Source organism: Sphingomonas sp. (genome assembly GCF_041661885.1).
Classification (GTDB): Bacteria; Pseudomonadota; Alphaproteobacteria; order Sphingomonadales; family Sphingomonadaceae; genus Sphingomonas.
Genome location: NZ_JBAZTL010000001.1, coordinates 511065 through 568590, shown reverse-complemented (window position 1 = coordinate 568590; position 57526 = coordinate 511065). Strand labels below are relative to the sequence as shown.

Genomic DNA, 57526 nt, shown 5'->3' with positions numbered 1-57526 from the left:
CACGAAACCAAGCTGATCGTCGATCTGCTGTATGAAGGCGGCATCGCCAACATGCGCTATTCGATCAGCAACACCGCCGAATATGGCGACATCACCACCGGCCCGCGCATCATCACGCCCGAGACCAAGGCCGAGATGAAGCGCGTCCTCGCCGACATTCAGGGCGGGCGGTTCGTGAAGAACTTCGTGCTCGACAACCGCGCGGGGCAACCCGAGCTAAAGGCAGCACGCAAGGCCGCCGCCGCGCATCCGATCGAAAAGGTCGGTGCGGAACTGCGCGCGATGATGCCGTGGATCGGTGCCAACAAGCTGGTGGACCAGACCAAGAATTGAGCCACATTCCTTCGGTTCTGGTGGAGGGCGCGTCACGCGCCCTCCACGAAACGGATCGTTGCCGAAACAGCGTTTGACGCTGCCGCCTGTTGCGCCGCACTTGGGCGCCACGTAACAGGAGAACCGCAATGCGCCTTACCCACCTCTACACCGCCACCGCCGCCGTCCTGCTGTTCGGCGCACCCGTGATCGCACAAATCGCGCAGCCCGAGACGCTGCACGGGGCGGGCACCGTCGCCGATGTAAAGGCCGGCACCTATGCGGTAGAGCCTTATCATACCCAGGTTACCTTCAGCGTCAGCCATTTCGGCATTTCGCCTTATGCCGGCACCTTTTCCGATGCGAGCGGGACGCTCAAGCTCGATCCGGCCAAGCCCGCCGCCACCCAGCTTGACGTGACCATTCCGATCGCCAGCATCCAGACCACCAGCGCCAAATTGACCGGCGAGCTGAAAGAGGCCGACTGGTTCGACGCCGCCAAGTTCCCCACCGCGACCTTCCATTCGACCAAGGTCACCCCGCTCGGCACTGATGCCGTTTCGGTCGACGGTACGCTTACGCTGCACGGCGTAACCAAGCCCGTCAGCTTCCGTGCCAAGCTGTTCGGCGCGGCGACCAACCCGCTCAGCAAGAAGGCTTCGCTCGGCTTCCTTGGCCGGATGGTGATCCATCGCTCGGACTTTGGCGTCAGCAAATATGTGCCGGTCGTGTCGGATGAAACCGTGCTGGTCATCAACGCGGCATTCGAGCTGCAGTGAACCAAACGATCCCCCCGTCCGAAGACATCGAAGGCCGCCCCGGCGTGGGCCGGGTCGAGGCGTTTTCGGACGGGGTGATCGCCATCATCGTCACGATCATGGTGCTCGAGCTGCACCCGCCGGTCGCAGCAGGACTGGGGCATTTATGGGCGCTATGGCCGATCTTCTTCGCCTATGCGCTCAGTTATCTCTACGTCGCGCTCTATTGGTCCAACCATCACCGGTTGTTCAGCCATGCGACGGTGGTCAGCAACGGGCTCATCTGGTCCAACATGGCGCTGCTGTTTTCGCTGTCGCTGGTGCCGTTTTCGACCGCCTATCTCGGCGAGCAGCATTTCAGCCGCGACGCGACACTCGTCTATCTCGTTACCATGTTCGTCCCGGCCATCGCTTACGCCTGGCTACAGCGCGTGATCCGGGCGACCGGGGTGCAGGGCGTACGCGCCAGCCGCTATCATGTGGCGACGTTGCGCAAGGGTATCGTCGCGATCATCTTGTATCTGGTGGGGATGCCGCTCAGCTTTGTCTCCCCCTGGCTCGGCGTTGCCTGTGCACTGCTGGTCGCGATCCTGTGGTTCCTGCCCAATAGTCCCTTCGACCGACTGTTTGAATCCCGGACTGGACAGCCTACCCCGTGACTTGCTAACCCGCCGGACGATGACGCAGGCCCTGCTTCTTTCGCTGCTTCGACTTACGCGCCCTTAGGCGCGCCCCTCGCCGCGCGCCCGCTGGCCGCGCGCGACCCGCCTAAGGGATCAACCGCCCCGAACGCCGATCCGCGATACCGAGCGAGACACATCATGCTGCGTGACCCTTCGACCAAATACCGCCCCTTTCCCACCATCGACTTGCCCGACCGGCGCTGGCCGTCGCAGACCATCACCACCGCCCCGCGCTGGCTCTCGACCGATTTGCGCGACGGCAACCAGGCGTTGATCGACCCGATGGATGCCGAGAAGAAAAAGCGGATGTTCGACCTGATCGTGAAGGTCGGCATCAAGGAAATCGAAGTCGGCTTCCCGGCGGCGGGTGCGACCGAATTCGATTTTATTTCCGGGCTGGTCCAATCAGGCAGCATTCCCGACGACACGATGATCCAGGTGCTGACGCAATCGCGCCGCGACCTGATCGAAACGAGCTTCCAGTCGCTGCGCGGCGCGCGCGCGGCGATCGTCCATCTCTACAATGCGGTGAGCCCGGCGTGGCGCAAGATCGTGTTCGGCATGACCCGCGCCGAGGTGAAGCAAATCGCGATCGATGGCGCGATGATCCTGCGCGACCAGGCCGCCGCCCAGCCCGACACCGACTGGTTTTTCGAATACAGCCCGGAAACCTTCTCGACCGCCGAGCTCGATTTCAGCCTCGAGGTTTGCGAGGCGGTGATGGACGTGCTGCGCCCAACGCCCGACCACAAGCTCATTCTCAATTTGCCCGCCACGGTCGAATGCGCGACGCCCAACGTCTATGCCGACCAGATCGAATGGTTCGGGCGCAATATCCGGGGGCGTGACACAGTGGCGCTCAGCCTGCATCCGCATAACGATCGCGGCACCGGCGTCGCCGCCGCCGAGCTTGGGTTGATGGCGGGCGCTGACCGCGTCGAGGGCTGCTTGCTCGGCAATGGCGAGCGCACCGGCAATTGCGACCTCGTCACCGTCGCGCTCAACATGTACACGCAAGGCCTTGATCCGAAACTGGACTTTTCGGACATCGACGCGATCGTCAACACCGTTACCTATTGCACGCAGCTCCCCGTGCATCCGCGCACGCCATATGCCGGGGACCTGGTGTTTACCGCCTTTTCGGGCAGCCATCAGGACGCAATCAAGAAGGGCTTCTCTGCGCAGGAAGCCAAGAACGATACGCTGTGGGAAGTGCCCTATCTGCCAATCGATCCCGCTGATCTCGGGCGCAGCTATGAGGCGGTGATCCGCGTCAATTCGCAATCCGGCAAGGGCGGCGTCGCCTGGGTGATCGAGCAGGACAAGGGCCTGAAACTGCCCAAACGCCTGCAGGCCGATTTCAGCCGCCATGTGCAGCGCCTCGCCGACGAAACCAGCCGCGAAATGAACGCCGCCGACATTTGGGGCCTGTTCGAGGCGACCTATCTCGCGCGCGACGAAGACCGCTTCCGGCTGCTCGATTATAATGAGAGCGGCAGCGTCGGCGACCGGCTGTTCGTCGGCCACGTCGCGGTCGATGGCGAGGAGCGTTCGATCTCGGGGCGCGGCAATGGCTTGATCTCAGGCGTCATCGCGGCCCTTGGCGAGACGACTGGCCCGCAGCTCGACGTGGTCGATTATAGCGAACATGCCATCGGCCACGGCGCGGATGCGCAGGCGGCGGCGTATGTCGAATGTCGCACGGGTGATGGGCGAACGGTGTTCGGCGTCGGCATCGACGCCGACATCGCGACCGCCAGCGTGCGCGCGGTGCTCAGCGCGGCCAACCGGGCGTAGCGCCCTTCCCGTTCGCCCTGAGCCTGTCGAAGGGCCCGTCTTTGCAGGCCCCAGATCCTCGCTTCAGGCGAGCGGGGCTTCGACAGGCTCAGCCCGAACCGGGGGCAATCGGACAAGACCGAAATTGCTACCGCCCGCGCACGATCTCGCATCCGACCGCCGCATCGGGATACACGTCGGGCTTCGAGGTCCGCACCATCACCCGCTCGACGCGCGGGTCGGCGAGGCACAGGTCCGCGATCGCTTCGCACAAAGTTTCCTGCAAATGGAAATGGCGATCGGCCACCAGCGCCTGCACGCCCGCGCGCACGAAATCATAATCGAGCACCGCGTCGATGCGATCTTCGGCGGGTGGCGCGGGATAGACCACCTCCATCCGTACCGAGACGATCACGCGCTGCCGCGCCGCGAGTTCGTGCGGATGGATGCCAAGCCCCATCGTCACTTCGAGACCATCGAGGATGGTGGTGAAGTGCACGCTCATATCCGCCCCTCGAACATCACGTCGCGCGCGCGCGGCAGGAAGCGCTGCCCGCAATCGACGAACACATTCTGCCCCCCCACCCCGCGTGCCGCCAGCAGGAAGGCGACCGCGCGAGCGATGTCCTGCGGGTCGACCGGGCGTTGCAGCAGGTTCTTGCGCGCTGCCTCGGCAAATTCGGCCTCGCTCTGGTCGGCGCTCGGCAAAGACAGCCCCGGCGACACCGCATTGACGCGGATGCGCGGGCCCAATGCCTGCGCCAGCATCGTTGTCGCACCCGCAAGCGCGAACTTGGCGCAGGTATAAGAGAAGAAATCGGGGTTGAGGTTGACGATCTTCTGGTCGAGCACGTTGACCACCGCACCCACCGCCAGATCGTCCTGCGCGGCCAAGGCATTGGCGAGCAGCACGGGTGCTTCCAGATTGACCGCATAATGGCCGCGCAACAACACCGCGCTCACCTCCGGCGGCGTGTCATAGTCGAAGAGCGACGCGCTGTTCACCACCGCCACAAGCGGCGCGCCAAACGCTGCCCGCGCCGCCGCAACCAACGCGCCCGGCACCACCGGGTCAGACAGATCGCCGGTCAACACCGTGGAGCCGGGTAAGGCCGCCGACAGACGATCCGCATCCTCCGCCGAATGCAGGTGGTGGATCGCGACACGCCACCCCTCCTCCGCCAGATGCCGCGCGATCACCGCGCCCAGGCGGCGCGCGGCCCCGGTCACCAGCACGGTTCGCGTCATTGCGATCAGCACCCCATCAAGGCGAGGATTTCCTTGCGGCTGCGCTCGTCGTCGCGAAACACACCCATCATCCGGCTGGTGACCATCGCCACGCCCGGCGTGCGCACGCCGCGCGCGGTCATACAGGCATGGCTCGCCTCGATCACCACCGCCACGCCCAGCGGCTTGAGATTGTTCCAGATGCAATCCGCAACCTCCGCCGTCAGCCGCTCCTGCACTTGCAGACGGCGGGCGAAGGCATGGAGCACCCGTGCCAGCTTGGATATGCCGACAACGTAATTGCCCGGCAGATAGGCGATGTGCGCCTTGCCGATGATCGGGGCCATGTGATGTTCGCAGTGCGACTGGAACGGAATGTCCTTCAGCAGCACGATCTCGTCATAGCCGCCCACTTCCTCGAAGATCCGCGCCAGATGGATCGCCGGATCGTCGGCATAGCCCGAGCAATACTCCCGCCACGCCCGCGCGACTCGCTGCGGCGTCTCGAGCAAACCTTCACGCCCAGGGTCGTCACCGGCCCAGCGGATCAACGTTCGCACCGCTTCAGCCACCTCGTCGGGCACCGGAATCTTGGCCGGCGCAGCGACCAGATCGCCAATTTCACCCGCGTCTGAACTATCGCCCATCGTTTTCCCTTATCCTATGGAACGCCCTTGCCGTTACGGCACACCCACTTCGCCGTACTGCAACATGAATTTTTGCTCACGCAGAAACTGTTCTATTTTGACCACACCGGCGCAACACCGCAGTTTCCCTCTTATTATGTCATTGACGGGCGATTCAACGACACGCTATTTCACAAACCCTAAATTCGAAAACCGGCACCCGGCGCAAGACTGGGGCTGACCATCAAGGGGATGCCATCATGAAGAAGTTCGAATTGCTTGCAGCGTCGGCTCTGGCGATGTTTTCTGCCACATCGGCGCTTGCGCAAACCACCCCTTCCACCCCCGCTCCTGCACCCCAGGCCGAGGCCAATACCGATGGCGACGACATCGTCGTCACCGCGACCAAACGCGAACAAACCCTGCTCGACACACCGGTCGCGGTTTCGGTAACCAGCGCTGCGACGATCGAGCAAGCGCAAATTCGCGACCTCAAGGATTTGCAAAGCGTCGTGCCGTCGCTCCGCGTCAACCAGTTGCAAAGCTCGGCCAACACCAACTTCATCATTCGCGGTTTCGGCAATGGCGCCAACAACGCGGGTATCGAGCCCTCGGTCGGCGTGTTCATCGACGGTGTGTACCGCTCGCGTTCGGCGGCACAGATTTCGGATTTGCCCAATCTCAAGCGCATCGAAGTGCTGCGCGGACCACAATCGACGCTGTTCGGCAAGAACGCGTCGGCTGGCATCATCAGCATCGTCACCGCCGAACCCGCCTTCAAATTCGGTGGTACGGCAGAGGCGACCTACGGCAATTACAATGCGGTCGTGCTGAAAGGGGCCGTCACCGGTCCGATCAGCGATACGCTCGCCTTCAGCATCGGCGGCAATTACAATCGCCGCGACGGCTATGCCTATGACGTCCAGCAAAAAACCAACGTCAACGATCGCAACCGTTGGGGCATTCGCGGGCAATTGCTGTTCCAGCCCAATGCTGACTTCAAGATCCGCGTGATCGGCGATTACGATCGGATCGACGAAAATTGCTGCGTTGCTGGCAACCTCATCAACGGCCCCACTGGCGCGATCGTCAATGCGCTCGCCGGGGGCACCGGGATCGACGCGCAGAACGTATTTTCGTACAGAGTTTACAACAACTTTCTGTCGAGCAACAAAATCGACAACTATGGCGGGTCGATCCAGGCCGATTACAATTTCGGCAAATTCGGCCTGACCTCGATCACCGCCTATCGTGAAGTGAAAAGCGCCACCAACCAGGATTCGGATTTCACCGGTGCCGATTTGATCGGGCGGAATTCGGCCAATGTCGGGATCGATACGTTTACGCAGGAATTGCGTCTCGCCACCGATTTCGAAGGGCCACTCAACTTCCTGCTCGGGGGCTTCTATTTCAACGAGAAGATCAACCAGCGGAACCAGATCACCTTCGGGTCGCAGTTCCGCCCTTATGGCAATGCGCTGATCCAGGGCGCGACCGGTGGGGCGCTGAACGTTGCCACGCTGGAATCGACCTTCGGCGCGCTTGAGGGCAATCCGGCAAAATATACCGGGACCTTTTTCCGCACAGGCGACGGGCTGAACGAATCCTATGCGTTGAAGGACGAATCCTTCTCGATCTTCGGCACAGCCGATTTCAAGCCGGTCGACCGCCTGACGCTGACCGCCGGGTTCAACTATACCGATGATCGCAAGCGCTTCTCGACCAACGTGGTCAGCAGCGACGTGTTTTCGAGCATCAACTTCGACGCACCGCAATATGCACCGTTCCGTAACCAGTTGCTCTATCAGGGCGGCCTTGCGCAATTGATCGGCACGCAATTGGGCCTTGGCCGCTCGGCCACCGCAGCCGAAATCGGGGCGTTCGCAGGCGCCAACCCGGCGGCTTTCAGTGCAATCAACGCGGGCGCACTGGCCAATGCCAATGCCAACCAGAACAACCCTGCCGCCAACCCGCTCGCTGGGCTACGCCCGCTCCAGTTCCTGCCGCCATTCCAGAACGTTCCCAATGCGGTTGAACCGGGCAAGACCAGCGACGGCAATTTCTCCTACACGTTGCGCGCGGCGTACAAGCTCGACAACCACCTCAACGCCTATGTGACCTATGCAACGGGCTTCAAGGCGAGTTCGGTCAACCTGTCGCGTGACAGCCGCCCGACCGCGGCCGATTTGATTGCGCTGCGCACGGCGGGCCTTGCGGTCGTCAACCTCGGCTCGGGCTCGCGCTTTGCCGGTCCTGAAAAATCGCGCGTGATCGAAGGCGGTATCAAGGGGCAATATCGCAGCTTCGCCTTCAACCTGGCGGTGTTCCAGCAGCAGATTACCGGTTTCCAGAGCAATGTGTTCACCGGTACCGGCTTCTCGCTGCTCAACGCGCCCAAGCAATCGACCTTCGGCATCGAATTTGACGGCAGCGTGACGCCGTTCAAGGCGCTAACGCTGAACGGGGCGGTCACCTACCTCGATCCCAAGTACGATTCCTTCCCCAATGGCGGCGCGATCGTTGCGGGCACCTACACCGTCGGGCCGGTAAACCTGTCCGGAACGCGTCCGGCCGGTATCCCCGAATTCGCCGCATCGGTGGGGGCCACCTATACCCAACAACTGTCCCACGGGATGAAGCTGTTGCTGCGCGGTGACTTCGACTATCAGACCCCGGTCCAGATCGCCGAAGGCGTCCTCAAAATTGAACGCGAGGTCAAGGAACTCAACCTCGCTGCCACGCTCCAGTTCGAGAATGGATTGGAAGTTTCGGCCTGGGGACGTAACGTTACCAACAACCAGTATATTACGACGATCTTCTCGTCGGTGGCGCAATCGGGTAGCGTATCGGGCTATCCCAACCAGCCCGTCACCTATGGCGGTACGATCCGCTTCAAATTCTAACCGAGTCGTCATGACCGTGCAGGGCCCGTTTTCCGACACCGGAAAGCGGGCCTTGTGCGTTACCCGGCGCAAACTTGCGATTCTCAGGCCAAACCGACCCGTTTCAAGGCATTGTAAGGCGTGACAAGGGCCAAAAGGCAGCGCACAAGGAGGGCAGCGCTATTCAAGGCGTGAAACCGATGTCGGTTGTAACGACACTCAGGAAGGACACATAATGGCCAAGACCCCAACCGCGAAGAGCGATGCGCCCAAGACCGGCGGCATCTTCGCGCCCATCACCCCCTCGGCCGAGCTCGGCGCGATCGTCGGCACCGACAAGCTGCCGCGTAGCGAAGTCATCAGCAAGGTGTGGGCCTATATCAAGGCGCACAATCTCCAGAACCCGGAGAACAAGCGCGAGATCGTCGCGGACGAAAAGCTGAAGAAGGTTTTCGGCAAGGACAAGGTGACGATGTTCGAAATGAACAAGCACCTGGCCGGCCACATGAAGGCCTGATCCTTCCCGGATCGCTTTTAAAAAGACGTCGGACGCCGGCACCTCCGCAGGGGTGTCGGCGTTTTGCGTGTGTGGGGGGCTTGCTCCTCCCCTTCTTCCTCCCCTCCCTGAAAGGGAGGGGTTGGGGGTGGGTGGGCTGATGGTGGGCGTTACGCCCGATTACGGGCCAACCCACCCCAGCCCCTCCCTTCCAGGGAGGGGAGGAGCGAGAACCAAGCGCCCCTTACTATTTGGCTGCCTCGGCCTCAGCCTCCCCCGGCAGACGCACGCTGGGCTCCGCCAATTGCAGCGGTTCGTTCTCGCTATAGCGCGCCAGCGCCTCGACCGGTGCGACATCCTCCAGCTCACGCGCGCCGGTCTCGATGTTGAGATCGCGGAACTTGCGCCCGGTCACCATCAGGCGGCCGTTGAACGAGTTGGAGAAGCTGTTGAAATTGTTGACCGCGCTGTTGAGCCCCGCCCCGACCTTGCGCAGATCATCCGCCACCTTGGCGAGACGGTCGTGCATCTCCTTGCCCAACCGCCCAATCTCAGCCGCCTCTTTCGCCAGCCGCTCCTGCCGCCACACCGCCGCAACGGTGCGTGCGATCGCAATGAGGTTCGTCGGCGTGGCCAGCAGCACGCGCTTGTCGAAGGCGAAATCCCACAAGGTCGGGTCCTGCTCGAGCGCCGCCGACAGGAAATGCTCGCCGGGTACGAACATGATGACATAGTCGGGCGCGTCGGCGAACTGGCTCCAATAGGCCTTGTTGCCGAGCCCATTGACGTGCGCACGCATCGCCGCTGCGTGCAGCGCCAGGCCACGCGCGCGCTCGGCCTCGTCGACCGCGCCGAACGCGTCCTGATAGGCGTTGAGCGACACCTTGGCGTCGATCACCAGGCTGCGTCCGCCCGGCACGGTGACGATCGCATCGGGGCGCAGCCGCCCGCCCTCGTCACCGCCCGAAACCGATACTTCGGTCTGGAAATCGGTATGTTCGGACAGGCCGCAGCTTTCGAGCACGTTCTTCAGTTGCTGCTCGCCCCAGCGCCCGCGCGATTTGGGCGCGTTGCGCAGCGAATTGACCAGCTTGGCCGCCTCGCTCGACACCTTCTCTTGCCCGACGCGAAGCCCCTCCAACTGCCCTTTGAGCTGGTCGAACGCGCTCAGCCGCTCGCTCTCGACCTTGGTCACCGCTTCCTCATATTTCAGCAGCCGCTCGCTGACCGGCTGGAGCATCGATTTGAGGTTCTGCCCGGCGGTTTCCTCGGACTGGCGGAAGCGTTCGTCGGCGCGTTTCAGGAAAACCTCCTGCGCGTCGTTGAGCAATTTGTTCGACACTTCGGCAAATTGCGTGGCGAGCAACTCCTTGGCGTGGAGCAACTCGGCAATGCGCGCCTCATGCGTTTCGCGCACCATCGTTAAGCGTGCTTCATCGGCCTCGCGCATTTCGGCGAGGCGGCTTTCGAACGCCGAGCTGTGCGTTTTCAGCGCGGTATTTTCGAGCCGCGCGACATCGCGCTCATCGCGGATCGCGGCAAGTTCGGTGCGCAATTGCGCGGTTTCTCGCGCGCGTTCCTCCGCACTCGCCAAATCGACGATGGCGCGCTTGAAATCCTCATTGCGCGCATCGCGCTCGGCGCGCGCCTGCGCCGTGCCGCGAATCCCGAGCAGGAAACCGATCGCCAGGCCAACCAACAGCGCCGCCACGGCAAACAGGGCCATCGTCACACCGGTCATACGAAATCTTTCTGGAACATTCTGCGAACCTGTAGCTTGGGCGACCCGTGTCGTAAATCCTCCCCGGCACGGGGAGGGGGACCCTGCACCTTTAGCGAAGGGCGGAGGTGCGCGCGCCATACCCAACCCTATCGCCTGCCGCACGCCCCCTCCACCATTTTGCTGAAGAAGCAAAACGGTCCCCCTCCCCGTTCCGGGGAGGAGTTGCTAAGGCGCTCTTATGCTCACTGATATCGCGATCTCGCGCGCCGCCACTTTACAGCCCATTGGCGCGATCGCCGCCGCCGCCGGGATCCCGCCAGAAGCGGTTGAACCCTACGGCCATCACAAAGCCAAGATCGACCTTTCACGCCTGCCCGCAACAGCCGCGCAAGGCCGCCTGATCCTGGTCACCGCGATTAGCCCGACCCCGGCAGGCGAAGGCAAGTCGACAACGTCGGTCGGCCTGGCCGATGCGCTGAACCGCACCGGGCGCAAGACGATGCTGGCGCTGCGCGAGCCGTCGCTCGGGCCCTGTTTCGGCACCAAGGGCGGCGCGACCGGCGGCGGTTATGCGCAAGTGGTGCCGATGGAGGACATCAACCTCCATTTCACCGGCGATTTTCACGCGATCACCAGCGCGCACAATTTGCTCGCGGCGATGATCGACAACCATGTCCATTGGGGCAATGCGCTCGACATCGACGTGCGGCGGATCGTGTGGCGGCGCGTGCTCGACATGAACGACCGGGCGTTGCGCGACATCGCGCAGTCACTCGGCGGCCCGGCCAATGGCTACCCGCGCGAAAGCGGGTTCGACATCACCGTTGCCTCCGAAGTGATGGCGATCCTGTGCCTGGCGAGTGACTTGCACGATCTGGAGGCGCGGCTCGGGCGAATCGTCGTCGCCTATACCCGCGACCGGCGGCCCGTCACCGCGCGCGACCTCAAGGTCGATGGCGCAATGGCGGTGCTGCTGGCGCAAGCGATCAAGCCCAACCTCGTCCAGACGCTGGAGGGCACGCCCGCCCTCATCCACGGCGGCCCCTTCGCCAATATCGCGCATGGCTGCAATTCGGTGATCGCCACGCGCACCGCGCTGGGCCTGGCCGATTATGTGGTGACCGAGGCCGGGTTCGGCGCGGATCTCGGCGCGGAGAAGTTCTTCGACATCAAATGCCGCCAGGCCGCGTTGAAGCCCGCCGCCGCCGTGATCGTCGCGACCGTGCGCGCGCTGAAAATGCACGGTGGCGTCGCCAAGGCCGATCTCGGCGCGCCCGATGCGGAGGCGGTGCGGCGCGGTGGCGTCAATCTCGCCCGCCATATCGAAAATGTCCGCGCCTTCGGGGTGCCGGTGGTGGTGGCGGTCAACCGCTTCGATGGCGACACCCCCGATGAATTTGCGGTGATCGAGCAGATTGCCGCCGAGCAGGGCTGCAAGGCCGTGCTGTGTACGCATTGGGCCGAGGGCGGTGCCGGGGCCGAAGCGCTGGCCGAGGCGGTGGTGGCACTGTGCGACCATAATGCCGGCCAATTCGCGCCGCTTTATTCGGACGAGCTATCGCTGTTCGACAAGATCAACACCGTCGCCACGCGCATCTACCGTGCCGAGGAAGCAATTGCCGATGCCTCGGTCCACGCGCAGCTCGCTCGCTGGGAAGCCGCAGGTTTCGGGCATTTGCCGGTGTGCATGGCGAAGACGCAGTATAGCTTCTCGACTGATCCGGCCAAGCTCGGCGCGCCGACCGGCCATGTCGTGCCGGTGCGCGAAGTGCGCTTGAGCGCGGGCGCGGGGTTCGTGGTGGCGATCTGCGGCGAGATCATGACGATGCCTGGCCTGCCGCGCGTGCCGGCGGCGGAGGGTATCCGGTTTGGAGCCGGGGGTGAGATTGAGGGGTTGTTTTAACCGCTCCCTCTCCCCTTCAGGGGAGAGGGAGAAGAGGTCACGCCGACTTGCGCTGTTTTGCCAGTTTCTTGAGCAGCATGTCGCGCTTGAGCTTGGAGATATGGTCGATGAACAGCACGCCGTTCAAATGGTCGATCTCATGCTGCAACGCCGTCGCCAGCAAACCGTCGAAATCGGCCTCGTGCCGCTCGCCCTGCTCGTCGAGCCAGGTCGCGCGGCAGCGCGTCGGGCGTTCCACCTCGGCATATTGCTCGGGGATCGACAGGCAGCCTTCGTTATAGAAGGACGTTTCCTCGCTGAGCGAAAGCAATTCCGGGTTGATATAAACCAGCGGCTTGCGCACCGGCTTGGCGTCTTCCGCGTCGCTTTCGGGCTCCTGCAGGTCGATCACGACGATGCGCTGCTCGATCGCGACCTGCGTCGCGGCAAGGCCGATGCCGCGCGCGGCGTACATCGTATCGAACATGTCGGACACGATCTTGCGCACGCCATCGTCCACCGTTTCGACGGGCTTGGCGACGGCGCGGAGACCGGGATGCGGAACTTCAAGGATTTCTAGGACAGCCATTCAGGCGAGCTAGGAAAGCAACAGGCGTCCGTCAAGTTTCGTTCTTCTCCGCGCGGCAGCGCTCAAGAAAAAGAAAGAGTGGTTCGCGCAGAGGCGCAGAGGACGCGGAGAACGCTATCCCTGCGTCCTCTGCGCCTCTGCGCGAACCATCTTTCTTCTTAAATCACCCAACCGGTCGCCGCGCACGCAATGCCTGAGCCAGCGTGCCCTCGTCGAGATAATCGAGTTCGCCGCCCACCGGCAGGCCGTGCGCCAATTGGGTGATGCGCACCGGAAACCGCTCGATCCGCTCGATAATGTAATGTGCCGTGGTCTGCCCCTCCAGCGTCGCGTTCATCGCCAGCACGACCTCGTCGATCCCGCCTTCGGCGATGCGGCGCACCAGCGAATCGATCGCCAGATCCTCGGGCCGCACGCCCTCCAGCGCCGACAGCCGCCCGCCCAGCACATGGAACCGCCCCGGAAACAGCCGCGACCGATCGAGCGCCCACAGATCGGCAACCTCCTCCACCACGCACAGCGCGCGCGCATCGCGGCGCGGATCGACGCACACGCCGCACGGATTGGTGGTATCGATATTGCCGCACATCGAACAGGTTGAGAGCCGTTCCTCAACCGCCATCAACGCACTCAGCAACGGCCCCAGCGCCGCCTCACGCTTCTTCAGCAAATGCAGCACCGCGCGCCGCGCGGAGCGCGGCCCCAGCCCCGGCAATTTGGCGAGAGCCTGTGTCAACGCTTCGATTTCGGGAGAGGCCATAGGAAACAGATAGGGGGTTGCGTTGCGCCAGCGCAAGCGGCCAGAGCATGTCGCCATGCGGATCATATTTATGGGAACCCCGGACTTCTCGGTGCCGGTGCTGCAAGCCTTGGTCGATGCCGGGCATGAAGTCGTGGCGTCGTACAGCCAACCGCCGCGCCGCGCCGGGCGGGGCAAGGCGCTTACCCCCTCCCCCGTCCAGGCCCGCGCCGAGGCCTTGGGCATTGCCGTGCGCACCCCCGTCACGCTGCGCGATGCCGAGGCACAGGCTGAGTTCGCTGCCTTTGGGGCCGATGTCGCGGTGGTCGCCGCTTATGGGCTGATCCTGCCGCGCACGGTGCTCGGCGCGCCTGCGCGGGGGTGTCTCAACGTCCACGCCTCGCTACTGCCGCGCTGGCGTGGCGCGGCACCGATCCAGCGCGCAATCCTCGCGGGCGACGACGAAACGGGCGTGTGCATCATGCAGATGGAAGCCGGGCTCGACACCGGACCGGTGCTGCTGCGCGGCACCACCGCGATCGACGGCAAGACGGCGGGCGCGCTGACCGACGAACTGAGCGCGATGGGCGCACGCCTGATGGTGCAGGTGCTGGGCGACTTCGACGCCTATCCGCCCGAGATGCAGCCCGAAGACGGCGTGACCTATGCCACCAAGATCGACAAGGCCGAGGCGCGGATCGACTGGACGCAATCGGCGGACGCGGTCGAGCGTCACATTCGCGCCTTCAACCCGGTGCCCGGCGCGTTCTTCGAAGTTCAGGGCGAGCGCATCAAAGTGCTGGCGGCAGACCTTCTCCCTCTCCCCGCAAGCGGGGAGAGGGTGGCCGCGCGTAGCGAGGTCGGGAGAGGGGCAGTCCTGCAGAACGCCGACGATGCGCGCAGCCCATCTCCCCGGCCCTCTCCCCACCAGCAAGCGGGAGAAGTGCTCGACACGCTGCTCACCATCGCCTGCGGCAGCGGCGCGATCCGCCCGACCTTGCTGCAACGCGCCGGGCGTGGCGTCATGACCACCACGGACCTGCTGCGCGGCTTTCCCATCCCCACGGGCACGCAGCTTTGACGCGGTTCGCGCTGACGGTCGAGTTCGACGGACGCCCCTATATGGGCTGGCAACGCCAGCACCACGGGCCAAGCGTGCAAGCCGCGATCGAACGCGCCGGCCGCGCAATCACCGGCGAGGAGGTCACCGTCCATGCCGCCGGTCGCACCGATGCCGGCGTTCACGGCCTCGGTATGCGCGCGCATCTCGACCTGACGCGGACCTTCACCCCGTTCCGGCTGATGGAGGCGCTCAACGCCAAGCTGCGGCCAGACCCGATCGCGATCCTCGACTGCGAGATCGTGCCCGATGACTGGCACGCACGCTTCTCGTGCATCGCGCGGCATTATGAGTTCCGCATCGTCACCCGCCGCGCCCCGCTGACGGTCGAGCGTGGGCTGGCATGGCGTATCCCCGCGCCACTGAATGTAGTAGCGATGGCGGAAGGCGCCGCGCGGCTGGTCGGGCGGCACGATTTCACCACCTTCCGCTCGGCGCATTGCCAGGCCGACAGCCCGCTGCGCACGCTCGACCGGCTTGATGTAGTGGCACAGGGGGAGCGGATCAGCGTGTTCGCCTCGGCGCGCTCGTTCCTGCATCATCAGGTGCGCTCGATGGTCGGCTGCCTGGCATTGGTCGGCGAGGGCAAATGGAACCCCGACGACATGACCACCGCGCTCGAAGCCCGCGACCGCACCGCATTGGGCTTCAACGCTCCGCCCGACGGCCTGTACTTCCTGCGGGCCGATTATCCTTGATGGCTATCGGCTGAAGCGCGCGGCCAATTCGGCGTGGGTCGACCAGCGGAACTGCCCCACTGGCTGCACCCAGTCGAGCGTATAGCCGCTTTTGCACAAAATCTCCGCATCGCGTGCAAAGCTGCTGGGATTGCACGAAACATAGGCGATCACCGGCACCTTTGATGCCGCCAGTTGCGTCACCTGTTCGCGCGCGCCCGCCCGCGGCGGATCGAGCACGATCGCCTCGAACCGGTCGCATTCCGCACTCGTCAGCGGACGCCGGAACAGGTCGCGATGCTCGGCGAACACCGCCCGGCCCGCCTGCGCCGCGCCCGCCTTCAACGCGAAGATCGCATCGCGCCCGGCCTCGGCGGCATACACCTTGCCGGGCAGCGACAGCGCCAGCGTGCCCAGCCCGGCGAACAGATCCGCGCTCACGCGCACCGCGCCAACCGCCTCGCGCACCGCGGCAACCAGGCTCGCCTCGCCCTCGCGCGTCGCTTGCAGGAAGCTGCCCGAAGGAAACGGCACCGCCACGCCACTAAGCGTGATCGTCACCGGCTCAGGCTCCCAACGCGTTTCGGGGCCGATCCCGTCATCGACGGCGAAACGTGCGATGCCGTGCGCACCGCAAAACGCCGTGATCCCCTCGGCAATCGCCAGCCCCTCGGCCAGCTTGCCCTCGATCAGCAGATCGATGCCCTGATCGACCTCGGTCAGATGCAGCCGCGCCCGCCCTTTCAGCGCGCGCGCGAGCAGTTTGCGTAAAGGTGCCAGTATGGCGAACAAGGACGGCGTCAGGACCAAGCATTCCTGCACATCGACGATCGCATGGCTGGCAGGCTCGCTGAACCCCAGCCGGACCGCCCCGCCCTTGACCTCGGCATGGAGCGCCGCGCGCCGCCGCGTCTGCATCGACGACAGCAAGGGCGACCGGATCGGTGCCGTCAGCCCCTGCGCGGCCAGCGCGCCCGCTATGCGATCGGTGAGGAAATCGGCATAGCTGGCATCGTCGAGATGCTGGAGCTGACACCCGCCGCACAGCGGGAAATGCCGGCATGGCGGCGTCTGGTGGTGCGGCCCCGGAATCACGAGATTGTCGGGCGTCAGCGTGTCCCCCGGCGCGGCAAAGGCGGCGTGGCGACCATCGGCGGTCACGCCGTCGCCCCGCGCGGCAACCCGAACAATCACATCGCTCACAACGCAGCCCTTACTCTCGAAATTTCATGCGCCAAATCGTCCGCCAGAAACGCGCCGCCCAAGCGCCGCGCCGCCGCGCCGTGCATCCACACCGCTGCCGCAGCGCGCGCGCGCGTCGCCAGCGGCGAATCGCTTGCCGCCATCGCCGCCACCGCCCCGGCCAGCACATCGCCAGTACCGGCGGTGGAGAGCCAGGACGAGCCGCCGGGTGCCACCACCACGCTGCCATCAGGGTCCGCGATGACCGTGTCGGCCCCCTTGAACACCACCACCGCGCCCGATGACGCTGCGGCAGCGCGCGCCGCCTCGATCTTGCTGCCGCCCCATGCGCCGAACGCCGCAACGAACTCGCCGCCATGCGGGGTCAGGATCGTCGGCGCTTTCCGGTCATGGAAGGTCCGGCCATCGAGCAAATGCAGTGCATCGCCATCGATCACCAACGGACGATCGCTCGCCAGCGCGCACGCAAGCTTGGATCGCGCCGCATCGTCGCGCCCGAGACCGGGGCCGATCAGAATGGCACCGATGCGCGCGTCCGCAAGCGCGTCCGCCGACCACACCCGACGCACCAGCGCGTACGGCGTGTTGGCCGGCAGCGTGTCCGACAGCAACAGCACATAGCCCGCCCCGGCCCGCATCGCCGCCTCCGAAGCGAGCGCGGCGGCTCCGGGCATGATCCCGCCCACCACCGCCACCATGCCGCGCGTATATTTGGTGCTATCGATTCCGGGCGCTCGCAGCGTGGGGCGATCGATCACCGTCGCGCGCGCGGCGCTGCGCGTATCCAGGCCGATCTCCACCAACCGCACCGTTCCGCAAAGTTCGGCAGACGCGGCAAGCACATGCACGGGTTTCGACGCACCCAGTGCGAGCGTGATATCGAAGCGGCTGACAGTATCGATCAGCGCCTCGCCCGTGTCGGTGGCAAGGCCGGTCGGCACATCGACCGTGATCGAAAGCCGCGCCGCCTGCACCAGCGCAGCCAGCGATGCTGCAATGGCATCGTCGACCCGCCGCGACAGCCCCGTCCCGAAAATGGCATCCAGCACAACCGGCGCAGGCGCGGCATCGCCAAGCGCTTCAACGTCCCCATCCCAGCCGCTGCGTGCCTGAATGGCGGCCTCGCTCATCGGAGCGCCCGTCGCCGCCACGCGCACCGCGACGCCGTTCGCGCGCAAAATCCGCGCCGCGACATAGCCGTCGCCGCCATTATTGCCGGGGCCGCACAGCACCAGCACCGGTGCTGCGCCCGCGAGCCGCCGCACCGCCTCGGCCACACCCGCCCCGGCGCGCTCCATCAACGCGGTGACGCTGGTTCCCGCATCGATCGCGCGCTGTTCGGCCGCGCGCATCTCGGCTGCGGTCAGAATCGGCTGACCGTCGATCGGGATCATGAGGCGCTCGCGGTCTTGCCCTTGACCGTGGCGGGCAAGCGATAGTGGTCCCCGCCTAGCGCAACCTCGATCTCGCCATTGGCAATGATCGTCACCACTGCCGTCTCCGCACCGTCCGCAGCGATGACGCCGCGCCCGTCCTTGGTCACCAAAAGACGGTGGAACGCCCCGTCGGGGTGGCGCACGGTCAGCACCAGCCCGGCATCGGTCTCGCTCCGATCAACCGTGCAGACCCTCGCGAAATCGGCCGAACCACGCTGCGCGCAGACGATATTCCCCCTATCGTCGCGCGCCCGGCGTTGTTCCGCCTCGACTTTGGCGAGTGTGGCGTGGTCGGTACGTTGCTCCCCGCACGCGGCGAGCGAAAAGGCCAGCAAAAGTAGACTAGATATCCGCGTAGACATGAGTTTCGGCGCTGGCTCCCGGGTGCGTAACCGCGCCCTTATAGGCAGGCCCGACCGTCTGGGAATAGCGCCACAGCGCGCCCGCCTGGTAATCATTGACGCGCGGCACCCACGCCGCCTTGCGCGCCGCCAGCGTTTCGGGGGGCACGTCAAGGTCGATCGTACCCGCTTCAGCGTCGATGCGGATGATATCGCCATCCTCGACCAGCCCGATCGGCCCGCCCTCGGCGGCTTCCGGCCCGACATGGCCGATGCAGAAGCCGCGCGTACCGCCCGAGAAGCGACCATCGGTGATCAACGCGACCTTTTCACCCAGCCCAAGACCGTAAAGCGCGGCGGTGGTCGACAGCATCTCGCGCATACCGGGGCCGCCCTTGGGGCCTTCATAGCGGATGATGATGACTTCACCCTCGTTAATCTGGCGCGCCTCGACCGCCGCAAAACAATCCTCTTCACAATCGAACACGCGCGCCGGGCCGGTGAACTGCAAGCGGTGCATCCCCGCGACCTTCACGATCGCGCCATCGGGCGCGAGCGTGCCGCGCAAGCCGACCACGCCGCCTGTCGCCGACAGCGGTGCCTTGACGTCGTAAATGACCTTCTGGTCGGGGTTCCAGGTGACCTGATCGATGTTCTCGCCGAGCGTCTTGCCCGTCACGGTCAGGCAATTGCCGTCGAGGAAACCGCCTTCGAGCATCGTCTTCATCAGCATGTAGACGCCGCCCGCCTCATACATGTCCTTGGCGACGTATTTCCCGCCGGGCTTGAGATCGGCAATATAAGGCGTTGATTTAAAAGCCTCTGCCACATCGAACAAATCGAAGGCGATGCCCGCTTCATTGGCCATCGCCGGCAAATGCAGCGCGGCGTTGGTCGATCCGCCCGTTGCCGCAACGACACGGGCGGCGTTGATAAAGGCCTCGCGCGTGCAGATGTCGCGCGGGCGGATGTTGCGGGCGATCAGCTCCATCACCTGTTCACCCGCCGCAATCGCGATTTCCTCGCGGCCACGATAGGGGGCTGGCATCATGTTAGAATTGGGCAGCGACAGACCGATCGCTTCACCCACGCACGCCATCGTATTGGCGGTGAACTGGCCACCGCACGCACCGTGACCGGGGCACGCGACCTTTTCGAGCTCGATCAGCTCCTGCAACGGGCACCCCCCCGCCGCATATTGCCCAACCGCCTCGAACACATCGACGACGGTGACGTCGCGATTGTGGAACCGGCCCGGCAGGATCGACCCGCCATAAACGAAGATGCTCGGCACGTTCAGCCGCAGCATCGCCATCATCATGCCCGGCAGCGATTTGTCGCACCCGGCAAAGCCGACCAACGCGTCATAGCAATGGCCGCGCACGCTGAGTTCGACCGAGTCGGCAATCACTTCGCGGCTGATGAGCGAGGATTTCATCCCCTGATGGCCCATCGCGATGCCATCGGTAACGGTGATGGTGTTGAACCGGCGCGGCATCCCGCCGCCGGTGATGACGCCCGCCTGCGCGGCATCGGCCTGATCGTCGAGCGTGGTGTTGCACGGCGCGGAATTGTTGCCAGCCGACGCAAGCGCGACGAACGGCTTTGCGATGTCCGCCTCGGATATGCCCATCGCGTAATAATAACTGCGGTGGGGGGAGCGTTCCGGCCCAACCGAAACGTGACGGCTGGGGAGCTTGGATTTGTCGAAGGTACGGGTCATGACGAAAGCCTATGTCGTAAAAATGCGATTCGACGCAAGTCTGTTACGTATTTCGCTTAAAATTGGTCCGAGAATCGCGGTCCAGCGCGCGACAGCCTGCGCGTCCGCGATCAAATCGTTGCGGATTTCGATCGAGAGACTGGCTATCCCGGTGCCCTCGCCATGCCGGTTGAGCGTCGCATTGAGCAGGCGACCCGAATAGGGTTCGTTGTCGCCGGTAACGAGCCCCTGCTTCTCCAGAAGCGGCAGCGCAATCTCGGCTGCACGGCGATCGCGATTGGACAGGATGCCGATTTCCCAAGGACGCTCCGGCCCGCCGACGCTTTCGAGCTGTGGCGTGAAGCTGTGGATCGCCGCCAGCAATATCGGGCGATGCGCGGCAATCGTGGAAGCCAGCGCGCGATGATAGGGGGCGTGGAAGCGGGCGATGCGCTCCCCCCGGTCGGCGGTGAGGTTGCCGGGAATGGCGTGCCCGTCGCTTGTCGCCGGGATCAACCCCGGCGAATCAACCGGGCGATTGAGGTCAATCACCAGCCGCGACACCGTGGCGAGGAATGCCGGCGCCGCCAGCGTGCCCGCCAATGCCTCGGTCACCGCCGCGCTGCCAAGGTCGATTGCGATATGCTTGTCGAGAAGGGTTGAAGGGATGCCAAGATCGATCCCCGCCGGAATCGCGTTGGAAGCGTGATCGCAGATCAGCAGGATACCGCCCGGCGTACCGCCAACAAGGCGAGGGAGCGTCATGCCCGCATGGGGACGGCGCGGTTGCCCGCGCCGTCCCGCTGCATGGATGGCGCGCGGGGGGACCGTGGACCATCAACGGGCGCTCCGCTGGGGGCGGCGGACCCGTTCGATCTGACCACAGCAAGGCCAGTGCCAACCGCGCATTTCCGCCGTTGCGGCACAATGCGCCGCGTCGCCTGTCCCGAAATGGAGCGGATTCCTGTCATACGAGTCGCGTTTCGAGACACCACCACCCCGGCTGGGCGGCACGAATGCGCGTCGCGGCGGCGGCGCGCTCCACCTCATCCGCATAGAGGGCAAAGCAGGTCGCGCCCGATCCCGACATCCGCGCCAGCACTGGATTGCCCTCGCCAAGCGCGTCCAGCACTGCATCGATTTCGGGCGCGAGTGCGCGCGCCGGTGCCTCCAGGTCATTGCGACCTTCCAGTGCCATCGCCAGCACCGCGCCGCTCGGCATCGCACCGCGATCAACACCGTCCCAGGCCTTGAACACCGCGGCGGTGGAAACCGCTACGCCGGGGTTCACCAGCAATGCCGGCATGTCTGCCAGCCCTGCCAGCGCTTCCAGCCGCTCGCCGCGCCCCTGCCCCATTGCGGTGCGCCCGAGCAGGCAAGCGGGTACGTCCGAGCCAAGCGCGGCCGCAATCTCGAACAGGCGCGGATCGTCGGTCGCGACGTCGTGCAGCCGCGCCAGCGCACGCAGTGCCGCCGCCGCATCGGCAGAGCCGCCGCCAATGCCCGAGGCGACCGGCAAATGCTTGTCGAGCGTAAACACGCCCCCCACCGCCACGCCAAAGCGATCGGCAAAGGCGCGCGCGGCGCGGGTGACGAGATTGTCGCCCTCGCCCGTCAGCCCGTCCGCAAACGGACCCGTGATGGTCAGCGACAGCGGGCCCGGCTCCAGCGAGACGGTGTCGCCATCGGCGACAAAGGCGAACAGCGTTTCCAGCTCATGATAGCCATCGGCGCGGCGCGCGCGGACGTGCAGCGCGAGGTTGATCTTGGCGGGGGCGTTTTCGGTGATCATCGGCGGCAGCCCCTAAAACAAGATCGCACCGATTGAAAACAGCGATGCTCTCCTGCGAAGGCAGGAGCCCAGAATTGCCGGGCACAGCGCTTGCGCCTCTGGACTCCTGCTTACGCAGGAGAACGATCCCGGCCTTTGCCGGGGAAGAGGAGTTCACCGGAAGGACACGTTACATATTCGGATAATTCGGGCCCCCGCCGCCCTCCGGCACCACCCAGTTGATGTTCTGCGTCGGGTCCTTGATGTCGCAGGTCTTGCAGTGGACGCAATTCTGCGCGTTGATGACAAACTTCGGGTTGCCCTCTTCCTGCCCGACGATTTCATACACACCCGCCGGGCAATAACGCTGCGCCGGTTCGTCATACATTGGCAGGTCGTATGCGACCGGGATGTTCGGGTCCTTCAGCGTCAGATGGACGGGCTGATCCTCCTCATGATTGGTGTTCGAGATGAACACCGAGGACAGGCGATCGAAGGTCAGCACGCCATCGGGCTTGGGATAGGCGATCGGCCTCACCTGATCCTTGCGCCACAGGCTTTCATTGTTGCGGTGGTGCTTCATCGTGAAGGGCATCTTGAGGCCGATATATTCGGCCCACATCGTCACGTTCGCCAGCGCCGAGCCAATCAGCTCGCCGAACTTTTCGACCAGCGGCACGACGTTGCGGACGATCGACAGCTCCTTCTTGACCCAACTCGCCTCGAACGCCTCCGGATATGCCGCCAGCTCATCGTGCTGGCGCTGCGACAGGATCGCATCGACCGCAGCTTCCGCCGCCATCATGCCGCTCTTCATCGCGGTGTGCGTGCCCTTGATGCGCGGCACGTTGAGGAAGCCCGCCGAACAGCCGATCAGCGCGCCGCCGGGGAAGACCAGCTTGGGGATCGACTGCAACCCGCCATCGCTGATCGCGCGCGCGCCGTAGGACACACGCTTGGCGCCCTTGAGGATCTTGGCGATCTCGGGATGCGTCTTCCAGCGCTGCATTTCGTGGAAGGGCGAGAGATAGGGGTTGGAATAGCTGAGCCACGTCACGAAACCGAGCGCGACCTGCCCGTTGGCCTGATGATACAGGAAACCGCCGCCATTCGAGCCCTCGGTCTCGTTGAGCGGCCAGCCTTGTGTGTGGATCACGCGGCCGGGCACATGGTTCTCGGGCGCGATGTCCCACAATTCCTTGATGCCGATGCCGTAAACCTGCGGCTGGCTGTCCTTTGCCAGATCGAAGGTGCGGATGATCTGCTTGGACAGATGGCCGCGCACACCTTCCCCGAAGAAGGTGTATTTGGCGTGGATTTCGAGGCCCGGCGTATAATCGGGCTTGTGCGTGCCGTCGCGCGCCACGCCCATGTCACCGGTGGCGACGCCCTTTACCGAGCCGTCATCATTGTACAGGATTTCGGCGGCGGCAAAGCCCGGGAAAATCTCGACGCCCAGTTCCTCGGCCTGGGTCGCCAGCCAGCGGCACAGATTGCCGAGGCTGCCGGTATAGGTGCCCTTATTGTGCATGAAGGGCGGCGTGAGGAAATGTGGCACCGAAACCTTGCCCGTCCTGGACAGCATCCAATGCTGGTTGTCGGTGACGGGCACTTCGGCGAGCGGGCAGCCCTTTTCGCGCCAATCGGGGATCAGCTCATCGAGCGAACGCGGATCGATCACCGCGCCCGACAGGATATGCGCCCCGACTTCGGACCCTTTTTCGAGGATGCAGACCGACAGGTCCGCACCCTTTTCGGCCGCGACCTGTTTCAGCCGGATCGCCGCCGACAGGCCGGCAGGGCCAGCCCCGACGATTACGACGTCATAGGGCATGGATTCGCGGTGGTTTTCGGCCCCAGTTTCTTGGCTGCTCACGTATCGTCTCCATCGCGGACACCGTCTGCGCATTCTCGTCGCGCGTGCGGCACGTCCTGTCCATCTCCGCGTGCCAGCGAATTGACCTTCGCGTCAACATGGGAGTCTAAAGGAACGCATGGGGGCTGACCAGAATATCGATTGGCGATTGGCCGCAGCGAGCGCGCTCGAATGGTGGCGCGACGTCGGCATCGACACGCTGGTCGACGAGGAAGCGCACGACTGGACCGCCGCCCCGCCCGCCCCCGTCGCAACGCAGCCACTGCGCGCAGCCCCGCGCGCCGTAGCGGCACCCGTCGTCGTACCGCTGCCGACGACGCTCGATGCCTTCATCGCGTGGCGCAATGGTCCCGATGCGCCGGAGGCAGCGTGGCGCGGCGATCCGATCGCGGCATCGGGCAATCCTGCCGCCGACATCATGATTTTGGTCGATGTGCCCGATCGCGAAGATAGCGATACCGGTATGTTGCTGAGCGGCACGGTCGGGCGGTTGTTCGACCGGATGCTGGCCGCAATCGGGCGGAATCGCGACTCGGTCTATCTGGCGCCGATGTGCTCGGTGCGCCCGATGGCGGGCCGAATCGCGCCCGAAATCGAGGCGCGGCTGGTCGAAATCGCGCGCCATCATGTCGCGCTGGTCGCCCCGAAACGGGTGCTTCTGTTAGGGAATGCGCCCAGTCGTGGATTTACCGGGATGGACGTCGCCCGTGCGCGCGGTAGTTTGCAGGCGATTAACCTCGAAAGTGGCATGGGTGCGACCACGGTTGATGTGGTGGCCAGTTTCCATCCGCGACTCTTGCTGGAACGGCCCGCCGAAAAGGCGCGCGCGTGGAAGGACTTGCAGATGCTGATCGCAGGATTGGGCGCATGAGCGCTAGACTGGCCGTCATCGCCACCTTGGCGCTCACCCTTCCCGGTGTAGCGCACGCGGCGGGGGAGCCGCCCGCGTCGATCGAAACCGCGACCCCGCGCGGCGTTATTCCCATGCAGATCGATGTCGAACAGCGCGAGGGCTATCGCGCGGTCTTCGCCAGCATTCGCAGCCAGCGATGGCAAGACGCGCAGCTTCAGCTCGCCGCCCTCAAACCCGGCCCGCTCCATGCGATCGCACAGGCGGAATTGCTGACCGCCAAGGGTTCGCCCAAGGCCGATCTCGATCCGCTGATGAAGCTGCTCGCCAGCGCACCCGAACTGCCGCAAGCCAAACAAATCCTGACGATGGCCGCGTCGCGCGGTGGCGTCGGGCTGCCGCCGCTGCCCGAAGCCCGCGCGCTCACCTGGATCGATGGCGCGCCGGCCCGCAAGCGCGCGAAAAGCTTCGGCAAGGGCGATTTGCTCGCGGTCGAACTCGCGCTGAAGATGCAGCCGCTCATCAAGGAAGATCGCGGTGCGGACGCGCAGGCCCTGCTCGAGGCGACGCCGGGGCTTTCCTCGGATCTGCAGACCGAGTGGCAGCGCAAGATCGCGTGGATGTATTTCCTCGCGGGTGACGACACCAATGCCCGCGCGATGGCGCAGAAGGCCGCCGCCGGATATGGCGATTTCGCGGTCGAGGGCCAGTGGGTCGGTGCGCTGGCGGCGTGGCGGCAGCATGATTGCGCCACCGCTGGCACGCTGTTCGAGGGCGTTGCCGCCCGCGCCAGCGATGTCGACCTGCGCGCGGCGGCGCTCTATTGGGCAGCGCGCGCCGACATGCAGTGCGCACGTCCCGATCGGGTTGAAAACCGGCTGAAAAACGCCGCGCAATACCGTGAGACCTTTTACGGCCTGCTCGCACGTCAGACGCTCGGCATCCGCGAAACCGCACCACACCCGATGGCGGCGGTGGTCGCGAGCGATTGGCAGACGCTCGGTCGCCGCCCGAATGTGCGCGTGGCGGCGGCTCTGGTCGAGATCGGCGAGAACACCCTTGCCGACAGCGTGATCCGGCAACAGGCGCGGATCGGCGACCCCGCCGAATATCCCGCCCTGGTCCGCCTCACCACCGCGCTCGACCTGCCCGCCACGCTGGTATGGCTGTCGCACAACGGCCCGGTCGGCGCGATGCCACCGGTCGAAGCGCGCTTCCCCGCACCCAATTGGGCCCCCGATGGCGGCTGGCGCGTCGACAAGGCACTGGTCTTTGCCCATACGCTGCAGGAATCGCGCTTCCGCACCGATGTCGTCAGCCCGGCGGGGGCTTATGGCCTGATGCAGGTCCGCCCCGGTGCCGCGACCGACATCGCTCGCAAACAAGGCCGCACGTTCGACCGCAGCGCGCTGTCGCGACCCGGCACCAATTTCGAGGTTGGACAAAGCTATCTCGAGCAATTGCGCGATCAACATTGCACAGACGGCCTGCTGCCCAAGGTGATCGCGGCCTACAATGCCGGCCCCGGCCCGGTCGAGGCGTGGAACGCGCAAGCGCGCGACGGTGGTGATCCGTTGCTCTACATCGAATCGATCCCATTCTGGGAGACGCGCGGCTACGTCACCACGGTGCTGCGTAATTATTGGGTCTATGAGGCGCAGACCGGCAAGACCGCCTCGGTCAGCCGTGCTGCCCTGTCGCAGGGCCTGTGGCCGCGCTTCCCCGGTCTGCCGGGGGCCGCAGCGGTTCGGCTCACGTCGAGCGCTTCCTCTGGCCGTACGATGGCGAGCACCACGGCGACCCGCACTACAGGACAAACGATCACCCGTGCCGATTGACGAAAGCCTGACGTTCCAGCCCGTCCGCATCGCCATCCTCACCGTTTCCGACACGCGCGGCCTGGCTGAGGATCGCTCGGGCGACACGCTCGTCGCGCGGCTGGAGGGTGCGGGGCACATCCTCGCCGCGCGCGAGATCGTGCGCGACGATGCCGATCTGATTGTCGCCACGCTGCATCGCTGGATCGATGACGATCAGGTCGATTGCATCATCACCACCGGCGGCACCGGCGTTACCGGACGCGACGTAACGCCCGAAGCGATCGAGCGCGTCGCCGACAAGATGATCCCTGGTTTCGGCGAACTGTTCCGCTGGCTCAGTTTTCAGACGATCGGCACTTCGACGGTGCAATCGCGCGCCTGCGCCTGCGTGACGCGCGGCACCTACATCTTCGCACTGCCCGGCTCGACTGGTGCCGTGAAGGATGGGTGGGACGGCATATTGGCAAGCCAGCTCGACAGCCGCCACCGCCCCTGCAATTTCGTCGAGCTGATGCCGCGTTTGCGCGAGCGCTAATGGACCAGCAGGTTCCACGTACGGGCCGTCGCTGGATCATAGCTGGCATAGTCGTTCTTGGTGGCGTGATTGTCTTCTATGCGGGCATTCTTCTGGGACGACGGCAGACGGCCGCCGAGCCGCCGCAAAAAAACGGCACCCGGCATCGATCGCGCATCCACGACACCGCGCGTCCGCAACGTCTTTTCGCCTACGGTCATCGCTGACCCGTATGTCCTGGACGAGCAGCGCAAGGTGGTTGAGGCGCTTGAGCGGTCGTGCGACATTCAACACCAAAATTGCGAAACCGCGCACGAGGCTCGCGCTTATCTCGACGCTCGCAAATAGACGTCGCGATCAGGCGTCCGCTTGCAGCCGCGTCATCACCACCGCCGGCTGGCGTAGATCGAGCAAGCGCTCGTTGTCCTCGGTCGCGTGCGCTACCATCGGCACCATTGCCGGGACGGCAAGCCAATCATGCGCCCTGCATCACCGCCAATTCATGCCCCGCCACATCGCGAAAATGAAACCGCCGCCCGCCGGGAAACGCAAAAATCGCGAGCGTGATCTCGCCCCCAGCCGCAAGCACCGCCGCTTCCGCCGCCTCCAGATCCGCGATCTCGATCACCGGCAGCGCGGCGGCGGTCTGTTCCGCCAGATTGCCCTGCAAACCGATGTCGGTGTCACCACTCATGGTGGACGCATAGCTCGGCCCGAAATCGGTGAAATCCCACCCGAAGGCGGCCGCGTAAAACGCCTTGGCCGCAGCAAGGTCACCAACCGGCAGTTCGAGATAGTTCAGACGCGCCATCGCAAAGCTCTCAAATGTTCTTGTTACGTTCTTATCTGGCTGCTACCATTTGTCAATGGCCCAAAACCGCCCCCAGCGCGGCGCAACGCTCAATCGCGAAAGCCGCCGCTTCAACTTGCCCGAACGGGAAGCAGATGGCGACTGGCTGGATGACCGCGACGCGCTCGACGGCGCTCCGCCGCGCCTGCGCACCACGGTGACAGTCGAACGCCCGCGCACAATCATCAGCCGCAACAGCTCGCCCGACGTGCCGTTCGATCGCTCGATCAACCCCTATCGCGGCTGTGAGCATGGCTGCATCTATTGCTTCGCGCGACCGACCCACGCGTTCCACGACCTGTCCCCCGGCCTCGATTTCGAGAGCAGGCTGTTCGCCAAGCCCGACGCCCCCGCCCTGCTGCGCACCGAACTGGCCAAGCGCGGTTATGTTGCGCAGCCGATCGCGTTCGGCACCAATACCGATCCTTATCAGCCGATCGAAACCGAATGGCGCGTCACGCGCGGCTGTATCGAAGTGCTGGCCGAAACCAGCCACCCGTTGACCATCACCACCAAATCCGACCGCGTTGTGCGCGACATCGATCTGCTTGGCCTCATGGCGGCAAAGGGGCTGGTGGCGGTGGCGATTTCGGTCACCTCGCTTGACCCCAGGATCGCGATGACGGTGGAGCCGCGCGCGCCAACGCCGGCGCGCAGATTGGCCGCGGTGCGCGCGCTGGTCGCGGCGGGCATCCCAACGCATGTTTCGATCGCTCCCGTCATCCCTGCGATCACCGATCACGAAATCGAGCACTTGGTCGAGCAGGCGGCGCAAGCCGGCGCGCGCTCGGTCTCGTTCATTCCGGTGCGGTTGCCGTGGGAGGTCGCCCCGTTGTTCAAAGCATGGCTCGACACGCATTTCCCCGACCGCGCGAGCAAGGTGATGGCGACGATCGCCTCGATCCGTCAGGGCCGCGAAAACGACCCTGGCTTCTTCTCGCGGATGCGCGGCAGCGGCCCGTGGGCGGACCTGTTGCGCACGCGCTTCCTCATCGCCTGCCGCAAGCACGGCATGAACCAGGAACGGATCGTGCTGCGCACCGACCTGTTCCGGCCCCCGGCGGGGCCGCAGGGCGATTTGTTCGGCTGAAGGATCTTGCTCGAAATTGCCACGTCCCGGTGAGACTCGGACTCGAACAAAGGTTTTGCTATCGCGGTCGGCATGAGCCGCATCAAGAACGCCCTGCCCCCGCGCGAGGAACTCGAACGATTGATCGACGCACAGGGGCATTTGACGATCCGCGCGACCCCCAATGCGGGCGCGAACGACATCCGCCTGCCTGCCGATGGAGCACCTGCCGTGCTCAACGTGCGGACCACGGTGACGCCCGAGGATGGCAAGGCCAATGACGCGGTGCTCGCCTTGCTCGCCAAGGCACTCGGGTGCCCGCGCTCCGCGCTCACACTGGTGCGCGGTGCCACCGCGCGCGACAAGGTGGTGCTGGTGACGCGCTAACGCGGGAGTATTGCCGCGAATCCCCGTTCGCCCTGAGCTTGTCGAAGGGCACCTCTCAAAGTGCGGGACGCGCGTGGGGCGAGCGGGGCTTCGACAAGCTCAGCCCAAACCGAAAGAAGCGGAAACCCCAGCTTCAGGCCGCCGCGAGCACATGGTCCTTGAACTGTTCGCGCAATGCGGTCTTGAGCAGCTTGCCCGTCGCAGTGTGCGGCAGCGCATCGACGAACACGATCTCATCGGGCAGCCACCATTTCGCAACGTGCTGCGCCAGGTGCGCGAGGATTTCGTGCGGGGTAACGCCACTGCCAGGCTTGCGCACCACGACCAGGAGCGGGCGCTCATCCCATTTCGGGTGATAGACGCCGATCGCCGCTGCCTCCGCGACGCCGGGGCAGCCGATCGCGGCATTTTCGAGATCGACCGAGGAAATCCACTCCCCGCCCGATTTGATGACATCCTTGGCGCGATCGGTGATCTGCATCGTCCCATCGCTGTGGAGCACCGCGACATCGCCGGTGTCGAACCAATTGCCGGCATCGACCGCGTCCTCCGTGGCCTTGAAGTAACGCTTCACCACCCACGGCCCGCGCACTTGCAACCGACCCGAACTGGTGCCGTCGCGCGGCAGCACCGCCCCCGCATCATCAACGATACGCAATTCGATGCCGAAGGGAATCTGCCCCTGCTTGCCGACATGGTCGAGTTGGGCATCGGCGCTCATCTCGTCCCAATGCGGCGGCGGGAAACCGGCGGTGCCGACCGGGGAGGTCTCGGTCATCCCCCACAGGTGCTTGACCTCGACCCCCATGCCCATGATCCGCTCGATCATCGCGCGCGGCGCGGCCGATCCGCCGATCGTCACTTGGCTGAGGAAGCGCGGCACCTCGCCAGTCGCATCGATATGGCCGAACATCGCCAGCCACACCGTCGGCACCCCCGCCGAATGCGTGACCTTTTCCTGGTTCATCAGGCGGCACAGCACCGCCGGATCGTTGACTGCGGCATAAACGAATTTCGCCCCCGCCAGCGCGCCTGCAAACGGCAATCCCCAGGAAGCGGCATGGAACATCGGCACCACCGGCAGCACGACGGCGTTTGGCGACAGGTTGAACACCCACGGCGCCACCTCGGCCATCGCATGGATTACGGTCGAGCGATGTTCGTACAGCACGCCCTTGGGGTTGCCGGTGGTGCCGCTGGTGTAACACAACATGCACGGATCGCGCTCGGGCCCCTCGTGCCAGGCATAATCACCGTCTTCCCGCGCAATCAACGCATCGAAACCGCCATCGTCGAAACAGACATAGCGTTCGATGCTGGTCCACTGCGCCTTGAGCCGATCGACCAGCGGCTGGAACTGCTTGTCATACAGCAGCACGCGGTCTTCGGCGTGATTGGCGATATAAACGAGTTGTTCGTCGAACAGGCGCGGGTTGATGGTGTGGATCACCCCGCCCATGCCGATCGCTCCGTACCAGGCGATCAGATGATAGTGGTGATTCATCGCCAGCGTGGCGACGCGGTCGCCCGGTTTCAGCCCGATCCGCTCCAGCGCCTGCGCGAGCTTGCGCGCATCGCGCGCGACGCCGGACCAATTGGTGCGCGTCTCGCGCCCATCGGCCCAATAGCTGACGATTTCGCGCCCGCCATGCTCGCGCGCGGCATGGTCAAGCAAGCGCGGCACCCGCAATTCGAAATCCTGCATTCCGCCGAGCATCAAAAACTCCCCTACCGCCTGCGGGAGGGGTTTGCGGGAGGGAATGATGCCCTTCGCCCGCTGCCTCTCCCGGAAATTATCCCACCAATGCCAGCCGCGCCTCCGCGGTTCTCAGCACAACGTTGGATACATCCTGCAAGGCTTCGATCCGCGCGGCAAGCTCTCCATCGAGCAGAAAGTCGCGTCCGAGCAACACCCGCGTGCTCTCGCCCGCCGAAACCGCCACCGTTGCCCACACTTCACCGCGCGCGCCGCGCGCCTCCGCCAGCAACCCCGCCAACGCAAGCATCGCCGCCGGCGTATCAACCGACAATTCGAGACAAAAGCGCGCGCTGGAAGCAAGCGACTCGAACGACTGGATGCGCTTGACCGTGACGCGCGGTGTCTCCTCACCCGGACGCCGATCAAGCTCCACCGTTACCAACCCACATCCACCGGTACGCGCGGCCTCTTCCAGATCGGCGGCCACTGCATCATCGAAACAGGTTGCGACGAACTGCCCCGACGGATCGGACAAGGTCGCCATCAAATAACGCTTGCCGCGCGCCGAGGTGCGCCAGCGCGCATCCTCGACCAGCGCCGCCATCGTCGCGCCCGCGCGCGTGCCGTCATCGGGGATGCTCAGTTCGCCCAGCGTTACGAAACTGCGCGCGCCGTGCAGCTTGGCAAGGTGGCTGTGCCGGTCGACCGGATGCGCCGAGAAATAGAAGCCGAACGCCTCGCGCTCCTGGTCCATCCGCTCGGCCATCGTCCAGCGTGCCGAGAGCGGCAGCTTGATCGGGGGTTCGGCCGCCTCGGCAGTGCCGAACAAGCCGCCTTGCCCGCTGATCTTCTGGTCGTGGATACGCGCGGCGGTGGCGAGGATCGTTTCGGCGCACGCGACGATGCCGGCGCGATTGTCGTTCAACGCGTCGAACGCCCCCGCCGCCGCCAGCGTTTCCAACTGCCGCTTGTTGAGGATGCGCGGGTCGATCCGCCGTGCGAGATCATCGATCGATTCAAACGGCCCGCCCGCCTCCCGCTCGGCGACGAGCTTCTCCATCGCCCCCTCGCCGACCGATTTGAGCGCGGCGAGCGCGTAGCGCACCGCCAGGCCATCGGCACTGTCCTCCACCGAAAATTCGGCTTCGCTGCGGTTGATGTCGGGCGGCAGAATGGCGACGCCCAGCCGCCGCATATCATCGATAAACACGCTCAATTTGTCGGTCTGCGCCTGGTCAAAGCACATCGACGCCGCAAAAAATTCGTGCGGGTGGTGCGCCTTCAGCCACGCGGTCTGATAGGACAGCAAGGCGTATGCAGCGGCGTGCGACTTGTTAAATCCATACCCCGCGAATTTGTCGATCAAGTCGAACAGCTCATTCGCCTTGGCTTCGGGGATGCCGTTGATCGTCTTGCAGCCCTCGACAAAGCCCGCGCGCTGCGCGTCCATCTCCGCCTTCACCTTTTTGCCCATCGCGCGGCGCAGCAAATCGGCCTGTCCCAGCGAATAACCCGCCAGGATTTGCGCGGCCTGCATCACCTGTTCCTGATAGACGAAGATGCCGTAGGTTTCGGACAGGATGCCTTCGAGCAGCGGGTGCGGATAGGCGATTTCCTCCTGCCCGTTCTTGCGCCTGCCGAACATCGGGATGTTGTCCATCGGGCCCGGACGATAGAGCGAGACGAGCGCGATGATGTCGCCGAAATTGGACGGGCGGACCGCCGAGAGCGTGCGGCGCATCCCCTCGGATTCCAACTGGAACACGCCAACCGTGTCGCCCTTTTGCAGCAATTTATAGACGCCCTCATCATCCCATTCGAGCGCATCGAGATCGACCACCACACCGCGCGCCGCCAGCAGGTCGATCGCTTTCTTGAGCACCGACAGCGTCTTGAGGCCGAGAAAGTCGAACTTCACCAGCCCTGCCCCTTCGACATATTTCATGTCGAACTGTGTGACGGGCATGTCCGAACGCGGATCGCGGTAGAGCGGCACGAGATCGACGAGGGGACGATCGCCGATCACCACGCCCGCGGCGTGGGTCGAGCTGTGGCGCGGCAGGCCTTCGAGCTTCATCGCCAGATCGAGCAAATGCCGCACGCTGCGATCGTTCTTATATTCGCTGTGCAGTTCCGACACGCCGTCGATCGCGCGTTTGAGGTCCCACGGGTCGGCAGGAAGGTTGGGGATGAGCTTGGCGAGGCGGTCGATCTGGCCATAGCCCATTTGCAGCACGCGCCCGGTGTCCTTCAGCACCGCGCGCGCTTTCAATTTCCCGAAGGTGATGATCTGCGCGACCTGGTTGCGGCCGTATTTCTCCTGGACGTAGCGAATCACCTCGCCACGCCGCGTTTCGCAAAAGTCGATGTCGAAGTCGGGCATCGACACGCGTTCCGGGTTGAGGAAGCGTTCGAACAGCAGGCCGAGCTTCATCGGGTCGAGATCGGTGATGGTCAGCGCCCAGGCGACGACCGAGCCCGCGCCCGAACCACGCCCCGGCCCCACGGGAATGTCATGATCCTTCGCCCATTTGATGAAGTCACCGACGATCAGGAAGTAGCCGGGGAAGCCCATCTGGATGATGACGTCGAGCTCGAAATCGAGCCGCTTGCGGTAGGGGGTGCGCCAGTCCGAATCTCCCCTCCCGCTTGCGGGAGGGGTTGGGGGAGGGCCTGAACCAGCCGCAGAAAACTCCCCTCCCCCAGCCCCTCCCACAGGTGGGAGGGGAGCAGAGACCGCGAGTTGCTCGATCCGGTCGAGCCGCCGCTCGAGCCCGGCATGGGCATCCTCGCGCAGCTTGGCGGCTTCGGCGGTGGGGTCGCCGGCGAGGCTCGGCAGGATCGGCTTGCGCTTGGGCGCGCCGACGCCGCAGCGCTGCGCCACGACCAGCGTGTTGGCGATCGCCTCGGGCAAGTCCGAAAACAGCTCGCGCATGTCCTTGGCGGGCTTCATCCACGCATCGGGCGAGGTGCGCGGCCGGTCTTCGCTGGCGACATAGGTCGAATTGGCGATGCACAGCAACGCATCGTGCGCCTCGCTGAAATCCTGCGTGGCGAAACAGCACGGGTTGGTCGCGACCAGCGGCAGATTGCGGTCGTAGGCGAGATCGAGCAGCGCCGGTTCGGCTTTGCCTTCGATCTCGTCGAGCCGCCGGGTCAGCTCGATATAGAGACGGTCGGGGAACAGCGCCTGCAAGCGATCGGCATACGCCAGCGCGCGCTCCGGCTGATCCTCGGCGAACAGCCGCGCCAGGCCGCCTTCACGCCCGGCGGTGAGCGCGAGCAGGCCGTCGGTATGCCCCTCCAGCGCCGCGAAATCGACATGCGGGGCGAGTTCCAGTGGCCGATCGAGATGCGCACGCGACACCAAAATGCACAGATTGCGATAGCCGTCCTCATCCTGCGCATAGAGCGCGATCCAGTCGACGACCGGTGGCGCGCCGTCCGGCATATCGGGGCGGCAGATGCCCAGCATCGTGCCGATTACCGGCTGCACGCCCGCCGCGCGCGCGGCATCGCCAAACGCCATCGCGGCGTACAGGCCGTTGCGGTCAGTCAGAGCGGCGGCGGGAAAGCCCAGTTCCTGCGCGCGCTTGGCAATTGCCTTGGGCTCGATCGCGCCGTCGAGCATGGTATAGGAAGAGAAGATCCGAAGGGGTACGAACGCAGAATGAGCCATTCCGGTTGGTAGCGCCCAATGCGCCGATTCGTAAAGCGGTGAACCCGCGCGGGCGACCTGCGTTACCCCGTAATGTTACGCATGGCGCAGGGCCGCGGGATCGGTGATGTCGCTTGAAATCAACGATCTTGATCGGCTGGGCCGGCATTTCCTGGAGGCAGAGATGAGCGATACGGTTTTCGGTTCGACACGCCCCACCGGACACGTCAGCACCGGCTGGCTGCTGGCTTATGGGGTACTGAGCATCGCGGTGGGCGTCGCTGCCTTCGTCTGGCCGGTAACGGCGACCTTCACGGCGGCGTTGCTGGCAGGCTGCTTCCTGATCGCGACCGGCGCGGTTGCGGTGGTGGCGAGCTTCGGCCTGCGCGGGCATCATTTTTCGGCTTACACCTTGCTTTATGGCATCCTCTCGCTCGTCATCGGCGCGTGGATCGCGTTCGAGCCGCTGACCGGAGCGCTGTCGCTGACGCTGATGATCGCGATCTGGCTCAGCGCGCGCGGGGTGATGGAAATCGCGATCGGCGCACGCTTCCGGCGCTTCGGCATCAGCCTGGTGCTGCTCGGCATCGTCAACGTGCTGCTGGCGATCTGGATCATCTGGAGCATGCCGCTCACCGCGCTGACCCTGCCGGGCTATGTGCTGGGGATCAGCTTCCTGTTCAGCGGCGTGACCGCCGTGCTCCAGGCGACCGGCGCGCAACGCTGAGCGGGCTTCGAGCGTGCGGGGCCGCGCCTCGCACGCCTCGCCTCAGAGCAGCTTTTCGATGTCCGCCGCAATATCCTCGGGCTTGGTCGTTGGCGCATAGCGTTCGACCACTTGCCCGTCCTTCCCGACCAGGAATTTGGTGAAGTTCCACTTGATCCCCTCGGTGCCGAGGAAGCCCGGTGCCTGTTTCTTGAGCGCGACGAACAGGGGATCGGCATTGGCGCCGTTGACGTCGATCTTGGCGAAGACCGGGAAGGTCACGTCATAGGTGAGCGAGCAGAAATTGGCGATTTCGGCGGCATCGCCCGGTTCCTGCGCGCCGAACTGGTTGCACGGAAAGCCCAGCACTTCGAACCCGCGATCACCGAATTCGCGGTGCAGCGCCTCCAGCCCTTCATATTGCGGGGTGAAGCCGCATTTGGAGGCGGTGTTGACGATTAGCAGCACCTTTCCGGCATAAGCCGACAGATCGACCGAGGTGCCGTCGGCGGCTTTGACGGTGAGATCGGTGATGGCAGGCATAAGCGAACTCCTCAGGCGTGGCGCGCGAGCAGGAAGCGCAGATTCTGCCGCACCCCGGCCCATTCGCTGGCGATGATCGAATAGACCACAAGATCACGCACGCGGCCATCCATCACTTGATGGTTGCGCAACACCCCGTCACGCTTGGCCCCCAGCCGCTCGATCGCCGCCTGCGAGCGTTTGTTGAACCAGTCGGTGCGGATTTGCACCGCGTTGCAGCCCATTACCTCGAAGGCGTGGGTGAGCAGCAGCAACTTCGCCTCGGTGTTGACGCCAGTGCGCTGCACCGACTTGGCATAAAAGGTGCCGCCAATCTCCAGCCGCTTATGGCCTGCATTCATCCGCATATAGCGCGTGAGGCCCACCACGCGGCCATCGGGCGTGCAGACGGTCAACGGCATCGCCCGCCCGAAATCACGCTCCTTGAACAGCGCCGCCATGAAGGCGTCGGGGTCGGTCAGCGTCGAGGCATTGGTGAAGAACAATTCGCTGATCTTCCCATCCGCCCCCGCCGCGACGACGGCGTCGCGGTCGTCGAGCACGGTCGGGCGCAGCGTGACGTGCTGGCCGATGAACGTGGGGGGCGTGGTCCAGGCGTTCATTCCGGCAGCTTTGCCGGTGGAGATGCGGTTACCGGGCCAATGTTGAACGACGCGTCGAACGCCGCATCCGGGTTATCGGGCCCCGATGCTCCATGCGTGGCGACGATCTTCGGGACTCCAGCCTCATGCTTGGTACCTTTGATGTCGTGCGGGGCGCACTCGACCATCGCGTCGGAGATCGGCCCCTGCATTGGCATGGTGCCCTTCAACTGACATACCCACGTTTGGCCACCGTCATTGGCCATATTGATGGACACGATACGCAGGGAGTCCGCCAGCCGCATCGCCATCGGTTCGTAGCTGACGCCGCCCGGCGCAATCGGTCGCTTGCGCGCGTGATAGTTGCCAACGAGAACGAGCACATGATCGTAAGACTGCAGTACGTCGGCAGTCCGGATGTTCTCCGCCTGCCCCGCCTCATGCGGCCCTTGACCCGGCAGGCCCTTGAAGCGGCTCGATTCGAGTTGTTCCGTATCGTTGAAGGCGACAACATCGATCTTGTCCCCGGCAACCTTCAGGGCGTGTAGAGCGACCAGCATGTTCAGCATCGCCTGGCTTGTTACGCCATCATTGCGCGTTTTCCAGTCCGACATAGCTTCCAGCAGGGCAGCCGCAAAATGCTCGTGCGGTGCCGCCCAAGCGCGCTGCAGTCCGAGATTGTCGTTCAATTCGACCGCCACCAGCAAACGTTTGTGTTCTTGGGCAAGGGCACAGGCGACCCCGCCGAAGGCCACTGGCCCCTCGGCGGTGCCATGCACCTCGCCGAACACGACATAATGCGCCTGCTTATCGACGACGTCGGTCCACCCGCTCGGAAGGGTGCATTGCGCCGAAGCAGCGCAACTCCAGAATGTGGCCAAAGCGCCGAACAGAATGCCACCCGATGCCTTCACGCCAGTCTCCCCTCGTGCAACCTCACGACGCGGTCCATCTTCAGCGCCATCCGCTCATTATGCGTCGCGACCAACGCCGCCGAGCCTTCGCCGCGCACCAGCCGCAGGAACTCCGCCAGCACCACGTCCGCAGTCTCCTCGTCGAGATTGCCGGTCGGCTCGTCCGCCAGCACCAAAGCGGGCTGATTGGCGAGCGCGCGGGCGACCGCGACGCGTTGCTGCTCGCCGCCCGACAATTGGCTCGGGCGGTGCGTCAGGCGGTGGCCGAGGCCGAGCGCGGAGAGCAAAGCGGTTGCGCGCGCATTCGCCTCCGCATGGGTGCGGTCGCGGATCAACTGCGGCAGCACAACATTCTCGGTCGCGTTGAAATCGGGCAGCAAATGGTGGAATTGATAAACGAAACCAAGCTTATCGCGCCGCACGCGCGTGCGCCCGTCCGAATCGAGTTTCGCGACTTGCTCGCCCGCGATACGGATCGAGCCACCGAAGCCGCCCTCGAGCAGCCCGACCGCCTGCAACAGCGTCGATTTGCCCGAACCCGACGGCCCGAGCAACGCGACAATCTCGCCCGCGCCGACATGCAGATCGACCCCGCGCAAAACGTCGATGGTTTCGCCGCCCTGACTGAACGCGCGCGTCAGGCCGGCAACCGCAAGGACGGGTTCACTCATAACGCAACACCTGTACCGGATCGGTGCTCGCCGCCTTCAGCGCGGGGTAGAGCGTGGCGAGGAAGCTGAACAGCAGTGCCATCAGCGAAATGACGGTCACCTCGACCGGGTCGGTCTTGGACGGCAATTCGGTGAGGAAGCGGATCGAGGGGTCCCAGAGGTTCTGCCCCGTCACCAACTGCACGAAATCGACGACATTCTGGCGGAAGAACAGGAAGATAAAACCAAGCATCAGCCCTGCGACCACGCCCAGCGCACCGATGGTGGTGCCAACCGTCATGAAGATGCGGATCATCGCCCCCCGGCTCGCCCCCATCGTCCGCAGGATCGCGATGTCGCGCGTCTTGGCGCGCACCAGCATGATGAGCGAGGACAAGATGTTGAACACCGCGACCAGGATGATGATCGACAGCACAGTGAACATCGCCACGCGCTCGACCGACAGCGCCTCGAACAATTGCGCATTCATTTGCCGCCAATCCTGGATCACCGCGCGCTGCCCGACTTGGCGGGCGAGCGGGGCGAGGATCGGGCCGACGCGATCGGCATTGTTGGTCTGCACTTCGATCATGCCGACCGAATCGCCCATCATCAGCAGCGTCTGCGCGTCCTCCATCGGCATGATGACATAGGCTTTGTCATAATCGTACACGCCGATCGTGAAGATCGCGCCGACGGTATAGCTGACGATGCGCGGCACCGTGCCGAACGGCGTCGTCTGGCCCTGCGGGCTGATGAGCGAAATCTGACTGCCGACGACCGCGCCCAATTGGTCGGCCAGGCCCGATCCGATCGCGATCACCCCACTACCCGGCGTCAACGCGGCGAGCGAACCCATCACCACCTTGCTGCCGATCGTCTTGTTGCTGCGAATATCGGACACCTGCATCCCGCGCAGCAAGATACCTTCGACGCGGCCGTTATAAGTGGTCATCAGCGGCTGCTCGATCATCGGGGTGGCGTTGGTCACCCCCGGCGTCTTGTCGGCCAGTGCGACGATATCGCGCCAATCGCGCAACTGCCCACCATAGCCCTGCACCACGGCATGGCCGTTGAGCCCGACGATCTTGTCGAACAGTTCGGCGCGGAAGCCGTTCATCACGCTCATCACGATGACGAGCGCGGCGACGCCGAGCATCACCGCGACTAGGCTGATTCCAGCGACGAGGAAGATGAACCCCTCGCCTTTGCCGGGCAGCAAATACCGCCGGGCGATCATGCGTTCATAGCGGGAGAGGATCATGGTGCCGCTCTACGGCGCACATGCACCGCTGGCAACCGTTGCCCCCTGTTGCGCAAGCGCCACAGCGGCATCGCAATCGATACGGATCGGCCATATTCCCCATGACAAGCCGCTCACGCACACTTAACGCTTCTGTCACTGACACACAGGCAACGGCCGTGGTTCGGGGATTGCTTTCAGCGCCGCCGCAAGGCGTGCAGCGAGAGCGAGATGGGGGCTGACGAGCGATCGTCACGCAGGCGTCCGGGTCGGAAACGGCCCGGACGTTTGCGTTTGGGCGAAGGTGGACATACTGACCACCGGTCCGCACCGCGGATCGCCCAAACCGGACGGCGGGTCGCCCCCGGCGAACCCGGCCGACGGCGGCTTTGCCGTCGGCGCTCTTCACACCGCCGCACCAACCTGCATCCACCCCTTCGCCCGACTCCGAACGCTATCCGAGCGGCGGAGTGGACCCCGGCACAAGGCCGGGGTGACGACACCCTCAGAACGATTTGGAAATCGTCGCACCAAAGGTCCGCGGGTCGCCCGGCTGCCCGACGATCAGCCCGGTGCTGCCCGACTGTGTCGACAGCAATTCGAAATAATCCTGGTCGAACGCGTTATGCACCCAGGCAAAGAGGTTGAAGTCCTTCTTGCGATAGCCAAGCCGGAAGTTGGACAGTGAATACCCCGCGATCCAGGTATAAGCGGAGGGAGACGGATTGGACGAGAAGCGCGAGCGATAGCTGCCATCATAGCCCAGATAGACCTGCCCGTCCCCGCCGCCGACCGGCACATTATATTCGCCGCCGTACGAGAAGGACCATTTCGAGATTCCGGGCAAACGCTGCCCCGAAATATCGCAAAAAGCCGGGCTGCGGCCACCCGCCGTCCCCGCCGGATCGGTTACCCCGCCTGGCGCGGTTGCGCTGCCGCCGGAAAGTTCGGGCGGGCACGGCGCATTCTTGAAATCGATATATTTGGCGTCGGTATAGGCGCCATTGCCATATAGCGTGAACCGCTTGTTCGGTCGGAAGCTGGTGTCGAATTCGACGCCACGCGAGCGGACCTTGCCCGCATTGGCGAGATATCCTCGGATTACGTTGATCGCATTGTTGTTCACGGTTGCCTGATAATCCGCAATTTCGGTCCAGAAACCCGCAAGATTCACCGTCAGGCGGCGATCGAGGAACTGCGTCTTCAGCCCCAGCTCGAACGCATCGACCTTTTCGGGCTTCACGGTCTGCGTGGTGAGATCGACACCGGTGCTGGTCGAATTGAGCGGCAGGCCGGACAAATTGATGCCGCCTTGATGCCGCCCGATTTGAAGCTGCGCGCATAGGTCGCATAGGCATGGATATCCGACGCAAAATCATAGGATAGCGTAACGTCGCCCGACACATTCCACGCGCTGAAGCGTGGGCTGTAATGTTGCGGTGCCAGCGTATTGATCTGGTTCTGGAAGGTCGTCCGCGCCGCGCCCGCCGGGGTTGCCGCCAGCAGAGCCGCCACATTGGCCGCCGTGGCGGTGAAATTGTACTGGCTGTTCTGGATGCTGATGACCGAATCATACAATCCGGATTTCTTGTCATAATTGAGGCGCAGGCCCGGCTGGAGGTGGAGCTTGTCGCTCACCGCCCAGTTAAGCTTGCCGAACACAGCGAAGCTGGTGTTGTCGAAATGGATGGTGTTGGTCGAGGTCAGGCCATTCAGGACATTCGGGTTCAACGCGTCCGCGCCTGACAGCAGGAAGCGGCTTGCCGCCGGACCTTGTACCTGCGACCCTTGCGTATTGATCGTCTGGTTGAAGAAGAACGCACCCACCGTATAATCCAGCCGGTTCTTGCCGTTCGACGCCAGGCGCAATTCCTGCGAATATTGCGTTTGCTGCGACGGGTTCTGCGACACGGTCGTAATCGGTAAGCCGATGAAATCGCGGTCATTGGCCGGCTGCCAATCCCAATAGCGCCATGCGCTGACCGAGGTCAGCGTGGCCGACCCCAAATCCCAATTGGCGGCGAGCGAGGCCCCGCCCACTTCCTGACGCGAATTGATCTTGGCATCGAGATCGGTCACGCGATCGAACGGGTTGGTGCTGGGCGGCGCATAGCCGAACGCCGCCGCCAACGCCGCATATTGCCGGTTCCGCGCGCGCTGGGTCGCGCCCGTGCGGGCATAAAATTGCGCGCAGCATAACGGGTTCTGCACATTGAAATCACCCGCCAGCGTCAGGCTGAGCGCGTCGGTCGGCTTATAGAGCACCTGTCCGCGAAACCCGACATTGCGCTGACGGTGGAGATCGGTGTTGCTGGCCACATCGTAGATCGTGCCGTGCCGCGTGGTCGCCGAGGTCGACAGGCGGATCGCCAGAGTATCGGTGATCGGCCCGGAAATCGAGGTCTTGCCCTGCACGAAATCGTAATTGCCGACGCTCAGCTCGGCGCGCGCCTCGGGCGTAAAGCTCGGCGGGCGCGTGGTAATGTTGAGCGCACCCGATGTAGTATTCTTGCCATAAAGCGTGCCCTGCGGCCCGCGCAGCACCTCGACCCGGTCGACATCGACGAAATCGAAGGTCGCGGCCCCCACGCGCCCGATATAGACGCCATCGATGTAGAAACCGACACCCTGCTCGATCCCGTCATTGGTGAGGCCGAATGGCGCCCCCAGCCCGCGAATGTTGATCGCCGAGTTGCGCGGGTTGCTCGAATAGAATTGCAGCGAGGGCACTTGCTGCTGCAACCGGCTGACGTTGAACGCGCCACTATCGGCCAGCGTGCGCCCGCTCAGCACCGACAGCGCGATCGGTACGGTCTGTTCGGTCTCCGCGCGGCGGCGCGCGGTAACCACGATATCGCCCGCATTGTCCTGCGCTTCGCCACCGGCCACCTCCGGCGTTGCGGGTTCGGGCGGCGTGGATGGCGGTGCCAATGTCGCATGGGCAAGCAGAATAAGCGGCAAGTGCGCGAGCATGAACGTCCCCTTGTTCCAGGGCTTCGCCCCGAGTCGCCGCATAATGCCCATCATTTGAGGGGATATTCACGCCCTCTCCTTCTTTGCCGCGCGAAAGCTTGTCTTTAGCAACATGAAATTCTGTACCGGTGGGTCTTGAACTGACGCCAAAGCGAACCAGATTCTTTGCGTGCGGTGCCCTTGGGGCCGCACCGGGCGGGATCGCGCAGGTGGCGGACCCGGCTCGACGTACCGACACTCGCTTGTAAAGGAGTTCACCATGCGTCAGTTTGATTTGACCCCCTATCGTCGCTCGACCGTCGGCTTCGACCGACTGTTCGACATGCTCGAAGCCAATGCCCGGCAGCAGAGCGCCGACAATTATCCCCCCTTCAACCTCGAACGCCTCGACGGCGACCGCTATCGCATCACACTGGCGGTGGCGGGCTTTGGCCGCGACGAAATCGAGATCACCGCGCAGCAGAACCTGTTGCAGGTAAAGGGCCGCAAGGATGAGAAGGAAGCAACCGCTTCCTCGTTCCTCCACATCGGCATCGCCAATCGCAACTTCGAGCGTCGCTTCGAACTCGCCGATTTCGTGCGAGTAGAGGATGCGCGGCTGAACGACGGCCTGCTCACCATCGACCTGATCCGCGAAGTACCCGAGGCGATGAAGCCCAAGACGATCGCAATCAAGACCGGCACCCCGCTGGTTGCGGTCGAAGATGCGGGTGCGGCGCAGGCGGCGTAACGCCAAGCGGGAGATGGCCGCGCTTCGGCCCGGCCATCTCCCCTTTTTTGCTACTTACCGCGCCTTGATGCCATACCGCGCATAATGCCGGTCAACGCTCGGCGTGATCCGCCGGGCGATCCGCAACTCACTCGCTGCCTCGGCATCGCGGTGGAGCTGTTGCAGCACGATCGCCCGCATGAAGCGGCTGTCGGCCCGCCCCGGCTCGGCGGCCAGGACCGCGTCGAGATCGGCCAGCGCCTCGTCAAACCGCCCCAGCCGGAACCATACCATCGCCCGGCCGTCGAGCGGCCCGCTGGTATCCTCGCTCAGTTCGATTGCCCTGGTGCAGTCCTTCACCGCAGTATCGAGCATCACGCTGCGCGTACCCTTGGTCCAGCACCGCGCATTCATCAGGCTGGGCGAACCCGGCTTGTCGACGATGAGGGTATCGAACTGCGTAATGGCCTCTGCCGGATCGCCATATTCGCCGATCAGGCTGGCCCTGGCGGTGCGGAACGTCCTTCGCATCTCGCCGCCAAGGCCGATCCGCTGGTCAAGCAGCGCAAGCCCGCCCGCCAGATCGCCGCTTTCCGCCTTCAACCTCGTCACGCGGCCGATCGCAATTTCCGATGACGGATCAAGCACCCGCGCGGCCTCGGCATCCGCCAGCGCGGCTTTGACATCACCCGTTTCGTAGAGCGTCGCCGCGCGCTTCAAATACAGGTCGATCGACGGCTCAATCGCGATCGCCTTCGTCCAATCGGCAACAGCGCCCGCGCGATCCCCAATATTCGCACGGAAGGAGCCGCGGGTGGTATAAGCACTGCTGTCATCGGAGGTGGTGTCAGCAATCGCCTTGGTCAGGACCGCGTTGATAGCCTTGATCTGCGTGGCTCCGGCAGGATCACTTGCGCCAATGTCCCATTTGCGCGCGGTCGCCACGGGCGCGACCAAACGCGGCGCCCGCGCCTTTGCCGTCGCCACGGCATCGCGCTCGATCGGGATGCGCGCGACCGAAACTTCACCGCCGACGATGTCGATCCGCTCCTCGACCGTGACGATCCCGCCATCCAGCTTGGTCGTGCGCGAAATCGCATAGCCGGCGATTTGCTCCTTCATATCGGGCTCGCCCTCGATCACGAAGCCGCGCCCCTGATCGGGCAGACGTAGCCGCAAGCGATACCGCATCCCGTAAGGGGCACCCGTCGCTACCGGGATCGCCGCCCACGCGACCTTGCTGCGATCGGGCGCGAAGGTAACGTTGTCGAGCGCGCGCGCCAATGCGCGCTTGCGTCGACGGTCGCCGGTCGCCCAGGCCGAGTTGACGATACCGTGCGCCTTCAGCGTCACATCGCCAGTCACCGGATCGGGGGTAATCGACCTATCGGAAAACTGCCCTTGCCCGAGATAGTTCGTAAAATACTCCCCGACCGCATCGTTCTGCTCCTTCTCCCCCATCTGCGCCTTGGCGAGGGTCAACGCAGCGGCATAGCTTCCATGGACCACAGCCACTGCATCGAACGCACTCGGCAAATCGACACTGGCGCTTTCATCGACATCAACCGTCAAATCCACCATCGGCCGGGCATTCGCGTGCGTCTCAATCTTCAACAGATCGGCACCCGCCAGGCGCACGGGTAAAGCGTAGCCGAACGGCGGCGTATCATGGATATCGACCAGCCGCGCGCCGCTGCCCGTGCCGTCGAGCCATAGCGTCTGTCCATCAATCGTCGCGCGCACCAGCACGTGATCAAATGCCATCGCGCTGGGCAAGCGGTCGGGCACGATGTCGCCCAGCCCAATATTGGCGAGGACGGGCTCGGCCTCGATCTTCATCGCCCGCAGCAAGGTTAGCAACAGCAACGTCTTGGCCTTGCAATCGCCATAGCGCACCGCCCAGGTCCGCGCCGGCTTTTGCGGGACATAATTGCCGCCGTTCATGCCCACCGCAAAATAGCGGATCTTCTGCTGGACGAGTTCAAGCGCCCGCTCAGCGCGCCCTATCGGCGTTGGATCCGCCCTCATGATCGCCGCCGCCTCGACCTGGATCGGGTCGGCGGGATCGGTCGATTCGGGCGTCGCGTATAGCGGGGCCATGACGCGCGACACGTCAGCCCAATCCTTGAACGTCGCCAGCTCGATAAGCGGCGGGTGCCGAAAACGAATTGGCGCGTCCTCGGGCATCTCGGTTTGCTTGGGCACCGGCAGCGTGACGGTCACTTCGCTATAGGCACCGTTGCGCACCGGAGTCAGCGTAACGCCCTCTGCGAGCAGCTTCCATTTGGGGGGCGTCGCAGTAGGCCAGGAGAAGCGCATTCTCGCAAAACCGAGCCGTATCGGGGCGGCAAAAACTGGCATCACCGTCTGCACGTGCCCACCCAGCGCCGCGTCAATTGTCGTGATCGACATCCGCAGCCGCAGCACGTCGCCGACCTGCAACCCCTCCACCGCCATCGTCGCGGTCAGAATGCCGGTCAGTTCGCGCTGCTCCAGGGTCTGCTCGCGCCGCAGCACTGTGAATTTCCCGTCCTTCGCGAGCAGGTCGATGCGCTCGCCCCCCCGCAGGATCGAGAGTTCGTGAACAATCAGGTCGCCCTTGTCGGGCACCCAGGGCAAAGCAATCGAAGTTGCCTGCGCCAGCATCTCGGGCGACGCGATCCGCGTCGCGCTATCGACATAAGCCCACAACCGCCCGTTCTCGATGCGTTGCTGCACGTCGAAAATCAGGTTCGGCGGGGCTCCTGCGTCCAGCTTGGCGAGGTCAGGTATCGCGGCCGTTACGATCCAGTCCGGCGCGGGCTGATAGAGCGGGGTTTCACTTGCGAAAACGACAGAAGGCGTCCCGGCAGCAATAACCGCTAGGCTCACCGAGTGAAAAAGTCGCAAATGATCCCCCTATGTCTTCAAATTCGTGGACAAGACTATGGGCGGACACGGCGCGAAGCCAGTGGAATCTTTACGGATTTTTGGAGCAGACTGACGATTTCAAGTTCTGCCCGCCTCTTTTCCGAGTGCAACGGTCGTCCCGTTATCGCAACGCCGACGCAATCACACCAATCGCGACTGTTTCACCGCCGCCGCGACGAAGCTCGCGAAAAGCGGGTGCGGGTCGAACGGCTTGCTCTTCAATTCCGGGTGGAACTGCACGCCAACGAACCACGGATGGTCGGGCCGCTCGACGATTTCGGGCAGCATCCCGTCGGGCGACATGCCGCTGAACACCAGGCCACCCTTTTCCAGCGCATCGCGGTAAGCGGTGTTGACTTCGTACCGGTGGCGGTGACGCTCGGAAATATCGGTGCTGCCATAGATGCTCGACACCACGCTATTGCCGTCCAGCTTGGCGGCATAGGCCCCCAGCCGCATCGTGCCGCCGAGATCGCCGCCGGCTTTGCGCGTCTGCACGCCCTCGGCCGTCATCCATTCGGTAATCATGCCGACCACCGGTTCATCGGTGGGCCCGAATTCGGTCGAGCTGGCATCGGCAATGCCGCCAAGATCGCGCGCGCCCTCGACACACGCCATCTGCATCCCGAAGCAAATCCCGAAATAGGGGATTTCGCGTTCGCGAGCGAAGCGCACGCTAGCGATCTTGCCCTCCGCCCCGCGTTCGCCAAAGGCACCCGGCACCAGGATCGCGTGCATCGGTTCCAGCCGTGCTGCGATGTCGCTATCGGGTCCCTCAAACAGCTCGGCGTCGATCCATTCGATATTGACCTTCACCTTATTGGCGATGCCACCGTGAACCAGCGCTTCGTTGAGCGATTTATACGCATCCTGCAGGCCGACATATTTGCCAACCACGCCGATCGTCACCTCGCCCTCGGGATTGGTCAGCCGGTCCATGATCTCGGTCCAGCGCGACAGATCCGGCGCACCGCCGGGCAGAATGCCGAAGGCGTTGAGCACGGCGTCGTCGAGGCCCTGCTCATGATATTGCACCGGCACCGCATAGATGCTCTTCGCATCCAGCGCCGGGATCACCGCTTCCTTGGGCACGTTGCAGAACAAGGCGATCTTGGCGCGGTCGCTTTCGGGCAAAGGTTGTTCGCAGCGGCACACGAGCACGTCGGGCTGCACGCCCAAAGCGGCCAGTTCGCGCACCGAATGCTGCGTCGGCTTGGTCTTCAGCTCACCCGCCGCCGCGATGTACGGCACCAGCGTGACGTGGATGCTGATAGAATTGCCGCGCCCGAGATCGTTGCGCAGTTGGCGGATCGCCTCGATGAAGGGCAGCGATTCGATGTCGCCGACCGTCCCGCCGATTTCGCACAGGACGAAATCGAGGTCGTCGGTCTCGGCCTGGGCGAATTCCTTGATCGCATCGGTCACGTGCGGGATCACCTGCACCGTCGCGCCGAGATAGTCGCCGCGACGCTCGCGCGTGATGATCTGCTGATAGATTCGGCCCGAGGTAACGTTGTCCGACTGGCGCGACGCGACGCCGGTGAAGCGTTCGTAATGCCCCAGGTCGAGATCGGTCTCGGCCCCGTCATCCGTCACATAGACTTCGCCATGCTGATAGGGCGACATCGTCCCCGGATCGACGTTGAGATAGGGATCGAACTTGCGAATCCGGACGCGATAGCCGCGCGCTTGCAGGAGGGCAGCGAGCGATGCCGCCATCAGACCTTTGCCAAGCGAGGAGACCACGCCGCCGGTAATGAAAATGAACCGCGCCATGGGAGAAAAGACCTAGCGTGAAGAGGGGTGGCACGACAAGCGCGCGACTCCAACATTTTTGAAAACAGCGCGGGCGCACCGGCCCGCGCGCGACATTATTGGGCGAGCGGGACCGTGCCGTTGTCGGCCGGTGCCGCGCCATTGGCGGCGGGCGCGAGCGCGCTGCGGGCGCCGCTGGCGAACGGCACGTTGGGATCGGTCGGTGCCGGTGCCTGGAGCGGCGCGGTTGCCGCAGCGGGCGGTGGCGTGGTCGGTGCGACCACCTTGGACACGCGCCCCTGCGCCGCCAGCACGGCAAGCACGATGCTGAGCAGGATGAACAATCCGCCCAGGATCGAGGTCGCGCGCGTCAGGAAATCGGCCGCGCCGCGCGCCGACATCAGGCCGCCTGGGCTGCCGCCCATGCCCAGGCCACCGCCTTCGGAACGCTGCATCAGGACGACCGTCACCAGCCCCAGCGCAATGACGAAATGGACGACGAGGAGAAACTGGAACAGGAACATGAAGCGGGTTGAATCCTTGGCGGCGCCGATGGCGAAGCCGGGCACATAGGCGAGGTGCGTCACGCGATCAACCGCGTGCCGCGCACGATTGGATGTAAACATTCCGCAATCGAACTGAAACCTGATGCGTCGCGGCGCGTTAAGGCTCCAGGAATATCCCCGATTGTGGGGCTTTAACGGGTTATTTGCGGACACTTGCCGTGGCTTCACACACCAATCACGCGCTCAACGAATGGATGCAGACGCTGGTCGATTATGTCCGGTCGGGGGAACCCGATTTGACCAATCGCCAGATGGCGTTGCTGCTGGTGGTCTATCTCAAACCGGGGCCGCATACCGTGCGCGGTTTGGCGGCTATGCTCAACGTTTCGAAGCCCGTTATAACGCGCGCCTTGAACAGACTTGGCACCCTGGGCTATCTGCGCCGTCAACGCGACGATAATGACAAGCGTAATATCTTCGTCGCACGTACCGCCGAGGGGGCAGAGTTTCTTGACGATTTCGGGCAGTTCATCGGCGACAGCACGCCACAACCCGCTCCCCAGCGAAGCCTTCGACGCGCCACCGCGTAAGAGCTTCGCGCTGCTTGGCGCGTCGGTCGCGCTGGACCCGCGCCGCCATGCCGTGCGCCGCGATCTTGCCGACATTCGCCTCGCCGACCGCGTGTTTGCCCCGCATTATGCGTGCGCCGTTCCCCGCGTCGTAATCGTCGCAACCGGCTTGCGCGAAGCCGCCGATCCGGCATCCGCCGTTCTGACCGAACTGGAAGTCGGCGACGTGTTCGAAGTGCTGGAATTCGTGCGCGGTCGTGCCTGGGGTCGCGCTCCGGGCAAGGATCTGGTCGGCTATCTCGATGCCGACGCTTTATCATGGCCCGCACCGTGAGCATCTCGGTCTTCATCGACGGCGCGCATGGCACCACCGGCCTTGAAATTCGCGAACGGCTCAGCGGGCGCGGCGAAATCGCGCTGGTTACGCTCGACGAAGCACGGCGTAAGGACCCTGCCGCGCGCGCCGAAGCGCTGAACGACAGCGATTTCGTGATCCTGTGCCTGCCCGACGATGCCGCCCGCGAAGCCGTCGCGATGATCGCCAACGATCGTACACGCGTGATCGATGCCTCGACCGCCTTCCGTACCGCCGATGGCTGGACCTATGGGTTTCCGGAACTCGAACCCGGACAGGCCGCCGCCATCGCCGAAGCGAAGCGCGTCAGCAATCCCGGTTGTTATCCAACCGGCTTCCTCGCGCTCGTCCGCCCGCTGGTCCGCGCCGGGCTGGTGCCGGTCGATTGGGCGATCAGCGTCAACGCGGTGTCGGGCTATTCGGGCGGCGGCAAGGCGATGATCGCGGAGTATGAGGGCGTCAATCCACCACCCGCCGCGCGCGCGTATGCGCTTGGCCTCGCGCACAAACATGTGCCCGAGATGCAGAAACACGCCCGGCTCGAACATCCGCCGATCTTCATGCCCTCGGTCGCCAACACCTATCGCGGGATGATTGTCGAGGTGCCGCTGGCGCTGCACATGTTCACCCGCCGCCCAACTCTGGCGGTGTGCGAATCGACGCTGCGCGAAGCCTATGCCGATAGCGCGTTGGTCCGTGTCACCGATGCCGACGCGGCAGCCGTGTGTATCGAGGACGATGCCGGCACCGATCGGTTGACCGTCCGGGTTTGCGGCAATGCCGCCACCGGACAGGCCCGCCTGATCGCCACGCTCGACAATCTCGGCAAGGGCGCCGCGGGGGCTGCGGTGCAGAGTCTCAACATCATGGCCGGGTTTGATCCGGTGGCCGGGCTGACGCTGTAATTTTTTAGTGCCCCGTGATACGTATTCACCTTGGCGGCGCGCGCGCGCCTCTTTAGGTGACCCCTTCCCCAGGAGGTCGATTTAGCATGCCCATCCGCACGCCCGTCGCCAAATTGATGTTGTTCGGCGCGACCGGAGATCTCGCGCAGCGGATGCTGCTTCCCTCGCTTTATGGCCTGCACGCTGATGGCCTGCTGCCCGAGGGATTGACGATCACCGGCACCGCCCGCTCCGAGCATAGCGATGCGAGCTTCCGCACGTTCGCCAAGCAGGCGCTCGACCAGTTCCTGCCCGAGGACCGCAAGGACGAGAAAGCGGCCAAGACCTTCCTCGAGCGCCTACAATATCAGGCGCTCGATGCGACCGACCTCGACCATTACAAGCAACTGGCGGAAAAGGTCGGCGATGTGTCGGGCGGCCTCGCCATCTTCCTGTCGACCGCGCCGTCGCTGTTCGAACCCGTCATTCGCGGGCTCGAATCGGCGGGCCTCGCCGGGGAAACCGTGCGAATCGGGTTGGAAAAGCCGCTCGGCTACGATCTCGCCTCCAGCCGCGAGATCAACGACACCGTCGCCAGCGCATTCCCCGAGGAGCGGACCTTCCGCATCGACCATTATCTGGGCAAGGAAACCGTCCAGAACATCCTCGCTCTCCGCTTCGGTAACAGCTTTTTCGAGCCGGTGTGGAACGCGCGCGGCATCGACAATATCCAGATCACCGTGTCCGAAACCGTCGGCCTGGAAGAGCGCGCGGCCTATTATGACGGCGCGGGTGCCTTGCGCGACATGGTCGCCAACCACATGCTGCAATTGCTCGCGCTGATCGCGATGGAGCCGCCTGCCCGCTTCGATGGCTCAGCGATCCGCGATGAAAAGGCCAAAGTGTTCCGCTCGCTACGCCAGATCGCCCCGGCGGATGCGCCGCTCATGTCGGTCACCGGCCAATATGCAGCGGGTGCCAGCGGCGGTCAGATCGTGCGCGGCTATATTGACGAGCTTGGCAAGCCTTCGACCACCGAGACCTTCGTCGCGATCAAGGCGCATGTCGACAATTGGCGCTGGCAGGGCGTGCCCTTCTATTTGCGCACCGGCAAGCGCATGACCACGCGCCGCTCTGAAATCGCGATCCAGTTCAAGCCTGTGCCGCATTCGATGTTTTCGAACCGCGGCGGCCTGCTGCAACCAAACGCCCTCATCATCCGCCTGCAGCCCGAGGAATATGTACAGTTGCTGGTGATGGCCAAGGAACCCGGCCTTGACCGCGACGGCATCCGCTTGCGCGAAGTGCCGCTGAACCTCAGTCTCGATTCGGAATTTGCCGGCACGCGCCGCCGCATTGCCTATGAACGCCTGCTGCTCGACCTGATCGAGGGCGACCAGACCCTGTTCGTCCGCCGCGACGAGGTCGAGGCGCAATGGACATGGATCGACGCGATCCGCGCGGGCTGGATCGCCAATGACATGAAGCCCAAGAGTTATGCCTCGGGCAGTTGGGGCCCGAGTGCTGCCATCGCGCTGACCGAGCGCGACGGGGTGACCTGGCAGGACGATTGAAATCTCCCTCTCCCCGGCGGGGAGGGTAAGAAAGCGAAGCGCGGGCGTGGCGTAGGGACGCGGACATATGTCTGACGCACTGCGCCACTCCCCCTTTCCCCTACCCTCTTCCCGCAAGCGGGGAGAGGGAGATCAAGGACAAAGATCATGAGCGAAGAAATCGAATGGTGGGATTATGACGATGCCGAGGAGATGGCGGATGCCGTCGCCGGCGACATCGGCTTCATCATCGACTCGGCGATCGATGCGCGCGGTGCCGCCGTCATCGCTTTGTCGGGCGGCAAGACGCCGATCCCGATTTACGAACGCCTCGCCAAGGCCAAGATCGACTGGAAGCGCGTCACCATCGTGCCGACCGACGAGCGTATCGTGCCGCTCGGCGATCCGCTGTCGAACGTGACGATGATCGCCAAGACCTTCCTGCCCAAGGGCGCGCGCGTGATGCCGATCGTCCCCGCCGCGACCGCGGATTACAAGGCCGCCGGGCGCTCCGCCGATGCGCTGATGCAGGATCTGCACTGGCCGCTCGATTTGTGCCTGTTGGGCGTTGGAGCGGACGGCCATACCGCCTCGATCTTCCCCGGCCCCGATTTCGACGAAGCGCTGTCGGGCCCGAACGAGCGCCGCGCATTGGGCGTAATGCCCGATCCCCTGCCCAAGGAAGCCCCCGTCGCGCGCGTCACCTTGAGCCGCGCCGCGATCGTTTCGGCACGCGCCCTCATCATCGCGGTGACGGGTGACACCAAGAAAAAGGTGATCGAGCAGGCGATCAAGCAGGGCCCGTCCTCGCCTTACCCAATCGGCCGCGTGCTGGCGGATGCCGAACTGCCGGTCGATATTCATTGGGCGGCTGCGTGATGCCGCTCACCGTTCGCCCTGAGCCTGTCGAAGGGCACACGCCACACGCGCAGACCGTCCTTATGGCGCGGTGTGCTTCGACAAGCTCAGCACGAACGGACGAGGTAGACGTATGACCCTGCACCCGGAAATCGCCGCCGTCACCGACCGCGTGATCGAGCGTTCCAAGGCCACCCGCGCCGCCTATCTCGACCTGATCGGCCGCGCGCGCGATTCGCATATCGAGCGCCCGGCAATGGGCTGCGCCAATGCCGCGCACGCTTATGCCGGCACCGAGGAAGACCGCCCCGCCCTCACTGCGGCCAAGGCGATGAATATCGGCATCGTCACCTCGTATAACGACATGCTCTCGGCGCATGCGCCTTACTATCGCTACCCCGAACAGATGAAGGTGTGGGCGCGCGAGGCCGGGGCCACCGCGCAAGTCGCAGGCGGCGTGCCCGCGATGTGCGACGGCGTGACGCAGGGTTATCCCGGCATGGAGCTGTCGCTGTTCAGCCGCGACACGATTGCGCTGTCCACCGCGATCGCGCTCAGCCACGGCGTGTTCGAAGGCGCGGCGTTGCTCGGCATTTGCGACAAGATCGTGCCGGGCCTGCTGATGGGTGCCTTGCGCTTCGGGCATTTGCCGATGGTGCTGATCCCCTCGGGCCCGATGCCCTCAGGACTTCCCAATAAGGAAAAGGCCGCCGTGCGTGAGGCATTCGCCGAGGGCAAGGTCGGGCGCGAGGCGCTGCTCGAGGCCGAAATCGGCGCCTATCATTCCAAGGGCACCTGCACTTTTTACGGCACCGCCAATTCCAACCAGATGATGATGGAAGTGATGGGCCTGCACATGCCCGGCGCCGCCTTCGTCAACCCCGGCACCAAGCTGCGCCAGGAACTCACCCGCGCCGCCGTCCATCGCCTGGCCGCCAATGGCTGGCATGGCGACGACTATCGCCCGCTCGGGGCTTGCGTCGATGAGAAAGCGATCGTCAACGCCGCGATCGGTTTGCTCGCCACGGGCGGTTCGACCAACCATCTGCTGCATTTGCCCGCGATTGCGGCGTGCGCCGGGATCGTGCTCGACTGGGAGGATTTCGATCGCCTGTCCAAGGCGGTCCCGCTCGTCTCACGCGTCTATCCCAACGGGTCTGCCGATGTGAACGGGTTCGAGGCGGCGGGCGGTATGCCCTTCGTCATCCGCGAACTCGTCGGCAATGGCTTGCTCCACGGCGACATCCTGACGGTCGGCGGAGACAACCTCGCCGATTACGGGCGCAAGCCAGTGATCGAGGGCGAGGCGCTGGCGTGGGTCGATCCCGGCCCGAGTGGCGACGAAAGCATCCTGCGCGCCGCGTCCGCGCCGTTCGCCCCCGAAGGCGGCTTCCGCATCCTCACCGGCAATCTTGGCCGCGCCTGCATCAAGGTGTCGGCGGTCGAGCAGGACCGCTGGACGATCGAGGCGCCCGCGCGCGTCTTCCACGATCAGGCGTCGGTCCAGGCCGCGTTCCAGGCGGGCGAGCTTAATCGCGACGTCGTGGTGGTCGTGCGCTTCCAGGGTCCGCGCGCCAACGGGATGCCCGAACTCCACAAGCTCACCCCGCCGCTCGGCGTGCTGCAAAATCGCGGCTTCCGTGTCGCGCTCGTCACCGATGGCCGCATGTCGGGCGCGAGCGGCAAGGTGCCGTGCGCGATCCATTGCTCGCCCGAAGCGCTCGGCGACGGCCCGCTCTCGCGCGTGCGCGATGGCGATGTGATCCGGCTCGATGCAGTCACAGGCGAACTGTTCGCGCGCGTCGATCCGGCGGAATGGGCGGCACGCACGCCCGTCTCGATGCCGAGTGAGATTGACGGCATGGGCCGCGAACTGTTCGGCCTGTTCCGCCAGAACGCCAATGAAGCCGAGCGCGGCGCCTCGCCGCTGCTGACCGGCATGGGGTGGTGAGCCGCCGCTGTTCTCCTGCGCAAGCAGGAGCCCAGAGTTACGAACGCTGCGCTTATGGCTCCGGACTCCTGCTTGCGCAGGAGAACAAGCGGCAAGTGGGAGAGAAATAGAATGGAAATCGTCTCGATCGACATAGGCGGCACCCACGCGCGCTTCGCGCTTGCGGAGGTGGCCGAAGGTCGCGTCGTGTCGCTCGGTGAGCCGGTCACGCTCAAGACCGCTGAATATGCCGGGTTCCAGACCGCGTGGGAGGCGTTCGGCACGCATTTGGGCCGCGCGCTGCCGCGTGCCGCCGCGATTGCGGTCGCCTCACCGATCAGCGGTGACGTTATCAAGCTAACCAACAATCCGTGGGTGATCCGCCCGCCGCTAATCAAGGAACGGCTGCACGTCGACAGCTTCGTGCTCATCAACGATTTCGGCGCGGTCGGCCAGGCGGTGGCGCAAGTCGATCAGGCCGAATTCCTGCATCTGTGCGGCCCCGAAATGCCTTTTCTCGATGATGGCATCCTCACCGTCTGCGGTCCCGGCACTGGCCTTGGTGTGGCCCAAGTGCTGCGCAAGGCGGGGCGCTATCACGTTATCGAAACCGAGGGCGGCCATGTCGATTTCGCCCCGCTCGACGGGTTGGAGGACCAGTTGGTCAAGCGCCTGCGCAAGGCCTATACCCGTGTCTCGGCCGAACGCGTCGTCTCCGGTCCCGGCATCGTCGCCATTTATGAAACGCTCGCCGACATCGAACATCGCGTCATCCCGCGCATCGACGACAAGGCGATCTGGGCGGCAGCGCTCGACGGCGAGGACAGCTTGGCCGTCGCGGCGATGGACCGCTTCTGCATGAGTCTCGGCGCGGTCGCGGGCGATCTCGCGCTGGCGCATGGCGCGAACGGTGTCGTCATTGCCGGCGGGCTCGGCTTGCGGCTGAAGGAGCATATCCGCAAATCGGGCTTTGCCGAACGCTTCGCCGCCAAAGGCCGCTTCCAGACCCGCATGGCGGCTATCCCTGTCAAACTCATCACCCATCCGCAGCCCGGCCTGTTCGGCGCAGCGGCGGCTTATGCCCAGGAGTACACCTTATGAGCGCTGCCCCCACCATCACCGACATCATGCAGACCAGCGCCGTCATCCCGGTACTGGTTATCGACGACGCTGCCACCGCGCGCCCGCTGACCGAGGCGTTGGTCGCGGGCGGCCTCAAGGTGCTCGAAGTCACGCTGCGCACCCCCGCCGCGCTCGACGCGATCCGCGAGATGAAGAAGGTTCCGGGCGCGATCGTCGGCGCCGGGACCGTCGTGAATCCCGAGCAGTTTGCGCAGGCCGTGGACGCGGGCGCCGAATTCATCGTCTCCCCCGGCCTGACCCAACACCTCGCGCGCCCGATCCTGGACAGCGGCGTGCCGTTCCTGCCCGGCATCGCCAATGCGGCGGACATCATGACCGGGCTCGACCTCGGCCTTACCCATTTCAAATTCTTCCCGGCGGAGGCAAATGGCGGTCTGAAGGCGTTGAAGGCGCTCGCCGCGCCCTTCTACCAGTGCAAATTCTGCCCGACCGGCGGCATTACCGAGGCGAGCGCCCCCGAATGGCTCGCCTTCGCGCCGGTGCTGTGCGTCGGCGGAAGCTGGATCACGCCCAAGGGCGCCTCGATGGCAGAGGTCGAAACCCTGGCACGCGCGGCAAGCGGATTGCGGGGGTAAGCTTCGCCAGCGGGCCCTTCCCCGGCGAAGGCCGGGGATTGGGGACGGTGCCGGGTATTGGATGAACCGGCCTCCGACGCGCCTCACTCCCCGTCCGGATCAACCGCCTTCTTGGCCAGGCGCGTCAACAGCGTGACCGGATCGCGCCCATTGCCATAACCGTAAGCGGCGGCTTCGCGTTTGCTGCACTGCCGCTGCCCGGCGAAAATGCCACAGGGACCGGACGGGGTAATCGCGGCCAGGCCGCTCGACGCTTCGCCGCGCCTGTGGTCCGATTCGGGCTCGCGTTCCACGCGCAGCGGCAGCCGATAGCGCTCCCGCCGTCGCCCACATACGACGATCTCGTCAGCGGAGAGCGTATCGTCGCACTTTGGCAGAACATTCAGCCGTATCGGCTTCGCAGCCTTCGCCAGATCGAATGGCTTTGGCGGCGGGGCAACAGCACCCGTCTGCAAGGCGATGCTCAGCCACCAGAACATCCATCCCTCTCCAACCGCCCTTGCGCCCGGGCAAAGTGGATGGAGCAAACCGGAAAGTAAAGGAAGTATAACAAACCCGTTTTCCAGCCGTTCGGTTTGCGGTGTCTTTTGAAAAGCAGCCGGATACCCCCAGGATTCCACACCCGCCACAATTACGACAATTTGCGCCGTGTAAGATCGAGCGAACACTTCGCACCGCATCCAGTCGATGCGCGTTTCAGGGGATTTGCGTGAGCACCTTGATCTTGACTCTACCTTCTCTCGCCGCCGCCTGCGCCAGTTTTGCGGATATTGCAGGCGGCGCGCAAATCCCGCCGCCTGCGCCCCCTGCGGATTCAGACCAGAGCAGCCCACCGGCGCAGCACGATTCCGGCGACATCGTCGTCACCGGGCAACGAGTCGCGGGCACCGCCATCGGGACGGTGAAACCGCTTGCCGTGCTCGACAGTGCCGCGCTGCTGGCCTTGGGCTCGACGAGCCTGGCCGATCTCGTAAAGCGCCTGAAAGGCCTGACGACCTCCGCCAATGGCGGTGAGCCCGCCATCCTGCTCAACGGTCGGCGCGTTTCAGGATTCGGGGATCTACAGGGTTTGCCCCCGGAATCGATCGAGCGCGTCGAGGTCCTGCCCGAACAGGAGGCCGCCCGGTTCGGCTTTCCGCCAACCGTTCGCGTGTTGAACCTCATCACCAAAAAGCATTTCCGCTCGCTCACCCTTCAGGAACTCGGCGGCACGACGACCGAAGGCGGGGGTGCGACCAATTATTTCGAAGCGAATGCCACGCGGATCGAAGGCCCACAGCGCATATCGCTGAGCGCGTCCTATTCCCATCTCGACCCGCTATTGCAAAGCCAGCGGCCGATCGTGCCCGATCCCGACTCGCTGTTTGCCGCACCGGGCAACATTACCGGCGTGAACGGTGCGAGTATCGATCCTGCGCTGGACCGGCTGGCGGGGCACCCCGTTACGGTCGCCGCACTTCCAGAAACCTCGGCCGCGCGCCAGGTGCTGGCAAACTATGTCAA

51 protein-coding genes and 1 pseudogene (2 of these 52 only partly in view) are annotated in these 57526 nt (G+C 64.5%); 25 read left to right on the top strand and 27 right to left on the bottom strand.

Annotated features, from left to right (window positions below):
- From ilvC to leuA, 4 genes are all read left to right on the top strand, one after another.
- Positions 1-333, top strand: the final stretch of a protein-coding gene (gene ilvC / locus WC704_RS02810) for a ketol-acid reductoisomerase (RefSeq protein ID WP_372888453.1). Its footprint begins 687 nt before the window's first position; only the last 333 of its 1020 coding nucleotides appear in the window; its start codon lies off the left edge, out of view; its stop codon occupies positions 331-333.
- A gap of 128 nt (positions 334-461) precedes the next feature.
- On the top strand, positions 462-1091 hold the full coding sequence (locus tag WC704_RS02805) for a YceI family protein (RefSeq protein WP_372888452.1): 630 nt from the start codon (positions 462-464) through the stop codon (positions 1089-1091).
- Entirely contained in the window at positions 1088-1729 is a 642-nt protein-coding gene (locus WC704_RS02800; RefSeq protein WP_372888451.1) for a TMEM175 family protein, read from the top strand. Before WC704_RS02805 ends, WC704_RS02800 begins: the two co-directional genes overlap by 4 nt.
- Positions 1730-1891: 162 nt before the next feature.
- Positions 1892-3550: a 2-isopropylmalate synthase gene (gene leuA, locus WC704_RS02795; RefSeq protein WP_372888450.1), complete on the top strand. Its 1659-nt coding sequence runs from the start codon at positions 1892-1894 to the stop codon at positions 3548-3550.
- 127 nt (positions 3551-3677) lie between these two features.
- Here leuA and WC704_RS02790 read toward each other — a convergent pair whose 3' ends face one another.
- From WC704_RS02790 to folE, 3 genes are read right to left on the bottom strand one after another with little or no spacing between them, the layout of a single operon-like run.
- Positions 3678-4034 carry a dihydroneopterin aldolase gene (locus WC704_RS02790; RefSeq protein WP_372888449.1) on the bottom strand — a complete coding sequence of 119 codons (357 nt, stop codon included), beginning with the start codon at positions 4032-4034 and terminating at the stop codon, positions 3678-3680.
- The gene (locus tag WC704_RS02785) at positions 4031-4777 is read right to left on the bottom strand and encodes an SDR family oxidoreductase (RefSeq protein WP_372888448.1); all 747 of its coding nucleotides are present in this window, start codon (positions 4775-4777) and stop codon (positions 4031-4033) included. The genes WC704_RS02790 and WC704_RS02785 overlap by 4 nt, the downstream gene beginning before the upstream one ends.
- Before the next feature lie 5 nt (positions 4778-4782).
- Positions 4783-5403, bottom strand: coding sequence for a GTP cyclohydrolase I FolE (gene folE / locus WC704_RS02780; RefSeq protein ID WP_372888447.1), 621 nt, complete (start codon positions 5401-5403; stop codon positions 4783-4785).
- Between the two features lie 239 nt (positions 5404-5642).
- On the opposite strand from folE, the gene WC704_RS02775 reads away from it, so the two are divergent.
- Together WC704_RS02775 and WC704_RS02770 are read left to right on the top strand one after the other, a co-directional pair.
- On the top strand, positions 5643-8285 hold the full coding sequence (locus tag WC704_RS02775) for a TonB-dependent receptor (RefSeq protein ID WP_372888446.1): 2643 nt from the start codon (positions 5643-5645) through the stop codon (positions 8283-8285).
- A 214-nt stretch (positions 8286-8499) separates the two neighbouring features.
- Positions 8500-8781: an SWIB/MDM2 domain-containing protein gene (locus WC704_RS02770; protein ID WP_010403256.1), complete on the top strand. Its 282-nt coding sequence runs from the start codon at positions 8500-8502 to the stop codon at positions 8779-8781.
- A gap of 226 nt (positions 8782-9007) precedes the next feature.
- On the opposite strand, the gene rmuC is transcribed toward WC704_RS02770, so the two are convergent.
- A complete protein-coding gene (rmuC, locus tag WC704_RS02765) occupies positions 9008-10501 on the bottom strand; it encodes a DNA recombination protein RmuC (RefSeq protein ID WP_372888445.1) in 1494 nt (497 codons plus the stop codon).
- Positions 10502-10721: 220 nt separating this feature from the next.
- Between rmuC and WC704_RS02760 the strand changes: the two genes are divergently transcribed.
- On the top strand, positions 10722-12386 hold the full coding sequence (locus WC704_RS02760; RefSeq protein WP_372888444.1) for a formate--tetrahydrofolate ligase: 1665 nt from the start codon (positions 10722-10724) through the stop codon (positions 12384-12386).
- 37 nt (positions 12387-12423) lie between these two features.
- Here WC704_RS02760 and def read toward each other — a convergent pair whose 3' ends face one another.
- Positions 12424-12954, bottom strand: coding sequence for a peptide deformylase (gene def / locus WC704_RS02755; RefSeq protein WP_372888443.1), 531 nt, complete (start codon positions 12952-12954; stop codon positions 12424-12426).
- A gap of 163 nt (positions 12955-13117) precedes the next feature.
- The gene (gene recR / locus WC704_RS02750; RefSeq protein WP_372888719.1) at positions 13118-13714 is read right to left on the bottom strand and encodes a recombination mediator RecR; all 597 of its coding nucleotides are present in this window, start codon (positions 13712-13714) and stop codon (positions 13118-13120) included.
- 55 nt (positions 13715-13769) lie between these two features.
- Here recR and fmt point away from each other — a divergent pair, with 55 nt between their 5' ends.
- Both fmt and truA read left to right on the top strand, forming a co-directional pair.
- The gene (fmt, locus tag WC704_RS02745) at positions 13770-14774 is read left to right on the top strand and encodes a methionyl-tRNA formyltransferase (RefSeq protein WP_372888442.1); all 1005 of its coding nucleotides are present in this window, start codon (positions 13770-13772) and stop codon (positions 14772-14774) included.
- Positions 14771-15511 (top strand): tRNA pseudouridine(38-40) synthase TruA, encoded by a 741-nt coding sequence (truA, locus tag WC704_RS02740; RefSeq protein WP_372888441.1) that lies wholly within the window; start codon positions 14771-14773, stop codon positions 15509-15511. The genes fmt and truA overlap by 4 nt, the downstream gene beginning before the upstream one ends.
- 3 nt (positions 15512-15514) lie before the next feature.
- Here the strand turns inward: truA and WC704_RS02735 are convergent, their stop codons facing one another.
- The 7 genes from WC704_RS02735 to WC704_RS02705 form a co-directional block, all read right to left on the bottom strand.
- Positions 15515-16693 carry a class I SAM-dependent RNA methyltransferase gene (locus WC704_RS02735; protein WP_372888440.1) on the bottom strand — a complete coding sequence of 393 codons (1179 nt, stop codon included), beginning with the start codon at positions 16691-16693 and terminating at the stop codon, positions 15515-15517.
- Entirely contained in the window at positions 16690-18087 is a 1398-nt protein-coding gene (locus tag WC704_RS02730) for an NAD(P)H-hydrate dehydratase (protein WP_372888439.1), read from the bottom strand. Before WC704_RS02730 ends, WC704_RS02735 begins: the two co-directional genes overlap by 4 nt.
- Positions 18084-18464 (bottom strand): hypothetical protein, encoded by a 381-nt coding sequence (locus WC704_RS02725; RefSeq protein ID WP_372888438.1) that lies wholly within the window; start codon positions 18462-18464, stop codon positions 18084-18086. Before WC704_RS02725 ends, WC704_RS02730 begins: the two co-directional genes overlap by 4 nt.
- 7 nt (positions 18465-18471) lie before the next feature.
- Positions 18472-20193 (bottom strand): dihydroxy-acid dehydratase, encoded by a 1722-nt coding sequence (ilvD, locus tag WC704_RS02720; RefSeq protein WP_372888437.1) that lies wholly within the window; start codon positions 20191-20193, stop codon positions 18472-18474.
- 9 nt (positions 20194-20202) lie between these two features.
- Complete coding sequence (locus tag WC704_RS02715; RefSeq protein ID WP_372888436.1) at positions 20203-20937, bottom strand: N-formylglutamate amidohydrolase; 735 nt, start codon at positions 20935-20937, stop codon at positions 20203-20205.
- 202 nt (positions 20938-21139) lie between these two features.
- Positions 21140-21964 (bottom strand): 4-(cytidine 5'-diphospho)-2-C-methyl-D-erythritol kinase, encoded by an 825-nt coding sequence (locus tag WC704_RS02710; RefSeq protein WP_372888435.1) that lies wholly within the window; start codon positions 21962-21964, stop codon positions 21140-21142.
- Between the two features lie 169 nt (positions 21965-22133).
- Positions 22134-23777: an electron transfer flavoprotein-ubiquinone oxidoreductase gene (locus WC704_RS02705; RefSeq protein WP_372888718.1), complete on the bottom strand. Its 1644-nt coding sequence runs from the start codon at positions 23775-23777 to the stop codon at positions 22134-22136.
- Between the two features lie 160 nt (positions 23778-23937).
- On the opposite strand from WC704_RS02705, the gene WC704_RS02700 reads away from it, so the two are divergent.
- From WC704_RS02700 to moaB, 3 genes are read left to right on the top strand one after another with little or no spacing between them, the layout of a single operon-like run.
- Entirely contained in the window at positions 23938-24690 is a 753-nt protein-coding gene (locus tag WC704_RS02700; protein ID WP_372888434.1) for a uracil-DNA glycosylase, read from the top strand.
- The gene (locus WC704_RS02695; RefSeq protein WP_372888433.1) at positions 24687-26507 is read left to right on the top strand and encodes a lytic transglycosylase domain-containing protein; all 1821 of its coding nucleotides are present in this window, start codon (positions 24687-24689) and stop codon (positions 26505-26507) included. The genes WC704_RS02700 and WC704_RS02695 overlap by 4 nt, the downstream gene beginning before the upstream one ends.
- The gene (moaB, locus tag WC704_RS02690) at positions 26497-27024 is read left to right on the top strand and encodes a molybdenum cofactor biosynthesis protein B (protein WP_372888432.1); all 528 of its coding nucleotides are present in this window, start codon (positions 26497-26499) and stop codon (positions 27022-27024) included. Before WC704_RS02695 ends, moaB begins: the two co-directional genes overlap by 11 nt.
- Here moaB and WC704_RS02685 read toward each other — a convergent pair.
- Positions 27021-27224, bottom strand: a complete 204-nt coding sequence (locus WC704_RS02685) for a hypothetical protein (protein WP_372888431.1) — start codon at positions 27222-27224, stop codon at positions 27021-27023. The genes moaB and WC704_RS02685 overlap by 4 nt on opposite strands.
- A gap of 254 nt (positions 27225-27478) precedes the next feature.
- Positions 27479-27814, bottom strand: a complete 336-nt coding sequence (locus WC704_RS02680) for a VOC family protein (RefSeq protein WP_372888430.1) — start codon at positions 27812-27814, stop codon at positions 27479-27481.
- A gap of 55 nt (positions 27815-27869) precedes the next feature.
- Here WC704_RS02680 and WC704_RS02675 point away from each other — a divergent pair, with 55 nt between their 5' ends.
- Positions 27870-28943: a PA0069 family radical SAM protein gene (locus tag WC704_RS02675; protein WP_372888429.1), complete on the top strand. Its 1074-nt coding sequence runs from the start codon at positions 27870-27872 to the stop codon at positions 28941-28943.
- A 72-nt stretch (positions 28944-29015) separates the two neighbouring features.
- A complete protein-coding gene (locus tag WC704_RS02670) occupies positions 29016-29309 on the top strand; it encodes a DUF167 domain-containing protein (RefSeq protein WP_372888428.1) in 294 nt (97 codons plus the stop codon).
- A gap of 133 nt (positions 29310-29442) precedes the next feature.
- Here WC704_RS02670 and WC704_RS02665 read toward each other — a convergent pair whose 3' ends face one another.
- Both WC704_RS02665 and dnaE read right to left on the bottom strand, forming a co-directional pair.
- Positions 29443-31026, bottom strand: a complete 1584-nt coding sequence (locus WC704_RS02665) for a long-chain fatty acid--CoA ligase (RefSeq protein WP_372888427.1) — start codon at positions 31024-31026, stop codon at positions 29443-29445.
- Positions 31027-31102: 76 nt separating this feature from the next.
- Positions 31103-34687: a DNA polymerase III subunit alpha gene (gene dnaE / locus WC704_RS02660; protein ID WP_372888426.1), complete on the bottom strand. Its 3585-nt coding sequence runs from the start codon at positions 34685-34687 to the stop codon at positions 31103-31105.
- Positions 34688-34793: 106 nt separating this feature from the next.
- On the opposite strand from dnaE, the gene WC704_RS02655 reads away from it, so the two are divergent.
- Positions 34794-35393 (top strand): HdeD family acid-resistance protein, encoded by a 600-nt coding sequence (locus WC704_RS02655; RefSeq protein ID WP_372888425.1) that lies wholly within the window; start codon positions 34794-34796, stop codon positions 35391-35393.
- 42 nt (positions 35394-35435) lie between these two features.
- On the opposite strand, the gene WC704_RS02650 is transcribed toward WC704_RS02655, so the two are convergent.
- From WC704_RS02650 to WC704_RS02625, 6 genes and pseudogenes are all read right to left on the bottom strand, one after another.
- A complete protein-coding gene (locus tag WC704_RS02650; protein WP_372888424.1) occupies positions 35436-35915 on the bottom strand; it encodes a glutathione peroxidase in 480 nt (159 codons plus the stop codon).
- Between the two features lie 11 nt (positions 35916-35926).
- Positions 35927-36517 carry a GNAT family N-acetyltransferase gene (locus WC704_RS02645; protein ID WP_372888423.1) on the bottom strand — a complete coding sequence of 197 codons (591 nt, stop codon included), beginning with the start codon at positions 36515-36517 and terminating at the stop codon, positions 35927-35929.
- Positions 36514-37410 (bottom strand): hypothetical protein, encoded by an 897-nt coding sequence (locus WC704_RS02640; RefSeq protein WP_372888422.1) that lies wholly within the window; start codon positions 37408-37410, stop codon positions 36514-36516. The genes WC704_RS02645 and WC704_RS02640 overlap by 4 nt, the downstream gene beginning before the upstream one ends.
- Positions 37407-38081: an ABC transporter ATP-binding protein gene (locus WC704_RS02635; RefSeq protein ID WP_372888421.1), complete on the bottom strand. Its 675-nt coding sequence runs from the start codon at positions 38079-38081 to the stop codon at positions 37407-37409. The genes WC704_RS02640 and WC704_RS02635 overlap by 4 nt, the downstream gene beginning before the upstream one ends.
- Positions 38074-39324: a lipoprotein-releasing ABC transporter permease subunit gene (locus tag WC704_RS02630; protein WP_372888420.1), complete on the bottom strand. Its 1251-nt coding sequence runs from the start codon at positions 39322-39324 to the stop codon at positions 38074-38076. The genes WC704_RS02635 and WC704_RS02630 overlap by 8 nt, the downstream gene beginning before the upstream one ends.
- 484 nt (positions 39325-39808) lie before the next feature.
- A pseudogene (locus tag WC704_RS02625) lies at positions 39809-42276 on the bottom strand (TonB-dependent receptor).
- 259 nt (positions 42277-42535) lie between these two features.
- On the opposite strand from WC704_RS02625, the gene WC704_RS02620 reads away from it, so the two are divergent.
- Positions 42536-43006 carry an Hsp20 family protein gene (locus WC704_RS02620; protein WP_372888419.1) on the top strand — a complete coding sequence of 157 codons (471 nt, stop codon included), beginning with the start codon at positions 42536-42538 and terminating at the stop codon, positions 43004-43006.
- Positions 43007-43060: 54 nt separating this feature from the next.
- Here WC704_RS02620 and WC704_RS02615 read toward each other — a convergent pair whose 3' ends face one another.
- The 3 genes from WC704_RS02615 to secG all read right to left on the bottom strand — a co-directional run bounded on the left by WC704_RS02615 (position 43061) and on the right by secG (position 48174).
- Positions 43061-45874, bottom strand: a complete 2814-nt coding sequence (locus tag WC704_RS02615) for a DUF3857 domain-containing protein (protein ID WP_372888418.1) — start codon at positions 45872-45874, stop codon at positions 43061-43063.
- 162 nt (positions 45875-46036) lie between these two features.
- Positions 46037-47671, bottom strand: a complete 1635-nt coding sequence (locus tag WC704_RS02610) for a CTP synthase (protein ID WP_372888417.1) — start codon at positions 47669-47671, stop codon at positions 46037-46039.
- Positions 47672-47766: 95 nt separating this feature from the next.
- Positions 47767-48174, bottom strand: coding sequence for a preprotein translocase subunit SecG (gene secG, locus WC704_RS02605; protein ID WP_372888717.1), 408 nt, complete (start codon positions 48172-48174; stop codon positions 47767-47769).
- A gap of 236 nt (positions 48175-48410) precedes the next feature.
- On the opposite strand from secG, the gene WC704_RS02600 reads away from it, so the two are divergent.
- From WC704_RS02600 to eda, 8 genes are all read left to right on the top strand, one after another.
- Positions 48411-48746: a MarR family transcriptional regulator gene (locus WC704_RS02600; protein ID WP_372888716.1), complete on the top strand. Its 336-nt coding sequence runs from the start codon at positions 48411-48413 to the stop codon at positions 48744-48746.
- Entirely contained in the window at positions 48667-49059 is a 393-nt protein-coding gene (locus WC704_RS02595; protein ID WP_372888416.1) for an SH3 domain-containing protein, read from the top strand. Before WC704_RS02600 ends, WC704_RS02595 begins: the two co-directional genes overlap by 80 nt.
- On the top strand, positions 49056-49985 hold the full coding sequence (argC, locus tag WC704_RS02590; protein ID WP_372888715.1) for an N-acetyl-gamma-glutamyl-phosphate reductase: 930 nt from the start codon (positions 49056-49058) through the stop codon (positions 49983-49985). The genes WC704_RS02595 and argC overlap by 4 nt, the downstream gene beginning before the upstream one ends.
- Before the next feature lie 86 nt (positions 49986-50071).
- On the top strand, positions 50072-51538 hold the full coding sequence (gene zwf, locus WC704_RS02585; RefSeq protein ID WP_372888415.1) for a glucose-6-phosphate dehydrogenase: 1467 nt from the start codon (positions 50072-50074) through the stop codon (positions 51536-51538).
- A gap of 147 nt (positions 51539-51685) precedes the next feature.
- Positions 51686-52396 (top strand): 6-phosphogluconolactonase, encoded by a 711-nt coding sequence (gene pgl / locus WC704_RS02580; protein WP_372888414.1) that lies wholly within the window; start codon positions 51686-51688, stop codon positions 52394-52396.
- A 112-nt stretch (positions 52397-52508) separates the two neighbouring features.
- The gene (edd, locus tag WC704_RS02575) at positions 52509-54326 is read left to right on the top strand and encodes a phosphogluconate dehydratase (RefSeq protein WP_372888413.1); all 1818 of its coding nucleotides are present in this window, start codon (positions 52509-52511) and stop codon (positions 54324-54326) included.
- A gap of 111 nt (positions 54327-54437) precedes the next feature.
- On the top strand, positions 54438-55406 hold the full coding sequence (gene glk / locus WC704_RS02570; protein ID WP_372888412.1) for a glucokinase: 969 nt from the start codon (positions 54438-54440) through the stop codon (positions 55404-55406).
- Complete coding sequence (gene eda, locus WC704_RS02565) at positions 55403-56023, top strand: bifunctional 4-hydroxy-2-oxoglutarate aldolase/2-dehydro-3-deoxy-phosphogluconate aldolase (RefSeq protein WP_372888411.1); 621 nt, start codon at positions 55403-55405, stop codon at positions 56021-56023. The genes glk and eda overlap by 4 nt, the downstream gene beginning before the upstream one ends.
- An 83-nt stretch (positions 56024-56106) precedes the next feature.
- Here the strand turns inward: eda and WC704_RS02560 are convergent, their stop codons facing one another.
- Complete coding sequence (locus tag WC704_RS02560; protein WP_372888410.1) at positions 56107-56502, bottom strand: hypothetical protein; 396 nt, start codon at positions 56500-56502, stop codon at positions 56107-56109.
- A 230-nt stretch (positions 56503-56732) separates the two neighbouring features.
- Between WC704_RS02560 and WC704_RS02555 the strand changes: the two genes are divergently transcribed.
- Positions 56733-57526 carry the start of a TonB-dependent receptor gene (locus WC704_RS02555; protein WP_372888409.1) on the top strand. Its footprint extends 1780 nt past the window's final position, so only the first 794 of its 2574 coding nucleotides appear in the window; the start codon lies at positions 56733-56735; the stop codon falls past the right edge of the window.

Coding starts and splice junctions, on each gene's coding strand:
- WC704_RS02805 (WP_372888452.1), top strand. CDS start 462: ATGCGCCTTACCCACCTCTACACCGCCACCGCCGCCGTCCTGCTGTTC.
- leuA (WP_372888450.1), top strand. CDS start 1,892: ATGCTGCGTGACCCTTCGACCAAATACCGCCCCTTTCCCACCATCGAC.
- WC704_RS02790 (WP_372888449.1), bottom strand. CDS start 4,034: ATGAGCGTGCACTTCACCACCATCCTCGATGGTCTCGAAGTGACGATG.
- WC704_RS02785 (WP_372888448.1), bottom strand. CDS start 4,777: ATGACGCGAACCGTGCTGGTGACCGGGGCCGCGCGCCGCCTGGGCGCG.
- folE (WP_372888447.1), bottom strand. CDS start 5,403: ATGGGCGATAGTTCAGACGCGGGTGAAATTGGCGATCTGGTCGCTGCG.
- WC704_RS02775 (WP_372888446.1), top strand. CDS start 5,643: ATGAAGAAGTTCGAATTGCTTGCAGCGTCGGCTCTGGCGATGTTTTCT.
- WC704_RS02770 (WP_010403256.1), top strand. CDS start 8,500: ATGGCCAAGACCCCAACCGCGAAGAGCGATGCGCCCAAGACCGGCGGC.
- rmuC (WP_372888445.1), bottom strand. CDS start 10,501: ATGACCGGTGTGACGATGGCCCTGTTTGCCGTGGCGGCGCTGTTGGTT.
- WC704_RS02760 (WP_372888444.1), top strand. CDS start 10,722: ATGCTCACTGATATCGCGATCTCGCGCGCCGCCACTTTACAGCCCATT.
- def (WP_372888443.1), bottom strand. CDS start 12,954: ATGGCTGTCCTAGAAATCCTTGAAGTTCCGCATCCCGGTCTCCGCGCC.
- recR (WP_372888719.1), bottom strand. CDS start 13,714: ATGGCCTCTCCCGAAATCGAAGCGTTGACACAGGCTCTCGCCAAATTG.
- fmt (WP_372888442.1), top strand. CDS start 13,770: ATGCGGATCATATTTATGGGAACCCCGGACTTCTCGGTGCCGGTGCTG.
- WC704_RS02730 (WP_372888439.1), bottom strand. CDS start 18,087: ATGATCCCGATCGACGGTCAGCCGATTCTGACCGCAGCCGAGATGCGC.
- ilvD (WP_372888437.1), bottom strand. CDS start 20,193: ATGACCCGTACCTTCGACAAATCCAAGCTCCCCAGCCGTCACGTTTCG.
- WC704_RS02715 (WP_372888436.1), bottom strand. CDS start 20,937: ATGACGCTCCCTCGCCTTGTTGGCGGTACGCCGGGCGGTATCCTGCTG.
- WC704_RS02710 (WP_372888435.1), bottom strand. CDS start 21,964: ATGATCACCGAAAACGCCCCCGCCAAGATCAACCTCGCGCTGCACGTC.
- WC704_RS02705 (WP_372888718.1), bottom strand. CDS start 23,777: ATGCCCTATGACGTCGTAATCGTCGGGGCTGGCCCTGCCGGCCTGTCG.
- WC704_RS02700 (WP_372888434.1), top strand. CDS start 23,938: ATGGGGGCTGACCAGAATATCGATTGGCGATTGGCCGCAGCGAGCGCG.
- WC704_RS02695 (WP_372888433.1), top strand. CDS start 24,687: ATGAGCGCTAGACTGGCCGTCATCGCCACCTTGGCGCTCACCCTTCCC.
- WC704_RS02685 (WP_372888431.1), bottom strand. CDS start 27,224: ATGACCGTAGGCGAAAAGACGTTGCGGACGCGCGGTGTCGTGGATGCG.
- WC704_RS02680 (WP_372888430.1), bottom strand. CDS start 27,814: ATGGCGCGTCTGAACTATCTCGAACTGCCGGTTGGTGACCTTGCTGCG.
- WC704_RS02675 (WP_372888429.1), top strand. CDS start 27,870: ATGGCCCAAAACCGCCCCCAGCGCGGCGCAACGCTCAATCGCGAAAGC.
- WC704_RS02670 (WP_372888428.1), top strand. CDS start 29,016: ATGAGCCGCATCAAGAACGCCCTGCCCCCGCGCGAGGAACTCGAACGA.
- WC704_RS02665 (WP_372888427.1), bottom strand. CDS start 31,026: ATGCTCGGCGGAATGCAGGATTTCGAATTGCGGGTGCCGCGCTTGCTT.
- dnaE (WP_372888426.1), bottom strand. CDS start 34,687: ATGGCTCATTCTGCGTTCGTACCCCTTCGGATCTTCTCTTCCTATACC.
- WC704_RS02655 (WP_372888425.1), top strand. CDS start 34,794: ATGTCGCTTGAAATCAACGATCTTGATCGGCTGGGCCGGCATTTCCTG.
- WC704_RS02650 (WP_372888424.1), bottom strand. CDS start 35,915: ATGCCTGCCATCACCGATCTCACCGTCAAAGCCGCCGACGGCACCTCG.
- WC704_RS02645 (WP_372888423.1), bottom strand. CDS start 36,517: ATGAACGCCTGGACCACGCCCCCCACGTTCATCGGCCAGCACGTCACG.
- WC704_RS02635 (WP_372888421.1), bottom strand. CDS start 38,081: ATGAGTGAACCCGTCCTTGCGGTTGCCGGCCTGACGCGCGCGTTCAGT.
- WC704_RS02630 (WP_372888420.1), bottom strand. CDS start 39,324: ATGATCCTCTCCCGCTATGAACGCATGATCGCCCGGCGGTATTTGCTG.
- WC704_RS02620 (WP_372888419.1), top strand. CDS start 42,536: ATGCGTCAGTTTGATTTGACCCCCTATCGTCGCTCGACCGTCGGCTTC.
- WC704_RS02610 (WP_372888417.1), bottom strand. CDS start 47,671: ATGGCGCGGTTCATTTTCATTACCGGCGGCGTGGTCTCCTCGCTTGGC.
- secG (WP_372888717.1), bottom strand. CDS start 48,174: ATGTTCCTGTTCCAGTTTCTCCTCGTCGTCCATTTCGTCATTGCGCTG.
- WC704_RS02600 (WP_372888716.1), top strand. CDS start 48,411: ATGCAGACGCTGGTCGATTATGTCCGGTCGGGGGAACCCGATTTGACC.
- zwf (WP_372888415.1), top strand. CDS start 50,072: ATGCCCATCCGCACGCCCGTCGCCAAATTGATGTTGTTCGGCGCGACC.
- pgl (WP_372888414.1), top strand. CDS start 51,686: ATGAGCGAAGAAATCGAATGGTGGGATTATGACGATGCCGAGGAGATG.
- edd (WP_372888413.1), top strand. CDS start 52,509: ATGACCCTGCACCCGGAAATCGCCGCCGTCACCGACCGCGTGATCGAG.
- glk (WP_372888412.1), top strand. CDS start 54,438: ATGGAAATCGTCTCGATCGACATAGGCGGCACCCACGCGCGCTTCGCG.
- eda (WP_372888411.1), top strand. CDS start 55,403: ATGAGCGCTGCCCCCACCATCACCGACATCATGCAGACCAGCGCCGTC.
- WC704_RS02560 (WP_372888410.1), bottom strand. CDS start 56,502: ATGTTCTGGTGGCTGAGCATCGCCTTGCAGACGGGTGCTGTTGCCCCG.